Source organism: Ruegeria sp. HKCCSP346, assembly GCF_017872595.1.
Classification (GTDB): Bacteria; Pseudomonadota; Alphaproteobacteria; order Rhodobacterales; family Rhodobacteraceae; genus Ruegeria.
This window is the reverse complement of record NZ_JAEDOT010000001.1, coordinates 1-53721: the sequence shown is the minus strand read 5'-3', so window position 1 is coordinate 53721 and position 53721 is coordinate 1. Positions and strand designations below refer to the sequence as shown.

The window sequence follows — 53721 nt, the reverse complement described above, 5'->3', positions numbered from 1 at the left end:
CGGGATCAGCTTGTGCTTCAACCCCATCAACTGCCCATCCCGCACGTCCAGATCCACGCGGCTGACGAATTTGCCGTTCGAGCCGGACGCGATGATATGCGTTTTGCCCACCAGAACCGGCTCGGGCAGCGCATCATGGGTGTGGCCACTGAGGATCACGTCGACCCCCTCCACCCGGCCTGCCATTTTCTTGTCCACGTCAAAGCCGTTATGGCTGAGGACGACGACGACATCGGCACCGGCATCGCGAACCTCGTCCACCACGGCCTGCATGTTTTCGTCCCGAATGCCGAAAGAGTATTCAGGGAACATCCAACCCGGGTTCGCGATTGGCATGTAAGGGAACGCCTGTCCGATCACGGCAACCTTTGCACCTCCCCGGTCAAAGAACTTGTAGGGCTTGAACAGTTCCGCAGGTTCATCCCATTCGGCATCAAAGATGTTCTGACCCAAGGCGGCAAAGGGCAGCCCTTCGACGATTTCGTTGACTCTGTCGCTGCCCAGCGTGAACTCCCAATGAAAGGTCATTGCATCAGGTTTCAGCGCGTTCATGACATTGACCATGTCCTGACCAGCCGTCTGGTAACAGGTGTAAGACCCGTGCCAGGTATCGCCGCCATCTAAAAGCAGGGCATCGGGCCGGTCCGCACGGATGGCATTAATCACCGTCGAAACCCGGTCCAAACCACCAACCCGACCGTAGGTCTTTGCCAAGGCTGAAAAGTCGTCGTAGGTCAGCGCATAGGCCGACGAGCTGCCATCTTCGATCCCGTAGGCCTTGCGGAACGCGGCCCCCGTGACATGCGGCATCTGCCCCTTTGCCTCACCGATACCCAGGTTTATCTCGGGTTCACGGAAGTATATCGGTTTGAGTTGTGCGTGAATGTCGGTGACATGGATCAGGCTGATATTGCCAAAGGTCTCAAACTCCAGCAGCTGATCCTGCGTCAGACTTTGCTGTGCGGAAAGCCTGGCCCAATTGCCAAACCCGGATGCCCCGTACAGAGCCGATGCCGCCATTGAAACCTGCAAGAAGTCACGTCGAGAAATCATCTTTCGGCTTTCCTGTTTCACATATAAATGTGTGAATGTTAAACTAACGGAAAAACCCGCGCTGGACACTTCCTACGCGGGCCTGTTGTTACTGGCGTACGGCCGGAGTTTCGACTGAAAGCCCGTTGCCACGCGAGGCAACATAAAGCTCCAGCGCACGAAATTCGTCTGAACCTTCGGCAAAGGTTTCCGCCCGCGTATCACGAATACAACCGCGGAAACGATTGTGTCGCGAAATCAGCTTGGCCTGTTTCAAACGATACGTCGGGAACCCATTGATCATTCCCTGGCTCAGGTGATCTGCCCGGATCATATTGCCCCAATTGTCTTCATGACAGTTGGCACAGCTCAGCTCTAACTGGCCATAGCGCGTATAGTACATTTCCTTGCCCTGTTCCCAATACGGGGCGGCGTCACCGTCAATGGCAACGTTCATGGGCATCCCGCGTGACTGTAGGCCGATCAAAGCGACCATGCCCTGCATATCGCCGCCGGACCATTTCCAGGCATCGGCCTCCATGTGCTCGGTCCGGCACGCGTTGATCAGATCTTCCATGACCACCAGCTTGCCGGTTTCGGCATCAACCTTCGGCATGGAAGCCTGCAATCCCTTGAAGCTTTCCACCCCGTCGTGGCACGAGGCACAGCTTTTGCCGGCAGCCCCATCGACTGTCTCAAAAAGGTCGGCAGCCTGGTCGACGAAGATCATCGCCGGATTGTCGAAATCATCAATCTGAAGGGCCTGGGTTTCATCCGTACGGAAATGCCAACCGGAATAGATCGTGTCCAGGTTTTCCAGATGCGCCGGCGCTTCGGTGACCGAGGTCATGTCCAGCTCGTCATTGATCACAAGATTGTCTTCGTCAGGTCCGGCCAATGCTGCCACTGGGAAAACCAGAACTGCCGCGATCGCCGTTAATGCCTTTGTATTCATTACGTTCCTCCCTTGGTGGACCAGCGCCAAACGTCATGTCCGGCGCTGATCTGCCTTATTGGTCGAGCCGTCAGGCGATCTCGATCGATTTCTTCTCGTCGTAGACAGAGCCGTCGTCATCGTACCAGGTGAACACGAACTCACCTGCCTCGGGCACGGTTGCCTCAAACTGGAAATACGGGTTGGTTGAGATTGCCGGCTCCATCGTCACATCGACCACCATTTCGCCGTTAAACTCACAGGTGAAACGGTTGATGATCGATCGAGGTATGACGTTGCCTTCTTTGTCCTTGCGCTGACCGCTTTCCATCTTGTGGCTGATCAATGTCTTGATCGTGACGGTTTCGCCAACTGCGGCTTTCTTCGGAACCTTGACGCGGGGTTTCACACCGGATGCCATTGGTTAGTCTCCTGTTCTTCGAGGCGCGCGTGGCTATCAGCCGCCGCAGCCGCCGATTGTCACTTTCACGGTCGCGGATGCCTTGGCAAAGCTGCCATCTGCCATCTTCGCCACGGCAATGACATCCTGCGTTCCGGCAAGGCGGATACGAGTTGAGGCAGCCTGTTCAGCAGCCAGCGGGCCAAAGTTGAACGTTGCGACGCCCGGTTCGGGGTTGCCTGCTGCAACGATCAGAATCGACGCCGCACCCGGGGCGCTTACTTCGATCGGTACGGTGTTTCCGTTTTCGGCGATTTCAGGTGCCGTCAGTGTAACACCGCCGTCAGCCACATCCGCCCCACCGGTAAACGCGGCAATCGCATCCTTAGCGGCCGCATTTGCACGAAACGGCATCATTGTCAGGAACGCGGCGCCCAGCCCAAGGGCCAGAGTTTCGCGGCGAGAGAGTTCCATTTTCAATCTCCTTTGAATCTTCGACAATCACGCTATCGAAGCGCGACTATTCCTCTTTCAGGGTTGCAAGAAACGCGACCACGTCTTCGATTTCCTGCGCTGTCAGGATCGACGTCAGGGGCTCGGTCGGGGCTTTGCCGGTATAGGCGTCGCCCGGGCGGATATAGCCGTCATCCTTGTAGAATGCCGGCATCACCGTGCCTTCGAACGTCCTTTTCGCGTTTGCAACCAATCCGCGAAGCTCGGCTTCGGACCAACGATCACCGGCACCATCCAGTGCCGGGCCAACCTCGCCATGGAACGGAATATCGGCCAAAGCCGAGACCGCATGGCACGCCACGCAATTGCCTTTTGACTTGTCGCCAACGATCAGCGCGCCATTTGCCGCGTCACCGGCTGCGCCGGTCAACGAGACCTCTACGGCACCATATTCACCATAGGTTACGTTTTTCGGGTCGGTATCCGCGGCAAACGCGGCACCCCCTGTCATTGCGCAGACCAATGTTAAGAGTCTCAGCTTCATGATCCCTCCCATTTGCTAACACGCCGACGGCGCTTTGCGACCCAAAGCATTTGTGTACCGTAGTCGACGAGGGCGGTCTGTCGCAACATTAAATTCATTACAATGAATTTTTTTATTTATATCCTCGGACCTCAGTCTTGTGAAACATTGTTTCGCTCCTGAATGCGCCGTGCGTGGTAGCGCTGAAAATCTTCACCATTTTCAATTTCGTACCGCTTTTCAAAGACCCAGGTGAACAGATCCAAAGTTGTTCCCTTCGAAAACGCCCCCGGCATGACTGCAACCGCTGCATCAATGGCGGTGGCGTCCTCGGGAACCTCTTCCGACAGAAATACAAGGGTCGGCGTAAACAGAATCCCCCATTTGCGCATCAACGCTCTTTGCTCGCTCTCTTCCCCGTCAAAGTCGGTGGCCGTGGTGCTTCCGTGCAGATCCAGTTGGACGACAAAGAAATTCTCTTCGATGTACGCCGCCAGGTCGGGCTGGGGGAAAACCTCTTCGTGCATTTTCTTGCAATAGATGCAGCCCTGTTGCTCGATAAACAAAACCAGGCGCTTGCCTTCATCTGACGCTTCTTCAAGATCCTCGCGAAGGTCTTTGAACGTGTCGCGCATCCACGGTGTTTTATGCAACCCGTCGTCGCCAAGCTCGGCGGCGGAAACCGCCACGCCCACTATGCATGCCATCAAAACTGACAATGTTCGCTTCATGTTTTCCTCCCGTATTATCCGATGGCCGCAAGCCAGGGCATATGGTCCAGCATCCATTGGGCCACGCGATTGATTGAGTTGGTTGCGATCAGAGCGCCGAACAGAATCAACAGACAGCCCATGGCCTTCTCGATCAGGGGTAAATGCTTTCTGAACCGCGCCATCCACTGCATGAAGGGGCGCACCAAAAAGGCCGCCAGAACAAAGGGGGCAGTCATTCCCGCCCCGTAAACGAATAAAAGCATCGCACCGCGCCAAGCCGTCTCGGTTCCGGCCGCCGTAAACAGGATTGCAGCAAGCACGGGCCCGACACAGGGCGTCCAGCCAAAAGCAAATGCCAGTCCCAGAACATACGCACCAATCAGGCTCAGGTTAGATGTTTCACCGACATCCGCCTGAAACTGGCGATACAGGAATCCGATGCGAATCAGCCCCAGGAAATGCAAGCCCATCGCCATGATGATGGCCGCGGCAATCCATCGAAGGATATCGAAGTATTCGCGGATCATTTGACCGAATATCGAAGCCGTGGCTCCAAGCGCCATAAAAATCGTTATGATCCCTGCTGCAAAAGCGATTGCAGAAAGCGTTGCCCTGCGGCGAACGTTCCCGGAAATGACTGAACTGGCAGAAATCTGCTCCATCCCGACACCCGCCAGGTAGCTGAGGTAAAACGGCACAATCGGCAGGATGCACGGGGACAGAAATGACAACAGCCCTGCGACCAAAGCCCCTGCAAAAGTGATGTCGAGCATGGTCAAACCCGTCCTGGCACGCTATCATTCATACATTCAAAGTAATAAAGATATAACGCTGCGGTCAATCGGAGCTTGAGATGCGCCACCTTTTCCTGCTTGTGCTTGCGGTCACGTTGCTTGTTTCGCCTTTGGCTTTACGGGCTGAAATGACGCTTCTGATGGCCGAAGAAGATGGGTGCATGTGGTGTGCCCGATGGGATTCCGAAATCTCGGGGTTCTACCCGAAAACACAGGAAGGAAATGCCGCCCCGCTTCGGCGTGTCGACATCCATGAAACCCTGCCGGATGGGATCACCCTAAAACGACCTCTCCACTACACTCCGACCTTTGTTTTGTTGGACAACGGCCACGAAGTCGGCCGGATCGAAGGCTACCCCGGCGAAGACTTTTTCTGGGGGTTGTTGGGCGTGATGCTACGTGACGCAGGGGTACAGGTTGAGACCTCTGGCTAATCGGTGGCAAATTACATAAACTGTTTTGAATGCGTGAAGCTGAGAAAGCGAGGCGATCCTTTTGGACAAACCATCGAAACTGCCGGTGTTCACAAAGGACATGTGTGCAGAAGATCTGGACCGAATGATGGAGAATGCCCAGACGGCATCAAACTTCCTGAAGGCCATCAGCCACGAGGGGCGTCTGATGATCTTGTGCTATCTGTCATCGGGTGAAAAGTCCGTCACCCAGATGGAAGAGATGCTGTCGGCGAGACAGGCCGCCGTATCCCAACAATTATCCCGACTGCGCTTTGAAGGCTTGGTCAAAACACGGCGCGAGGGTAAGACAATTTATTACAGATTGGCTGATGATCGTTCGACGCAAATACTGGAAGTCGTTTACGATCTTTTCTGCCGGGAGACGTAGAAGCCGGTCAAGACGCCGCCAGCTTTGGGAGGAGACTGGCAATGTTCGAAGCATTGGGAGACGCAAATGCCGTTGCTCTGATCGGTTTGATTGGGGGCATCGCTTTGGGGCTGGCTGCACGCATCGGTCGCTTTTGCACGTTGGGTGCAATCGAAGACTTCCTTTACGCAGGCGATGATCGGCGACTTCGCATGTGGGCGGTTGCGATTGGCGTCGCCATTGTTGGAAGCCATGCCGCCATGGCGTTCGGGTGGCTTGACCCGGTCGGAACACGCTACCTTGCCCAGACCTGGAACCCGATCGGTTCGATCGTGGGCGGCCTCATGTTCGGTTATGGAATGGCCATCAGCGGGAACTGCGGTTATGGGGCGCTGGCAAGGCTGGGAGGTGGCGACCTTCGATCCTTCGTCATCGTACTGATCATGGGCCTTTCGGCGTATGTCGTAATGTCCGGCCCCCTGGCATATCTGCGGGTTTGGCTGTTTCCAGTAGAAATGGATATCAGCGCGCCCCAAAGCGTCAGCTTTCTAGCTGAACGATTGACCTCAGTTCCGGCGTGGCTCGTCGGTTCTGCCGTCGGTGTTATTTTGGTGGTCTTCGCTTTGGCGAACCAGCAGTTCCGCCGTAAGCCAGCGCAGGTGTTCTGGGGATCTGTGGTTGGACTGACGATCGTCTCGGGCTGGCTTGGCACGAACTGGGTAGCGACCCACGGCTTTGACGGTGAGCCGGTGCAAACCCATACCTTCGCTGCACCCTTGGGTGACACGATATTCTACTTGATGACAGCGTCCGGCAACATTTTGTCTTTTGCCGTCGGATCAGTCTCGGGCGTTCTGATCGGCGCGTTTTTGGGGTCTTGGTCAAAGGGTCATTTTCGCTGGGAAGCCTGCGAAGATCCACGCGAATTGAAACGGCAGATGCTGGGCGCGGCGATCATGGGCCCCGGAGCGATCATCGCAGTCGGTTGCAGCGTCGGACAAGGCATATCTGCCTTTTCACTTCTGGCCTACAGCGCGCCCGTGACATTCGCCGCGATCTTTGCGGGCGCGGCGCTTGGACTGAGACAGCTCGTGTCCGGACTGTCCTTCATTACCGAGCGCTGAGTTCTTAACACCACCATGCCTTATGCCAAAAAGGTGTCGGTCGCGCTGATCAGCCCCACTTGAGTGGTCAGGCTTTGTAAGTTGGTGCATGACCGGCCTTTGGTTGACCGACAGGATGGTTTGCAGCGCTCTCACCCGCAATGTCGCAGGGTCGGTCGAGAAACCTCCACAGCCCAATCGCATGTGTCACTCCGCAAAAGGCGGAACAGGAATCTTCAACGATCTTCAATGCTAAAAGAACCCAGCCTTTGAGCCGCAAGCCTTCAGGCAATCACGAGGCAAGTCTTGCCTCGGACAAACTATCAAAAAAGGCAACAAGGTCTTCAGCAACCGCAGCTTCGGCTTTCTGACACATTGAAGATCTTCCAGCGAAAACGAGAATTCGTCGTCAGCAAAGACCCTGCAAACCCACAAGGCCACTGAGGCAGCAGACGTCACCGCACAGCCAGCCAGGTCTGCGATATTTGAAATCTCCGCCCTGTCTGGCTGCACATGTTGCAGTCTCGGCAAGTGACACGCATTTCTTCGTGAAGCTTTTGTCAGCCTGAATGAATTAGCGCTTTTGCCAAGAACCGGCCTTAGTTCATGCCCAAGGCTTCTTTGTACATCTCGATGACAGCCTCTTGCTCGGCAATATCATCCTTGTCTCTTTTTCTGAGAGAAATGATGCTGCGAAGAGCCTTCACATCGTAGCCGCGCGATTTACTCTCTGCGTACACTTCCTTTATTTGATCCGCGATGTCTTTCTTTTCCAACTCCAGGCGCTCGATACGCTCAACAAATTGGCGCAGCTCCCCAGAGGTGACCTTGTAACTTGCTTCTGCTTCTTCCGACATGCTCATCCAATTCTTCCCAATTCTGGATCATCACCGCTAAGAGAATACAGTTCATACCTCGTGTATTCGTCTCAAGCTGAGGTTGCTACACACAAAACAGTTTTCTGGAGGCAAAAGCAACGACGTGCCCGGGCCTCGGCCATGGCTTCTTTCCGCTGTTCCACCAGGTTGTTTTCACCGCATCCAGACCCTCAAACCGTTCGATGAACTGGCACGGCTCATCGGCAGTCACGCGACAGTTGGCGGCAGTCTGATATTTGATGATGCCTTCCATACGCGTCCGTCCCAAGGGCTGAAATCTGATGCAGGAAGCCGGATACAATGCCGCCGCCCGGGTCGCAAGCACCCAATCCCACCCAATCCCCAAGCGCACTTGTACGGCGTGATCCGTTCCGGTAAGCGCTGGGGTAGTTCACGAAGAGATGTAGGGCACCATGTTCGAATTCATCACTTGGGGCGGCGCAGCCCTTTCTCTGACCGGCCTCGCCGGCCTGATCTGGTGCATTCTTCGCGTGATGAAAGCGCGCAAGGCGGGTCTGTCAGACGACGAACTGCGCGCGACCGTTCAGGGCGTTTTGCCCTGGAACCTGGCGTCTTTGTTCCTGTCCGTCCTTGGATTGATGCTGGTCATCCTCGGGATATCCTTTGGATGACCACTTGTTTCAAATCGGCAGGTTATCGAACTGCGCTTCCATGGCGTCTTCGCACAGGGCTGCATCCAGACGCCGCAGGCGGGACGGCACCTGCATCCCCTGCTGTCGCATACGGTCGACAACCTTGCTCACACTCGGTTGAAGCGCCAAACGCGTATCAAGGCTCGCATTTCTGAGCTCTTGTTCAAGCCGTTCTGCTTCGGAATAAAGACTTGTCGATGTCATAGTACCCTCCCAAGTGTCGCCAGTATCCCAGATATAGGTAACGGGAATAAGACCCGCTGATATTAACCTGAAATTGTGCAGGATATTGCCCAAAACATTCGCGTTTTCGGCAATCCGGCGCGGATGGGCTAAAGTTTAAGCTGATTTAATCGTGAATGCCTTGACGCGCATCAAACACAGGTTCGATGTTGCGTCACATTCCATTTTACATATATGATAATGATAACCGATACGGAGGAAATCATGACACCCGCAGTGAAAGCGTTTTTTGACGATCAAACCTTCACGGTGTCCTATGTTGTTCATGAACCGCAAGGGCGTGCCTGCGCCATCATCGACAGTGTTCTGGATTTCGATCATGCTTCGGGGCGCACAGAGACAAAATCGGCTGACGCAATCATCGACTTTGTGCGCGCGCGCGATCTAAAGGTCGAATGGATTCTGGAAAGCCACGTTCACGCCGATCACCTGTCTGCGGCCCCCTACCTGCAACAGGAACTGGGCGGCAAAATTGGAATTGGCGCTCAGATCGTCACCGTGCAGGACACGTTCGGCAAAGTCTTCAATGAAGGAACCGAGTTCCAGCGCGATGGCAGCCAGTTCGACGCCTTGTTCTCGGAGGGGGACAGTTTTCACATTGGGCAGATGCGCGGCGATGTTCTCCATACCCCGGGCCATACCCCGGCCTGCCTGACCTATGTGATAGGCGACGCCGCCTTTGTGGGCGACACGCTGTTCATGCCGGATTTCGGCACGGCCCGCTGCGATTTTCCCGGAGGCTCCTCAGCCACATTGTTTGAATCGATCCAAAAAATCCTGTCGCTGCCGGACGAAACGCGCATCTTTGTCGGGCACGACTACAAAGCGCCGGGCCGCGATGAATACGCCTGGGAAACGACGGTAGGCGAACAGAAAGCGCTGAACGTCCATATCGGACACGGACGCAGCATCGAAGAATTCGTGGAAATGCGTGACGCAAGGGACGCCACCCTTGCCATGCCGCGCCTGATCCTGCCCTCTTTGCAGGTCAACATGCGGGCGGGGCAGATGCCGCCTGCCGATGAGCAAGGCGATGTATTCCTGAAGCTGCCGGTGAACAAAATCTGACGCGAGACAAGTCACTCTAAAAAGGATTATCCCACATGAACATCGAGTGGATCTGGGGGCTGTGCGGTGGCCTGCTGATTGGCCTGGGCGGAGCCGTGTACCTGCTTGGAAATGGCAGGATCATGGGTGCAAGTGGCATTTTGGGTGGCCTTGTCGACGGTGAGGCCCGCGACACCAAAGCCGAACGCGTGGCCTTTATCGCCGGGTTGATCGGTGTGCCGCTTCTGCTGCGGCCACTGATCGCCCCCGAGGCCCAAACGCATCTCACCAGCAATCTGGGCCTTGTTGTTGTGGCCGGGCTTCTGGTCGGTGTGGGAACGCGTATCGCCAATGGCTGCACGTCGGGTCACGGGGTCTGTGGCATCTCGCGATTTTCTCTGCGCGGCATCGTGGCCACCGTATTCTATATCCTTGCCGGCGGAATGACCCTCGTTCTGCTGCGCCATGTTTGGGGGTTGATCTGATGCGCCTTTTGATTGCTTTGCTCGCAGGATCGCTGTTCGGTGCCGGATTGTTGATTTCGGGCATGACGGACACGACCAAGGTTCAGGGATGGTTGGATGTTTTCGGAAACTGGGACCCGACCCTGGCCTTTGTGATGGGCGGCGCCATCCTGCCGATGCTTGTAGCCTGGAGGCTGACCTCTGGGCGCAAGGCCTTGACCGGAGGCGATTTTCCACCCCCTGCAAGGTCCGAGGTTGATCGCAGGCTCATCATTGGTTCCGTCCTGTTCGGAATGGGCTGGGGCTTGGCCGGGCTTTGCCCGGGACCGGCGATGGCCTCGCTGACCTATGGTGGTTTGGGTGGCCTGGTCTTCCTGATCGCGATGGTTGCAGGCATGTTCATCGCGCCAACGCTGGGGGCGCAACTGGACAGAGCCGCAAACGCGGCCTAAGGATTTGGCATGGAGATTCGACCGATCACGCCCCGCTATGCTGTCTCACCGCAGATCACTATAGAAGACGTCCCGGCAATTGCCGAGGCAGGCTTTGTCAAGGTGATCTGCAACCGGCCCGATGTTGAGGTTCCCGCGATCATGCAATCCGACGCGATCGGTGAAGCCGTCCGTGCGGCAGGCATGGACTACGAGGTGTTGGAGCTGACCCACCAGACCATGACGCCCGAGATTGCAAAGCAGCAGCGTGACCTGGCAGAAAGCTGCGATGGCCCGGTTCTGGCTTATTGCGCCTCGGGCACTCGGTGTTCGGTGGTCTGGGCCCTTGGTCAATGCGACCGCATGAGCACGGACGACATTCTGGCCGCCACGACAAATGCCGGATATCAACTGGAAAACCTGCGCCCTGCACTAGAGCATTTTCGCAGCCAGGCAGACTAAACCCTATTCTGCGTCGGAATTTCTGTCGGCTGCGTCAAGGCCAGCCAGTTGCGAAATCTCTGCGACCATCCGTTCGGAATCGTTCAGTGACAGATCGTTGTCCGTCAGATCCAAACCCGCGCCCTCAATTTCCGGAGGCATGACATCCACCGCGCCGGAAACCGGTTCGACCAGGTCATCGTGCGGCTGCATTCTCCCTCGGCTTTCGATGAACTCCTGCGCTTCGTACCCCGACAAGGCGGGCAGGGTCGAATGTTCGTTCAACCGAACGGCGCGCAACCCGCCACATTGACCAAGGCGGCCAATACCCGTTGGCTTTCGGTCGATGGTCAATATCTCAGTTCTGTCCAGGCGCGCCCCGCGCAATGGCAAAACAAATCCAGGTTGAATCTCTGACAGATCGGACAGTGGCAGCGACATCCGGCACAAAACGGCCTTCAGTTCCGCCCGAACAACACCCGATGCCTGCTCAAGCCGGGGACCGGCCAGATCCGTGACCTCCTCTGCCTTTTCCGGCGTGGCAAGATGCTCTGGAAGAAAGATCGAGATCTGTCCCTGCTGCGCCCCGCCGGCCAGATCAACCGTCAGATCGAAGACGCGGTATTCATCTTCTGTCATGGCCAACGACAAGCCGCGCGAATCTTTCGTACGTGCCGCGAACTCGTATCCCATCAGGCAGACCTGCTCGGCCGCAGCGTCTATTGAGCCGGCAGTCAAGGTCAGAGCGGTTTCGATAAATGGCACCACCATGGCGGCGTCCGTATCCGTAAAGGCCCTTGGGGCCGGATCACCGGGCAGTATTTCACCGATGGTTTGGGTTTGCACAATGGCGGACACCACATGCGGGCTCAGGCAAATCCCTGCGCGCCCCTCCGGCCCGTCAAACACCAACATAAGCCAATCCTGAGCGAATGATTCCGCCATGTCATCCTGCCTGCGACTGGCCTGTTTTGCCCCGATGACAGCCAGGGGAAGGTTCAATCGATCACTTGCTGCCCGCGCAAACCCCAAGCGCAGCGCCCGCAAAACCGAACGCGGGCGATCGCCCAGATCTTTTCGTCCAACAGACAGTTTGCGCGCCAAAGCAGCGCTGACGGTTTGTGACATGGCGCCCGATCACCAGTTGCTTCAATAACTGGCTATTGGTTTACCCTGCCGAGCGTTACGAAGTTCTTTATGGCCGTGTCATTGCGCGGCCTGCTGGAAAGCCAAAGGCAAGCTGACCCGGAAGGCCGCACCGCCCTGCCCGGGCAAATATGTGATCTCACCGCCCAACCGTTGCATGATCTCACGGCAAATGGCCAAACCCAGACCTGCGCCCCCTGCCTTGTCGACCCCGACACGGGCAAATTTCTCGAACACCATCGAACGCGCGCCGGGTGGAATGCCGCTGCCGTTGTCGATGAAATCTATGATGACCCTGCCGCCGACGTCGTGGGCTGAAATGACCAATACCGGTTCTTCCGCGTCACAGTATTTCTGCGCGTTCGAGATCAGGTTGATGAACACCTGCCCCAACCGGTCCAGATCCGTATGCAGGGACATTCGCTCGGCCGTAAGAGTCCGGCGAACCGTGATTTTCCGCTCTGCTCCGGCCAGCGCGCTGGACACCGCCCGGTCCAGAACCGAACGCAAACTGTCATCGCTGAGGTTCAGATTGACCTGCCCGTTTTCCAGCACGCTCAGGTCCAGCAGATCGTCGAGAAGCCGGGTCAGGCGCAAGGCCTCATCGTGAATGATTGCGGCATAACGGGTCTGTTCCTCACGGCTCAGGCCCTCTGTATCCCGCATGATCTCGGAAAATGCTCGGATCGAGGTCATCGGCGTGCGCAACTCGTGACTGACCTGGCTCAGGAAGCTGTCTTTTTGTTCGGAAATCTGCGTAAGCTTGGTGTTTGCTTCGCGCAATTGGCGCGCCGTACGGGACAATTCCGACGACTTCTCTTCCAACTTCCCCGAATACTCCAGAAGCTGCGCCGATTCATCCGCCACCGCCAGCAGATCTTCTACGGAAACTGAAGACCCTCCGACGATTTGGGCAATCATCGCATGCGCCGTGGCGGTGCCGACCGACCCGCTCAACTCTCGCTCCAGCCGGTTCAGGAAACCCGGGGTCGGTTCCGGCATATGCGACCGGCCGCCCTGTTTTTCAGCCTCTGCCTGAAAGAACTCCTGCGCTGGCGCGGTGCCCAGAATACGCTGTGTCATGATCATCAGGTCTTCGCTTTGCGCAACCGAGCCGGACCAGCCACCAGGTGAAACCGAGTGGTCAAAAACATTGACGAATTGCGCACCCTGCAAACGCTCCAGAGGGCTGGGAAAGCTCAGAAGGGACGCTATGCAAAAGGCAATGGTGTTCAGGGACAGGGACCACATCACGGTATGGACCATCGGATCGATCCCTTCGATCCCGAACAGGGCATGAGGACGCAACCAGGCAAGGCCGAACAGCCCATTCTGCATGACGGCCTCCGGCATCCACGGCGCGCCCATACCTGGCAACAAAAGCGTATATATCCAAAGTGCGAAACCGACGCTCAACCCGACCAGCGCCCCTGTCCGGGTTGCTCCGCGCCAGAACAATCCCCCGACCAAAGCAGGTAGAATCTGCGAGATTCCGGCAAAGGCAATCAATCCGATCGAGGCCAGCGCCGCACCACCACCGGACAACCGATAGTAAAAGTAACCCAACGCCATGATCACGGCGATGGACACGCGGCGCGCAACCAGAACGATGCTGCGCACATCGCCCGAAACCGAGCCCGTACCCTCATGCGTGTTCAACCAAATGGGCATGACCACATGGTTCGAAACCATCGTCGACAAGGCCATTGCGCTGACGATGACCATCGACGTTGCGGACGAAAACCCGCCGATAAAGGACAGCATGGCCAACCAGTCATTGCCCTGCGACAGCGGTACCGTCAGCACGAACAGATCGGGATTGGCCCCTTCTGGCAACAGGTCCAGACCAACGACGGCAATTGGCACGACAAAAAGACTCATCAAAAGCAGATAGAGCGGAAACGCCCAGGCGGCGGTTCGCAGATGGCTTTCGTCATCATTTTCGACCACCATAACCTGAAACATGCGCGGCAGGCAGATAAAGGCCGCGGCGGACAGGAATATGAAAGTCGTCCAGCGCCCGGCATCGACGTTCCACTCTCCGATTTCCGAGGCATCTATCCTATCCATCATCGGGCCAACGCCACCGGCAATGCCCCACACTACGAAAACGCCCACGGCGATAAGAGCAAACAATTTGACAACGGCCTCCACTGCAATGGCGGTGACCACACCGTGGTGGCGCTCGTTCACGTCCAGATTGCGCGTGCCGAAAAGAATTGCGAACACCGCAAGCCCCGCTGCCATCCAGAATACACTGGACCCTTCGCGGTACAGACCCGATGAATCGGCTTCGGCAAAAATCGAAAAGGACAAGGTGATTGATTGCAACTGGAGCGCGATGTAGGGTGTTCCGCCAAGCACGGCAAGAATGGTCACACACACGGCAAGCGTGTTCGACTTGCCATAGCGCGATGACAACAGGTCCGCGATAGAGGTCACCCGCTGACTGCGCCCGACCCTCACCAGTTTGCGCAGTCCCCACCACCAACTGACCATCACCAGGGTTGGGCCAAGGTAAATCGTTACAAACTCCAACCCGGACCGCGCGGCATTGCCCACCGCACCATAGAACGTCCATGCCGTGCAATAGATCGACAGCGACAAGGTATAGATCAGGGGCGAGCGCAGCCACTTGCCCCGCCCTGCCGCAGCCATCCGATCGGCGGCGAAAGCCACGGCGAACAAGAAAATGACATAGCCAAGGCAGACCAGGATCAGCGTGTTAATGGTTGCCATCACTCAGCGTCCGCGTCTTGATCCTCGCGCACGCCCAAACGGCGGGCGGCAATTCCAAAAACCAACCCAACCACGATCAGAGCGCCCCAGCAGACAAAGATGTAATACATTGCTGAAGACAAGGGGACAGCCTCGCCCTTGCCGGGCTGATCGGGCCACAATAGCGGAAGCGCCAGCAGAGCCGCCCCCAAGAACGGCAGCAGCCGCGCCGCATCCGCCAGCCTACGTCGGCGATAGCTTTGACGTTCGAGAAAAAGCGAGGGGCGTGCGCCCTGTGGTGCGCCCTTTTTGCCCTCGCCAGACATCATATTCGCGTCGCCTGCGCGTGAAGATCGCGCACAGCCGTCAGAACTTCGGCATTGGAAAACGGTTTGGTCATGAAACGGCTGACACCAGCGTTTTCCGCCATTTCCCTGTCGCGCGATTGACCGCGCGCCGTCAGCATCAAAACCGGCAAACCTGCCAGCTCTTCCATCTCTCGGATGTCCCGCAGGATATCCATGCCACTCTTGCCCGGCAGCATGACGTCCAGAATGACCAGATCGGGCTGTGCCCTCTGAATCACCTGAACCGCATCCGTGCCATCGCCATGCGTGTCCACCTGCCATCCCTCGCGGGTCAGCAGAAACCGGATTGCTTCGGCAATGTTCGGCTCGTCCTCGATTAACAGAACCTTACGGCTCATATTTTCAGTTCCTCCCCAAGACCGTTCCTCCATCCTCAGATCGGTCCCCGCCAGATTAAGCCTTCTGTCGGGAAAGTGTCAAAAGCCTTCGCTCAAAATCGACGGTTCGCGGCGGGCCTTGCAAGCATTGCTGGGACAGACGCGGCAGTTTGGCCCGACTTGCGTGACCGGAGCGGCACCTGCCGCCTCGTTGCCCGAACGGACCAGCATAACCGAGCGATAAACGGGATCCTGATCATACCCCAATACCGCATAAGGCCAAGCATAGGCGAAGCATTCGAATTCAGCCGGGGTCCGCCCCATCTGGACAACCTGCTTGCGCACCGGAACAAGTGGGCGGCTCAAAGCCGTGAACAACGGCCACAGCGGGCAAACCTCACCGTGCCGCGCCAAAGCAAAGCCCGGGATCGGCTTGATGAACAATATGCTGCCGGATGCATCGCACAGCACCATGCCAACCGGCTGCGGTAACACGTCATCAGGTATGAACGCCAATCGACGCAGAACGGTGGCGACGTCCACGGAAAAGCGATAAGCCAACGCAATGGGATCCGTGTCGCCTTTTTGCAGGCTCGATCGAAGCGCATCCAGCGGCAAAGCGATTGCATCATCGCGATACATCTTCAGAACTTCACGCGCCACAGTTCGGGCAGCCGACGTGTTGAGACTGCTCAGATCAACGGCATCCACGTCCTCGCCCTGTTCCAATTCCGGAAAACTGTACCTGCGGGATTCGAAGAACGCTTCGACCTCTTCAAGCGGAACACCGCGCGGATCAATTGACGAGTCGCTTTCGTCCAAAAAGGTTACAAGTGCCTTTGAACTCCCGGCCAGCCGCTCTGCATCCTGGTGCAGGTTTTTGTGAAACCGTTCCCGCCACTCTGCTTCGATGTCCTCTGTGTCTGCAAGAATTGCCGCTGTTGAACGAATCGCCGCCGCCGTTGACAGCACTTCGTGCATTGATGCCGCAAGATGCGGGTCATGAGTCAGGCGGTCCGACAAGATCTCGACATTCCGCTCAAGCGAAACAACCCGGCGGTGCATCTGCGCAAGAACCCCGGCCCATCCGGGAAAGCGCCCGGCAAATTCTTCCAGCCCGTCCACTTCGGCCTGCTGCCCGACGGCGTCATCCGCCGCTTCCCGCAAGGCCGACACGAGGGTTGCCTCGATCCCCTGTGTCAGGACAGAGGGTTCGACGGAAAGCGCTGACGCTATATCCACCAGCAATTTGCCACCGATCCGGCGGCGGTTATGTTCGATCAGGTTCAGGTAGGACGCGGATATCCCGGCAAGGCGGGCAAGTTCCGCTTGCCGAAGCCCGGCAATCTGCCGTCTTTCCCGAATACGGCTTCCCGTCAACATATCGCGCATGATCGTATTCTCCTGACAAGGCTTCAGCCACTTTTTTCAGAACATATCATGTGTTTCGCTAGTTTACCGAGATATTTTCAAACCATATTTACAACCTTAACAAAAGCGGCAGCCGCCAATGCGCATCAATGGCCACAATAAGCCGCATCTCCCCTTCAATTCCGAGTGGTTTCCCGGCACGATAAGCGGATGAGTGACCCCGCCTTTGAATATGCACCGATCGGGCTTGTTGAACTGGAAAACCGGATCATCAGACGCTGCAATCTGCAATTCGCCCGCACTTTCGGCGGGGAAGAGGCCGATTACCGCAACATGCCGCTGTTGCATCTCTATCCCTCGGTCGCGGATTGGGAGAGGATCGGGGAACGCAGCCTGCAAGTGATGCGAGACACCGGGTACTACACGGATGAACGCGTCATGCGGCGCCGCAATGGTGATCTGTTCTGGTGCCGCGCCCGTGGCCGCTCTTTGACGCCCGATGACCCTTTCCGCCATGGAATCTGGAGCTTTTCCGACATCTCGGAAGAACGTCCCCTTGTCGAATTGACCGTTCGAGAACGCGAAGTGGCGATCCTGTCCTGCCGTGGCCTGTCCGCCAAGGAAATCGGTGCTGAACTGGGCCTGAGTTACCGCACAATCGAAGCCTATCGCGCCCGTCTGCTTGAGAAATTCGGCGCCCGCAAACTGTCCGAGCTTGTCGCCAAATTGTCAGGGATGCCTCTGTAACCTGTCCGCCCCTTTAAATTATGCGGGATTCCCGCCTGTGATGGTGCGAGTCGGCGCTTTTCATGCACCGCCGCTTAGCCTATAACCCTGCGTAATTTGATCAGAGCCCGCAAGAAACAGACGGGCCAAAGGGGAACCGTCGAGGACACTCATGACAGACACCAAACACGAAGCGGATGTGGCATTCATCAAGGCTCTGGCCGAGTTGCTGCGTGACAATGACCTGACCGAATTGCAGGTCAAGCGCGAATATGGCGAGGAAGACAGCCTGAACGTGCGCGTAAGCCGCATGACACAGGCCGCAGCTGCACCAGTTCAGGTTGCCGTGCCTGCGGCAGCACCAGCTCCTGCCGCTGCGGCTGCGCCTGCCGTGGCCGAAGCCCCTGCCGCTCAGGAAGATCCGGCCAGCCACCCTGGTGCTGTGACCTCTCCCATGGTTGGAACCGTCTATATGCAGCCCGAGCCCGGCGCGCCCGCATTTATCTCGGTCGGCGCTTCCGTTTCCGAAGGCGACACGCTGCTGATCGTCGAAGCGATGAAGACGATGAACCACATCCACGCGCCCAAGTCGGGCACGATCAAGCGTGTTCTGGTCGGCGATGGCGACGCTGTGGAGTTTGGCACACCTCTGGTCATCATCGAGTAAGGCGGGCCCATGTTCGACAAGATCCTGATTGCCAACCGAGGCGAGATCGCCCTGCGCGTCATCCGCGCTGCCCGCGAGATGGGGATTAAGACGGTTGCCGTCCACTCCACCGCGGATAGCGACGCAATGCATGTGCGCATGGCGGACGAATCGGTCTGCATCGGCCCCCCGCCCAGCCCCCAGAGTTACCTGTCCGTGCCCGCGATCATATCGGCCTGTGAAATCACCGGTGCGCAGGCGATCCACCCTGGCTATGGCTTCCTGTCCGAGAATGCCGAGTTCGTGCAGATCGTCGAAGATCACGACATCACGTTCATCGGCCCCACCGCAGAACACATCCGCGTCATGGGCGACAAGATCACTGCCAAGGACACGATGAAGGCGCTGGGAGTGCCTTGCGTGCCGGGATCAGACGGCGGCGTGCCTGATCTTGCGACGGCCAAGAAGATCGGTGAGGAATTCGGCTATCCGGTCATCATCAAGGCTACCGCAGGCGGCGGCGGTCGCGGCATGAAAGTTGCGATGAACGCTGACGAAATGGAAAGCGCCTTCATGACTGCGCGGGCCGAGGGCAAGGCCGCCTTTGGCAATGACGAAGTCTATATCGAGAAATACCTGACCACGCCGCGCCACATCGAAATTCAGGTGTTTGGCGACGGGAAAGGCAAGGCTGTTCATCTGGGCGAACGGGATTGTTCGCTTCAGCGGCGCCACCAGAAGGTGTTCGAAGAGGCCCCAGGCCCCTGCATCACACCCGAAGAACGCGCCAGGATCGGCAAGATCTGCGCGGATGCGGTAGCGAAAATCAATTATATCGGCGCCGGCACCATCGAGTTCCTCTACGAAAATGGCGAGTTCTATTTCATCGAAATGAACACCCGCCTTCAGGTGGAACATCCGGTCACCGAAGGTATCTTTGGCGTCGATCTGGTGCGCGAACAAATCCTTGTCGCAGCGGGTGAACCGATGTCGTTCGGTCAGGACGATCTGGAAATCAACGGCCACGCCATCGAGGTTCGGATCAACGCTGAAAAGCTTCCGAAATTTTCACCCTGCCCCGGCAAGATCACGGCCTATCACGCGCCGGGGGGCCTTGGTGTTCGAATGGACTCGGCTCTCTATGACGGGTATTCGATTCCACCCTATTATGACTCTCTGATCGCCAAGCTGATCGTGCAGGGTCGTGACCGGGCCGAAGCGCTGGCCCGACTGGAACGCGCACTGGGGGAATTGATTGTCGACGGTATCGATACCACGGTCCCTCTGTTCCACGCACTGCTGCAGGAACCCGATCTGCACAGCGGCGACTACAACATCCACTGGCTGGAGCGCTGGCTTGCGGAGAACATGGAACAATAGTCACCAAGGACCGGAGGGCGCCTGCCCTCCGGTTGCCTCATACCTGACATGAGCCTGTCCCCAGAACTTTTGTTGCATGGCTATTCCATCGGTATCTTTCCGATGGCCGAGCATCGCGATGACCCCGACCTGTTTTGGGTCGATCCCAAGTTTCGCGGCGTCTTTCCATTGGACAGTTTCCACATTTCTCGAAGCCTGGCGCGCCGTATCCGAAACTGCGGGTTCGATTTCTCGATCGACCAGGACTTTTCCGGCGTCGTCGACGGGTGCGCCGACAGGGCAGATACCTGGATCAACGCCGAACTTCATGACCTGTACCGCCAGCTGCACCAAACAGGGTATGCGCATTCACTGGAAGTCTGGGAAAACAACACGCTGGTGGGCGGCGTCTATGGCGTGACCCTAGGCGCAGCATTCTTCGGCGAAAGCATGTTTTCAAGACGCAAAGACGCCTCGAAGATCGCCCTCGCCTATCTTGTGGACCGCCTGAGGCAAACCGGGTTCCGTCTGTTTGACACGCAGTTTCTGACCGCGCACCTGGCCTCTTTGGGCGCAATCGAAATTCCGCGCGGCGCCTACAAGAAAGAGCTGGAAAAGGCCTTGAACCACAGCGCCGATTTCTCGGTGCCGCTGAATCAATCGGCGGCGGGTGTGATACACCGTATGACCCAAACGTCATAACGCGCGTGATCCAGCGCATTCAATGCAGGGGAGGTTGCGATCATCCAACCGTCAAACAGCTGATCGGCCTTCCCACTCTCCCAGATGGTCAGATAGGCGAATGCGTCACCCGTTGGATTGTCAACAGGAAAACGGCAATCTCCCAAGGCAACATCCAGCCCAAAAATCGCTGCCGTCGCGCCGGTCTGCAATTCAACATCGACAGTCTGGCCGTTCACCTTGTCCAGGCCCCGCAGCATTGCCCCGGGCCCAGATTGAACTTTCTGCTGCGCGGCCGCACCTGTGGCGGCCAGCAACAAGGCAAGAATCGTGGCGCGCATCATTCGCTGCCGTCTCCGGCTACGAACTTGACCAGCAGCGAAATCAGGCTGACCGCGCCCTGCGTATCCTCGATCTCGTCGCCGGGATCAAAGTAGAATGGTGACCCACCTGGCATCACCTCGACGAAATTGCCCCCCAGCAAACCTTCTGAGGAAATGACAATGGCACTGTCGTCCGGCACCAGAATGCCGTTCGCAATCGTGAAAGTCGTGTCAGCGCGGTAGGTATCCGGGTTCAGGGTGACGCCCGTCACAGTCCCGATCTTGACGCCCGCAAGGCGCACATCCGTACCGACACCCACCCCCTCCAGAGATCTGAAAGACGCGCCCAGTTCATATCCAGCGGCACCTTGCGACAAGCCCGTCGATTGGCTGGCATAGACACCAAATGCAACGGCACCGGCCAATACGACGCCGCCGACAAGAACTTCGGTCCAGTTATGGGTCGACATTATCGCCTCGTTTATTCCGGGCTCCAGGCCTCATAGTCCTTACGTTCAACCGGTTCCGCGCGACGCAGAGATCCGGCAGGAGCATAGGCCAGCGCGGTGCCGGTCAGGTTTTCCTGATGTGGTTTTTCCCAGGATTTATGCGGCAGCGGTTTATCTGTCGGAGGCTCGTCCCAAGTGCGATGCAACCAACCATGCCATTCAGGATCAACCCGGCTGGCTTCGGCCTCGCCATTGAAGATAACCCAACGCTTGCTGTCATCAGCATTGCGGTAAAACACGTTGCCTTCATTGTCTTCGCCCACTTTCACGCCCTTGCGTGCAGTGTAGATCTGAGTGTTCAAAGTTGACCCATTCCACCAGGTCACGGCTCGCAAAAGACTGTTCAGGATTCCCATCGGGTGCCTCCGGCATTTCGTCGAAGAAAGGTATGGACCAAAGGCCCGCCAAGGTCCAGTGCCCCTGATACCACCTGCGTCACTCCGGCAAAAAGGCGGTCACTTCGATCTCAATCCTGTATTTCGGATCAATCAAACCGCATTCGATCATCGTCGCAGCCGGTGGATTGGCGCCAAAAGTCTCGGCCAGGATCGGCCAGCACGGCTCAAACTCGTTGCGGTCCGGCAACATGTAGGTGACCCGAACCACATCGTCGAAGCCTGCGCCTGCCTCAGCCAGCGCCTTGCCGATGATGTCCAGCGCAGACCGGCATTGCGCCACCACGTCCTCGCCCTGCCCGACGGTCCCGGCGACATGAACCCAGCCGCCCGCAACCACTGCGCGGCAGTACCCGACCTTGGCTTCGAACTCACCACCCGAAGAAATGCGCTGCACTGCCATAATCCGTCACCTTTGATGTTCGAAAACTTGCTTAAGCTTCCGCCGCCTGACCACGCATGACTTCGCGTGCGAGCGACGGATCCACAGCTTCATCTGGCTAAAAATATCCCGGGGGGATGCCCGAAGGGCAGCGGGGGCAGAGCCCCCTGAACCGGTTCAAGTGAAGTCCCGCCGTCGCGGTAAAAGCCCGGCCTCAGCCCGCCGAGGCCGATTCCTTGGCCGCATCGGCATAGATGAACAGCGGCTGCGCGTCGGACATCACCGCCTCTTCGTTCACCACAACCTCGCTGACATTTTTCATGCCCGGCAGTTCGAACATGGTGTCCAGCAGAATATCCTCGAGAATAGACCGCAGGCCGCGCGCGCCGGTTTTGCGCTCGATGGCCTTTTTGGCGATTGCTTTCAAGGCATCATCCGTAAAGGCCAGTTCAACATCTTCCAGTTCGAACAAACGCTGGTATTGCTTGACCAATGCGTTCTTGGGTTTGGTCAGGATGGTCACCAGCGCGTCTTCATCCAGATCCTCAAGCGTCGCCAGAACCGGCAGACGACCGACGAATTCCGGGATCAGTCCGAATTTCAGCAGATCCTCGGGTTCCAGATCTTTGAATATCTCACCTACACCGCGGTCGTCATTGTCGCGCACATCGGCGCCAAAGCCCATGGCAGAGCCTTTGCCACGTTGCGCGATGATCTTGTCCAGACCCGCAAATGCACCGCCACAGATGAACAGAATGTTCGTCGTGTCCACTTGCAGGAATTCCTGCTGAGGATGCTTGCGGCCACCCTGTGGGGGGACGCTGGCCACCGTCCCTTCCATCAGTTTCAGCAATGCCTGCTGCACGCCCTCACCCGACACGTCACGCGTGATCGAGGGGTTTTCGGATTTGCGAGTAATCTTGTCGACCTCATCGATATAGACGATGCCGCGCTGCGCGCGTTCGACGTTGTACTCACTCGCCTGCAACAGCTTGAGAATGATGTTTTCGACATCCTCACCAACATAGCCGGCTTCGGTCAGGGTCGTCGCGTCAGCCATGGTAAACGGCACGTCCAGAATACGCGCCAGCGTTTGCGCCAGCAGCGTCTTACCGCAACCAGTCGGACCGATCAGCAGGATATTCGACTTTGCCAGTTCGATATCGCTGCCCGCTTTCTGTGCGTGGTTCAAACGCTTGTAATGGTTGTGAACGGCCACCGACAGAACCCGCTTTGCCGTGGCCTGACCGATTACATAATCGTCCAGAACTTCACAGATATCCTTTGGCGTCGGAACGCCGTCAGATGACTTCAGTCCGCTGGCCTTGGTCTCTTCGCGGATGATGTCCATGCACAGCTCAACACATTCATCACAGATGAAAACCGTGGGGCCTGCGATCAGCTTACGGACCTCATGCTGGCTTTTGCCGCAGAAGCTGCAGTAGAGCGTGTTTTTCCCATCGCCGCCTGAATTCGTCGCCATGATCTACCTTTCGGGCTTCGTCCCTGCGCCCCTTTTCGGGGGCGCTTACACCTGTGTGTGCAGCTTAGGCCAGCACTCTGGCGGCTACAATCTCAAAATGACCCCCGCGCCGGTGACGCGGGGTATCGGCCTCAGGCCTCTTCCGTGTCCATTTTCGCTCGATTTTCAACGATCTCATCGATGTGACCCCATTCCTTGGCCTCTTCCGGGCTCATGAAATTGTCACGATCCAGCGCTTTTTCGACCGCCTTTTTCGTCTGCCCCGTATGACGTACGTAGATGTCATACAGGCGATCCTTCAGCTTTTGGGTTTCGGCCGCGTGAATCATGATGTCACTGGCCTGGCCCTGGTACCCGCCACTGGGCTGGTGCACCATGATGCGGCTGTTGGGCAGTGAAAAGCGCATTCCCTTCTCGCCCCCGGCCAGCAGGACCGAGCCCATCGAGGCCGCCTGACCGATCACCAATGTGGAACATTTCGGCTTGATGTATTGCATAGTGTCGTAAATCGACAAACCGCTGGTTACCACTCCGCCGGGCGAGTTTATGTAGATCGAGATTTCCTTGTTGGGGTTTTCAGCTTCGAGGTGCAGCAATTGCGCCACAACAAGATGGCTCATCCCATCATGAATCGGTCCGTTGATGAATATGATCCGCTCTTTCAGCAGGCGGGAGAAAATATCATAGGCGCGCTCGCCCCGGCTGGTCTGCTCAACGACCATGGGAACAAGTGTATTCATGTAGGTTTCTACGGGATCGAACATTCGTAACCTGCCTGTTTAGCTATGGATCGGGACAATATCCCAACAAGTGTTACCTGAGTCTTAGTGTCGGCTAAGGGGGGCTGCAAGGGGGGCAAGTGAGAACGCTGACCGAATGTGGATCATCATCAATCGTCAAGGCGAACCATCTGTTGTTTCCGGCAACGATCAGCAGATCGCCTTAAAGTGAATCATCTGCCCCCTCGCGTTGCGGGAACGTTCAATCCGAATTCCCCTTTCATACATCACGCTATTTTGATTCATACATATAGAAATGAATGTACGAAACATGTACTGAAGGGTCTCACACTCACGTCTCTTTACGTAACGGAAACAACGCCCGGCCAACGGGTTTGCAAGGAACTCAATCGATGGCACTTCCTCAGCTGTCCCAGGACATGTCAAAAGAAGATTTTGACCGCATGGTCACCAACGCGACACGCGCCTCTAATTTTCTCAAAGCGATAAGCCACGAAGGCAGATTGATGATCCTCTGCCATCTGGTGTCCGGTGAAAAATCCGTCACCGAACTGGAAGAATTGCTGTCCGCCAGGCAAGCCGCTGTATCACAGCAACTTTCCCGTCTGCGACTTGAAGGGTTGGTGATACCTCGCAGGGAAGGTAAAGCCATCTACTATCGTCTGGCGGATGATCGTCCCCGCCGCATGCTCGAAGTCGTTTACGAGCTCTTCTGCAGCGACGGCCCGACCTAGGAACTGGCTCCGGTTGAAAAAAGGTGCTACCGAAAAACAATCGAGCACCAAGGAGACGAACATGATCCGCGTAATTCTGATGGGCCTGAGCCTGTTTGCACTGACTGCCTGCGAAACCGCCAAAGGCGCCGGCAAGGATATCGAAAAAGCCGGAGATGCCATCCAAGGCGCAGCAACCGACGTGCAGGAAAGCCTGTAATACACTTTATTTTGCGCCGCGCGCGGGCCTTCTCTCAATATGTAGTTGAAAGACATGGCATGCCGCGGTAGCTTTCCCTTACAGGTGCATAGACGCGGCATTGCATCATCTGACGCTAAATCGGGGCTCTTTCGCATACGCAGAAGAGCCCCGGTCCCTTTCGGCAGGGGTGAGTGGTAGCCTGTACGAAACCGAAATCCGGCAAAGGAAAAGGCGCCAGGTGCGCAGACGCGGTCTTTGCATGCGTCCTTTCGGACACTCCTGACGCCTTACCGGGTCGATGCGCTCCGAAGAGCACCCGATCCAGTTGCTACAGCCCCCTGAGAGACTGCAGCGGCTGCATTGTCCCCGAAGAGACATCACAGCGTGCATCGGCCCTCTGAGAAGGTAACCATCCGACTTGGGCATGAAGCCCTCACTCGGCTGATCACCCACCGGTAAGCCATTGCAGTTCAACGCAAATCCTAAGATCCAGTCTCTCTGCCAAGACCCCCGGGCCTTTGCGTCCCACCTTCGGTTTCCGAAGAACCTGTGTGGTTTTCAGACTGTTGCAGCACGCCTTGTATCTGACAAGAAAATAGCACTGCAGCATGAAAATTAGACGGGGATAAATTGTTGGTATCTGCCGGGAAATCTTTGTGGATAATCCGAGAAGTTTCGACTCCACGCATGTTTGTCCCGGGACATTTTCAGGCCTGAACCTGAGCCCGGCTTTTGGCCCAATGCTGCGGGCGCAAAGGCCACCGCACGCGCCATTAGTTGAGAATTGCGGGGTTTGTACAACTCTCGGACCACCAATCTTTCGAATCGTACATACGGAGATTCGCCGATGCGTTGCACCATTTCCCATGCGCGCGCCCATTTGGGCGCTTTGGTCACCCGCGCACAGGACCCGCGCGAAGTGATCATACTGACCCGGCACGGCAAACCGCTGGCCGCTCTGGTCTCGGTCGCAGAAGCGAAGCGGATCTGGCATTTGCAGGATGATGACGAGATCGGGTGGAAACACCCGCTGTCGGGCATTCGCGGAATGTGGTCGCGGGGACGCAACATCCCCGGAATGGAACCGGGACCGGACGGCAGCTATGTCACCGCGCGCGAAGCCGCGCTGAAGGTTCGCGAGATCCAGATGACCCGCGCCGAGGAACGCCGCATTCTTGCGCGGGGTGGTCTGGTTCCTATCGCAGGCGGTGAACTGGCCGCCCGGCCCGTCTCCGCGCTGTGGAGACGATTGTTCAGTTTTTGAGAAGCGGTCCGACCCGCACGTGGCAACCTACTAACCTCCGCCGCAGTCAAAATTGCAGCAGCGATACTTACCCCCTACAATCGTCCGGGCCGGACACGCTTCAGTTCACCTGACGTTCCAGAACGGTGCTGTAGGTCGTTCCGTTCCGCAGGCTACGGAAATCGGCAAAGATCTTGCCATCTTCGTACCGCGCATCGATCAACGCATTCGCGCCGATCAGCAGAGGTGAGGTTTCGACGATGCCGATACTGCCCGTCCCATCGAGGCTGATGGTGCCGGTGGCCTCGTATTCATTCCAGTCGGAATCGCCATCGCGACGCCATTTGCTGTGCCCCCAGAAAACGTTGCCGTCCTGAAGCTGCACATCCAGCATCCATTCGGCCTGATTGAACCGGGGCTGATCGCCTTTGTAGTAATGGCTGGGCTGAACGGTCGTGTAAGACCCCAGCCAGGTGCCGCGCAGGTCGGGCGTGGTATCGGCCAGCGCGGCCGTTCCAAGGGCGAGGGTCGTGGCCAAAGCGGCTGCTCCGGCAGTCATGTATCTGGTCATGGGCTCTCTCCTTCTGTCTGGTCAACAGATTGGGAGCGCCCGGGCGGGTTGCAACTTACTTAAGGGAAACTTCATGATTGGTTCAGCGGGGGCTTAGAATGGTGCTTCAGGCCCAGGCCAGAGCTGTCCCAACAATGACCAGCGCGATGCCGATCCCCTCGCGATAGGAAAAGTTCTCGCCAAACAGGAAATACGAGGCGATGGCGATCAGCACGACCTCGGCCCCCAGAATGCCGGTATAGATGATGCCCAATCGTTCGTTGCGCAGCGCGGCAAGTTCCAGCGTCGCGGCGGCCAGCAACGTGGCAACAATCAAAAGGGTCAGGCCAACACCGGGGATCTTCCACCAGAACTTCATCGAGATCATGGCAACGGAATAGAGACCCGCCGACCCGAGGGCGATGATGGGGATCATGGATGTGGACATAGGGGCCTCCTGCCAAGGTTGCCGTCAGGTCAACACTAGCAGGCGGGCGAGGTCGGGGCGGTGAGGTTGGTTACAGACCCGGTCAGAACACAATCGCGATGAGCTCGGCCAGCCCGATCAGGCCGAGCAACACATTTGACGTCAGGATCAAGCCTTTCATGTTGTGCGATTTGACACCCTTGCCAAAATTCGACGCCGACATGTCCTCATCCATGTCGTCCCGCAGGTTCGCGACATCGGCCAAAGCTGTGCTGCCTGCCAGAATGCCATAGGCCGCAGTGGCAATGACCAGAACAATCAGAACCAGCGAAACCCCTTGAGCGCCAAACCCGATAATGGCAGCGAGCGCCACATAGGCAAAAATTGTCGTCCGCATGATGTAATAGTAATGATCCAGACGGCCCATCGATGTTCTTGAACGCAGAGTCTGATCCATGACAATTCCCCCTGTTTATCAATTGATTGGAATGGGGGGAGTGTAGCATCGATTGTGGTATTTCCGAAATTCGAACATTCGTTCCACAACTGTAGGGCGGGGTGAGGCCCGCCTCGGACACTGTCCAGTGGACAGTTTCAGGGCCGAACGGGCGGAGCCCCAGGCGCAATCGCGTGTGCAACAGTTGATCAGGAGCGATGAGGGCCGCGACCAACCCGAGGGGAGGCGCAAACGCGCCGCCCCATGGGGGCGGGTCGGCGCTACCGGGTGGGAGGCACAGCAAATGCGACCAAACGATTGACAAATATCCCAGAAATAGCTGACTTACAGCAAGCCCCACCTGTAGTAGATAAACCAACGCAACAGGCGGCAATCTTAGATCTCTAGTATCAGGCTCGACCAATATGAAAAGATTTCATGCTAGCAACATTATTTTTTGCCTATCGATCATAGTCACGGGCCTCATACTATTGCTACTTAGTACAAATAGTTGGAGCTATAGCCAGTTCGACATTTCATCTGCTCTGTCGATGATCGGTTCGTTCCTTGTAGTAGCGGCGATCGTAAGCTTCTATTTTGAGAATTTTGCTAAGTTCCAAATGTTTGAAGAGGTTTTTGAAAGAGTCATCGGAAGCGCGAGTGCATTTAGAGCTGGCGTATTTGAGCACTATCAGAACTCTAAGGATATAAATTTCTCTGAAAAAATTAGAAAAAGCAAGTCGCTCACCACGTTCTTTACTTATTCGGACGGATTCCTCAAACGCTACAAGGAAGAAATAGAAGAGCACATTAAGAAGGGTGGCAGTATCAAGTTTTATTTTATTGCCGATAACGCGCCAATAATAGAAATGATGAAAAAATCAGGCTGGAATCAAGAAAGCATTTCAGCAAACTATGCATATCTTAAAAATTTTGCGAACGAGCATGATCAAAACGAAAATGTTCAAGTGATATTCTGCGATGCTGTGCCCAGATACTCTGCAGTAGTCTTTGATCATGAGATGTACATAATTGAGCAAACAAACTCCAAAGGGCAACGCGCTGTTCCTGCAATGAAAATAGACGGTGGCGGCTACCTGGCAGAGTTCTATAGAGATGACCTAAAAAGGCTCGAAGGTTGATGGATAAAAAGTTGAACTCAGCGATAGTCGCTTTCACTGAAAAATTCAGTGAAGAGAAGCTTTTGGAGTTGCTCCGGAAGTCTATTGGTGACGATCCAAGCGACACTTTGACTATTATCGCTGACAAAGGACTGCACCACATCCCCAAAGAACTCTGCATTGGAGAAACATATGTTTTTTCCTCAGGTCAGATTAATGTGGAAACGGATAGCACCACTCAGCGCTTTCTAGTTGAACGGATGCGAGAACTAGCGAAAGTACTAAAAGAAAAAAATTGGACGAAAGTCCGCATTATCGTTTCGGGGCACGCCTTACTTTCCATGCAAATAAAACTCTTAGTTTACAGAATCTTACATATCGACAGCGAAGACATTGCATACTTCGGACCAGATGGATATAGAACGATTTCCGTCAACTTTAGAAAAGACGTTCTTCTAGCTAGCGATTCTTAGCCGATTGCTTGCTGGAAACCAAATCACGCGGAAAATTATTTCAATTCAAGGCTGACTGCGCCAACCGCTTTCGCCTACCCGCCGAAAAAATGGCCAGCTTTTAGCTGTCCACCAGCACTATTACTGCAACCGGGTGCCGCACGCGTTTGGCTTTGCCAAACGCTTTCGCGCACTCGCACTTAAAATGGATTACGAATCCATTTTAAGTGCGGAAATAAACGCCTCCTGCGGGATATCCACCTTCCCGAACTGACGCATCTTTTTCTTACCCGCCTTTTGCTTGTCCAGCAGTTTGCGTTTCCGCGTGGCGTCGCCTCCGTAGCATTTTGCGGTCACGTCCTTGCGCAGCGCCGAGAGGGTCTCGCGCGCGATGACCTTGCCTCCGATGGCGGCCTGGATCGGAATTTTGAACATGTGGCGCGGGATCAGGTCCTTGAGCTTTTCGCACATCGCCCGGCCTCGCATCTCGGCCCGGTCGCGGTGAACCATGGTCGACAGCGCGTCGACCGGTTCGTCATTCACCAGCACCGACATCTTGACCAGATTGTCCTCGGTATAGCCGGTCATCTGGTAGTCGAACGAGGCATAGCCCTTGGTCACCGATTTCAGGCGGTCGTAGAAGTCGAAAACAACCTCGTTTAGCGGCAGGTCATAGACGACCATGGCGCGGGAGCCCGCATAGGTCAGGTCCATCTGGATGCCGCGGCGGTCCTGGCAGAGTTTCAGCACGTCGCCCAGGTATTCATCCGGCACAAGGATGGTCGCCTTGATGCGCGGCTCCTCGATATGGTCGACCTTCGAGGGGTCGGGCATGTCGGCGGGGTTGTGCAACTCGATCATCTCGCCGTCTTTCATGTAGACGTGATAGATCACCGACGGCGCGGTGGTGATGAGCTCGATATCGTATTCGCGTTCGATGCGGTCGCGGATGACCTCAAGATGCAGCAGGCCCAAGAAACCGCAGCGGAAGCCAAAGCCAAGCGCGGCCGAAGTTTCCATTTCAAAGCTGAAGCTGGCATCGTTGAGCGCCAGTTTGTCGATTGCATCCCGCAGGTCTTCGAATTCGGCGCTGTCCACTGGGAACAGACCGCAGAACACCACCGGCTGCGCGGGTTTGAAGCCCGGCAGTGCGACTTCGGTCCCGTTGCGGTCATTGGTGATGGTGTCACCTACGCGGGTGTCGCGGACCTGTTTGATGGATGCGGTCAGGAATCCGATCTCGCCGGGGCCAAGCGAGTCGACCATCTGCATCTCGGGGCGGAAGACGCCGACACGGTCGACATGGTGCAGGGTGTTGTTTGACATGAACTTGACCCGCATCCCCTTTTTCAGCGTGCCGTCCATGATGCGGACCAGAACGATGACGCCCAGATAGGCGTCGTACCACGAATCCACCAGCATCGCCTTGAGAGGCGCGTCCAGATTGCCCTTCGGTGCGGGCAGGTGCTGTACGATTGCTTCCAGAGTTTCGTGGATGCCCTGCCCCGTCTTGGCGGAAACCTGAATGGCGTCGGTTGCGTCGATGCCGATCACATCTTCGATCTGTTCGGCGACACGGTCACAGTCGGACGCGGGCAGGTCGATCTTGTTCAGCACCGGCACGATCTCATGATCGGCGTCGATGGCCTGATACACGTTCGCCAGCGTCTGCGCCTCGACCCCTTGGGTCGAGTCGACCACCAGCAGCGAGCCCTCGACCGCGCGCATCGACCGGCTGACCTCATAGGCAAAGTCCACGTGGCCGGGGGTGTCGATCAGGTTCAGCACGTATGCCTCGCCATTGTCGGCGGTATAGTCGATGCGAACCGTGTTGGCCTTGATGGTGATGCCACGCTCGCGCTCGATATCCATGCTGTCGAGCAACTGTTCCTTCATGTCGCGATCCTTCACCGTTCCGGTCTCTTGGATGAGCCGGTCAGCAAGGGTGGATTTGCCATGGTCGATATGCGCGACGATGGAGAAATTGCGGATATGAGCGAGGTCTGTCATGGGTTGGGGATATGTAGAGGAATCGTGGATTGGTCAATGGGGATGTGAATGATCCAGCTAGGGGAATTATATCTAGAAGACCACGACGCCGAGAAGTGGTTCAACAGCTTAGATGAAAGCATCGCTGAACAAGTCGCCTCTTTGGCCGCGCTACGAGCCTTCTTGGTCACTTTGGCAGTCGCCACAAGACAACCAAAATTTGACCTAACACACTGGCGGGAAACACACGCAGATATTCGACTTGCGCTCTGTATTGTGAACAAAGCCTACTTGCCTTGGCGGCCTACCTTTTCATCTCCCCCCTCGACCTTCCAACAAATGGCTCATGCGGAGCTTGATGTTACGTTAACAATTCAGTCAAAGTTCGCAACTTACTGTTTAGAAAACGCAAACGGCACCGAAAGAGAACACTGGTTTGAAGCACTGAAATTTTGCGCTTTGGCTCTCGCGAAGCTATCTTCTGGACATTCATCTGGATTCAAACAAGCTCAAAAAGCGGTATCACTCACTTGGTCACGAGTCATCGAACACGCTAAAGAAGACGCAACAGATCTCAATTCAACGCGCTTCACTGAAATTGCCGCGCCGCTTTTTTCCGAGGACTGGCTATCGGGTGAGCTTTCAAGTCTTTGGAAATTTGCTATAGCTCGATACGATAACGACCCGCCGGAAGGCCCTCGCTTCCAATACTGGCGTGATTGGTATCGTGGATTGCTAATCGGCAAGCCCTTGGACCTAGAGCTGCAATATCGACTATTTGTGATAGATGATACGATTTGGGATGAAGGTCCAGAAGCAGTTTCGGAAGAAATCGAGAAAATCCATGCGAGATTGCAAACCGAAAGAGCCCTAACTGAACTTAAAGATAGTTTGAGCACTCAAACCATCGCGCGCCACGGTATCGGAGGGAACAACCCTCCTGAGAGCATCGAAGACGAACGGTTGTCCGGCGCGATAACCTTGATCTGGGAAGCGACCGAAGAACTCTCGACGGCTTTGGAAGAGGACCGCCCTGCTCGCGAGAGGATTGAGGCTATTCTTGCTAAGTTTAAAGCAGGACTGGTTGGCTTACTCAAGTGGTGCGTTGGCAAGGCAAATTTAGCAGTTGGCACTGTGATCGTTGTAGGCTCAACCAAAGGCACTACAGCGATCGTTGACGCTTACATAGCTAAACACCCGGAGAAAATTGAAGCGTTGATCGAGGCCATTGAAAGGTGGCTCCCGCTCCTGTCCTGACCGGTGCCGGGCTGAAACCCGGCCTACGGGGGTGGCGGGATTGTATCGTTTCCGGCTCGTGCAATCACTTTTTCGCAACGTATGATTGATCCGCGCGCCCATTTGATTCATACTCCGCCGCAGACCGAGAGGGGCGCAAGACACCTCCGGGCAGGCAAAAACGAGGCTCGAGTATGAAACAGTTCCTCTTAATCGCATTTTGTGCGGCATCGCTGACGGCGGTGGCTCCGGTTGCGGATGCGGCGCAGATCAAGCGGGCGTGTCTGGCGTCGGACCGGTCGGCGGCGACGCGGGATCGGTGCAGTTGCATCCAGCGCGTGGCGGATCAGGCGCTTACCCGCAGCGATCAGAAAACCGTGGCCAAATGGTTCACCGACCCCCATCAGGCGCAGGAGTTGAAGATGTCGCAGACCGCGCGCGACGATGCGCTGTGGGACCGGTATCAGAACTTTGGCCAGATGGCGCAGGCGATCTGCAGCTAAGCCCCTCTGAAACCTTGACCTGATCCACGCTGCGCCCCAGAAAGGCGCAGCGAAAGGTGTATCTTATGGTGATGAAAGGGCTGACCCTAAGGGGCCTTGAGGTGTTCGAGGCTTTGGCGCGGACGGGATCGGTGGCACAGGCCGCCGAGATCACGGGGCTCAGCCAGCCATCCGTTTCCCAACAGTTGCGCAATCTGGAAAAGGCTCTGGGCACCGAACTGGTCGATCACGGGCGCCGACCGATGCGCCTGACGCAGGCCGGGCGCAGTTTTCTGGTGCGGGCCGAGGCGGTTCTGGCCGAGCTGCAAATGGCACAAAGCGAATTGTCGGTCATGGATCTGGGGCATCTGACCACGCTCTCCATCGGATTGATCGACGACTTCGACAATGACCTGACCCCACGGCTGGCCACTCTGCTGGCGGACAGTCTGACCCGATCGAATTTCAAACTGATCACCTTGTCGAGCCTCGATCTGTTCGAGGCCTTGGCCGAACAACGCCTGCATATGGCCGTCACCGCCCATAGCGGAGAAGTGCTGGAAGGGGTGGTCGAGTACCCTCTGGTCCGGGATCCGTTCATTCTGGTTGCGCCTCAGGGGGCGGGCGGAGTGGAGGCTGTGCAGAACAGCCTGCCATATCTGCGCTATGCCCGCGAGCAGCTGATCAGCCGGCAGATCGAGGCGCATATGGCGCGCGGCGCGCAGGAGTTCGAGGAACGGTTCGAGATCGGCTCGCACATGGCGCTTATGGCCATGGTTGCACGGGGTCTGGGTTGGGCGATCACGACGCCGCTGGGCTTCATGCGCGCAGCGCGTTTTCATGACGGGCTGGAGGCCCACCCTGCCCCGTTCGGGGATTTCTCGCGCAGCATATCATTGCTGGCGCGAACGGGCTGGTCCGATCAGGTGCCGCAGGAGGTCGCGGGCATGACACGGCGTCTGATGCAGAACCAGATCGTTGACCCGGCTTTGGCCAAACTGCCCTGGCTGAGCGGATCGCTGCGGGTGATCGGCGGTTAACTGTCCAGATGGGCAGCAAGGCCGTCAACCGCTGCCTCGATCAGGTCCAGCGCGCCATCGAAATCCCGTGTGTAATAGGGGTCAGGCACATGATCCGCGCCGGTCTCAGGGGCGAAATCGGTCAGCAGGTGCACCGGGGTGTCACTGCCGGCGGGGCGCAGATTCTCGATATCCGCGATGTTGTTGGCGTCCATGCCCAGGATCAGGTCGAAGCGGTCGAAATCGGCAGCGGTGAACTGACGCGCGCGCAGGTCGCCCAGATCGATTCCCCTGACCTTCGCAGCTGCCTGCATTGGGCCGTAGGGCGGTTTCCCCGCATGCCAGCCCATGGTTCCGGCACTATCGGTTACGTGATGCGGCGCGCGGGCGCGAAAAACGCCCTCTGCCGCAGGCGAGCGGCAGATATTGCCCAGGCAGACAAAAAGGATACGGTGTGACATGCATTATGCTGTACCGCGCGGAGGAGAAATGGAAAAGATCGTGATTCTGACCGGGGCCGGAATATCAGCCGAGAGCGGGTTGAGCACCTTTCGCGATGAGGGTGGATTGTGGGCCCAGCACCGCATCGAGGATATCGCCACGCCGGAAGGATTCGCCCGCGATCCCGCACTGGTTCAAGGGTTTTACAATGCGCGGCGGGTTCAGGCCTCCGAAGTTCAACCCAATGCCGCTCATGAAGCACTGGCCCGGCTCCAACGGGACTGGCCCGGAGACGTCGTGATCGTGACCCAGAACGTGGACAGCCTGCACGAGGCGGGCGGCGCAAAGGATGTCATCCACATGCACGGAACTTTGGCGGGCGCGCTGTGTTCAGCCTGTGGCCATCGCTGGACCGCCCCGCCCGAAATGGCGGTTGGGGAATCCTGCCCCGCCTGTGCGCGGCCCACGGCCCGGCCCGATGTGGTCTGGTTTGGCGAGATGCCCTATTTCATGGACGAGATTTATGACCACCTGAGCAGCGCGTGGCTTTTTGCCGCCATTGGCACCTCGGGTCAGGTTTATCCGGCGGCAGCGTTCGTGCACGAGGCACAAGCGGCGGGCGCTCGGACGATCGAGATCAATCTGGAACCGTCGCCGGGCGCATCCGGGTTTGATGAAAGAGTTGTCGGCAAAGCGACCCAGACAGTTCCGCGATGGGTCGGGCACCTGCTTGCGCCGCATAGTTAAAGTACAGACAACACTCGCTTAATTCGGTTAGAATGCCCCCGAAGCGACTGGAGGACAAGACATGACGGATCAGGACCCCCGGACCGGTGAAATTCTGGATGAAGGCAGCATGGCGGGGCGCGACATGCTGGGAGAGCAGCTTTCCAGCCTGTGGTGGACCTTTCTGCTGCGCGGAGTATTGGCCGGGCTTGTCGGTATTGCAGCACTGTTCTGGCCGTCTGGCAGCATCGCGTTGCTGCTACGGCTGGTTGGCGTGCTGCTGATCCTCGATGGTGGCCTGACGCTTTTGGGCGTTGGGCGTCGCGGGGTAATGGGCGGTGCTGCAATCGGTGCGCTTCTGATCGGGCTTGTCCTGCTGATCTGGCCGGAAGGGACGGTCAAACTGGCCTTTTTCCTCATGGGCGCATGGGCGCTGATTGTCGGGATCGGTTCGCTGGCGGCATCCGGGCAAATGCACGAGAGAGACCCTCAACGCGGCTCCATGCGCGTCTCGGGTTTTGTCGCGCTTGTGGTCGGGCTTGTTTTGATGATCTGGCCAGCGGTCGCGCTTGTTGCACTTGGATGGGGCATCGCCTTTTCGGCACTGGCCATCGCCGCGGTCATGTTCTGGCTGGCATCCCGATTCCGCCAGGCCGGTGACCGCGTCGGTATGAAAAACGTCAACAAATAGCACCAGCGGCGGCCGCAGGAACAACAGGCCGGGCAATGCCCGGCCTGACGCATGGATGACGGCCGCAGCGCGGCCCGAAGACAGGCGTTGCCCTAGTTCGAATGAGATCCGTGCCCACCCATGTCCTGACGCTCCAGATCGACCGGGATTTCGATCTCAACCTCGCCAGCCTTTTCAAAGATCAGCGTCACCGGAACCATGGCGTCCTGCTCGAACGGTTCGGTCAGCCCCATGAACATCACATGGTCGCCGCCGCGTTTCAGCATGTGGGTTTCGCCTGCCGGAATGGCAAAGCCTTCCTCGACATGCACCATCTTGGCCACGCCATTGTCGTCGACTTTGTGCGTGTGCAGTTCAACCCGAGCAGCGGCATCCGACGTCACGCCGACCAAACGGTCGTCCGCATCGCCCAGATTCTGGATCATCATGAACGCGGCACCTGCCTTGGCGGTCTTTCCCGACGACCGGGCAAAGGCGTCATCAACTTTGATAGTGCCTTCGGCAACAGCGGGCATGGCCAGGGTCACGGCGGCCAGGGTTGCAAACAGAGTAGTTTTGAGGGACATCGTGCCTCTCCTGTATTGTAGGTTTGAAAAAGTAGTGTCTTCAAACACGTACAGGCGGCGCGCGCGCCGGGGTGCCGGGGACCGGCAAGGCGATTTGATTGACCAGATGTCGCAGCGGCGCTATCCGCGCCTGCTCTGGTGCCATAGGCATGGGCGGCTGGGCAATGGCGACCGCGCCCATCAGGGACAGCGCGTAATCCGGGCAGTAATGCGGTGGCGCGGTGGGCTGTCCGTCTTCGTCCATATAGACAACGACCGGACCGGTGCCTGTGCACAACACCATCTGACCCACGGCCCTGTCCATGCCGCGGGACACAGCAAGGCCCTGCCCCGTCAGAACCAAAAGCAGGGACAGAGCATAAGGCAGGAATCGTGTTATGGCAGGTCTCATCCTGACCCGGGTATAGGTCAGTCAGCAAAGTAGCTTCAAGCGCCAAAGGGTCGCGCTTGAAGCTGGTTTCAGTAATCAATTCCCGGTCGTTTCACCTTGCTTGTATTGAAGCTGGTGTGGGAACGATTCACCCTGCGCTGCATCCGCGTACAAGCCGAAATTGCTTTGCGAAAAACCGCGGCCAGAAACAGGAAAAGGTAGAAACTTTTTAACGTCATAGTGAGGCCCCCGCCTGATGAATGACAGTGACGATAGGTCAGATTCGGCTTTCCGTATGTGAAGCAATTCACCAATGGCGAGAAATAATTTCGAATTTGAAAACAAAGCAGGGCAGCAGCGGGCGTCTCAAAACAAAAAAGCCCCGCACCTCAGAGGTGCAGGGCCTGAAATACCGTAAGCGAAAAGGCTTAGGCCGTGGCTTGCGCCTTGGCGATTTCCTTCTTCACTTTCAGCGCGTTAGCCGACAGTTCTTCATCTTTGGCTTTGGCCAGGAATGCGTCCAGACCACCGCGGTGGTCAACCGAACGCAGGGCGGCTGCCGAGATGCGCAGCTTGACGCCGCGGCCCAGGGTCTCGGACTGCAGGGTAACGTCATTCAGGTTCGGCAGGAAACGACGACGAGTTCTGTTTTTGGCATGGCTGACATTGTTGCCAGTCATCGGGCCTTTTCCGGTCAGTTCGCAACGGCGCGACATGGTTTCTTCCTTTGTTTCTGGAGGCCGGGCACAAAGCCCTCGGCCAAATCACAAGGGGCACAACCCGAAGTCGCGCCCGAAAACTGGTTGGATGCGTGTAGTGGGAATCGCAGGAAGCGTCAAGACGGACCGAACGAATTCTTTCATTTTGCGCCCGCCTTTGAAACCTTGCCCCCTTTCACCCCGTCAGCTCAGTGTGCCAAGCAGTTCTTCGGCCGCGCGGGCCGGGTTCAGACGCCCGGCCGAGACTTCAGCGTTCAGGCGTTCCATCTCAGCCTTGGCCTGCGGCGTGTCGAGCCGTGCCAGAAGCGCATGGCGGACTTCCTGATCGAACCAGTATCGCGCCTGGGCGGCCCGGTTGGCTTCCCAGATACCGTTGTCGCGGCGCCACCGGGTCAGGGATTGCATCTCGTCCCAGGCTTGCTCCAGCCCCTGTTCTTCGACCGCTGAAACGGTCATTGCCTTGGGGAAACCTTCGGGATCCTGCGGGCGCTTGCGCAGCAATCGCAACGCGCCGGCATAGTCTGCGCATGTCCGGGTCGCCGTGGCCTTAAGGTCGCCATCCGCCTTGTTGATCAGGATGATATCGGCCATCTCCATGATGCCACGTTTGACACCCTGCAATTCGTCCCCACCCGCCGGGGCCAACAGCAACAGGAACAGGTCCGACAATTCGGACACCACCGTTTCAGACTGCCCGACGCCCACGGTTTCAATCAGCACCACGTCATAGCCTGCGGCCTCGCACAGGGCGATGGCCTCGCGGGTCCGTCGGGCAACGCCGCCGAGATGGCTCTGGCTGGGGGAGGGGCGAATAAAGGCGTTCTTCTCGCGGCTCAGGCGTTCCATCCGGGTTTTGTCCCCCAGAATCGAGCCCCCCGAACGGGCAGAGCTGGGATCGACTGCCAGAACCGCGACACGCAGCCCCTGCCCCGTCAGCATCATGCCAAAGCTTTCGATGAAGGTGGACTTGCCCACCCCGGGCGTACCCGACAAACCGATCCGGAGCGCCTGACGCCCCGATCCTGCGAGCTGGGCCAACAGCTCGCTGGCCTGTGCACGATGATCGGCGCGATTGCTTTCCACCAGAGTGATCGCGCGGGCCAGCGCCCGGCGCTCGCCCTTCAAAATCCTGTCGCTGAGGCTGTCTGTCTGCATTCTTGTCCCGATCCTAGAGGCAGGAATAGTTGCCGCGCTCGGGGGGCGTTTGTCCAGACCGCAGGTCTCCGGAAATGCGATCAAAGCGAAAGCTGCGTCAATTCGTGCGTTGCTTGGCCGTTCAGGGTTGATTCTGCCGCCCCGGTGTCACCAGAACGTGCGCGGCGCGAGAACTGGACGACACCAGCATGATCGCGGATAAGAACCGGATGACGATACGCCTGCCCATCGACGACGCCATTCCCGAACTGCTGCACAGATTGTGCGCGCAGGGCCGCGCGGTATTGCAGGCCCCACCGGGGGCGGGCAAGACCACGCGGGTTCCCCTGGCAATGCTCGAGGCGGGTTTGTGCGAAGGCAGGATCGTGATGCTGGAGCCCCGGCGGCTGGCGGCCCGGGCCGCTGCCGAGCGGATGGCCGAGACCCTGGGAGAGCGCGCAGGGCAGACCGTGGGATACCGTGTGCGCGGCGAGGCGAAAGTGTCGAAAGACACCCGGATCGAGGTGGTGACCGAAGGCATCCTGACCCGGATGCTGCAATCCAACCCGGATCTGCCGGGAATTGGCGCAGTGATTTTCGATGAATTCCACGAACGGTCTCTGAACGCCGATCTGGGGCTGGCCTTGTGCCTCGAAGTGACCGACGCATTGCGGGACGATCTGATCCTGCTGGCCATGTCAGCCACGCTGGATGCGGATCCCGTCGGTGCGTTGATGGCGGCCCCTCTGGTCACATCGGACGGGCGCAGCTTTCCGGTTGAGACGCGCTGGCTGGATCGGCCATTGGGGCCGCAAGCGCGACGGTTGGATGCGTTGATCGATCTGGTGGTGCAGGCCGAGCGTGAGACCCGGAAGTCCGGCGGCGGAATTCTGGTTTTCCTGCCGGGAGAGGGTGAGATCCGACGCGCTGAAAGCCTTTTGAACGGTCGGTTGCCCGACAGTTGCGTGGTGCGCCCGTTATTCGGAGCCATGCCCTTTGCGGCCCAGCGTGCCGCGATTGCCCCGGTGGAACAAGGGCGCAAAGTCGTGCTGGCGACGTCGATTGCCGAAACTTCGCTGACGATCCCCGACATCAAGGTCGTGGTGGATATGGGACAGGCCCGGCGGGCTCGGTTCGATCCGGGATCGGGCATGTCCCGGCTGGTGACCGAACGGGTGACCCGGGCCGAGGCCACACAGCGCACGGGCCGGGCCGGACGGGTGGCCGAAGGGGTGTGTTACCGGCTCTGGTCGAAGGGGGAAGACGGTGCGCTGGCCGCCTACCCGCCTGCCGAGATCGAAGCGGCGGATCTGACCGGGCTGGCGCTGGAACTGTCCCTGTGGGGCGCTGACGCGGCCGATCTGGCCTTTCTGACTCCACCTCCCGAGGGGACGATGGCCGAGGCGCGGGCTTTGCTGTCAATGCTGGGCGCACTCGATACCAATGGGCGGATCACCGATCATGGGCGCGCCCTGGCGGCACTGCCCTTGCATCCCCGGCTGGGGCACATGCTTGTGCGGGCCGGTCCGAACGCCGCCCTGTTGGCAGCGTTGATGGCCGAGCGTGACCCCCTTCGCGGCGCGCCGGTGGATATCACCCTGCGGCAAGAGGCGCTGCGCGATCCCCGGGCCTTTCAGCGCAACAGGGTCTGGCAGGTCAACATGGGCGCAGTGGATCGGATCAATGCCGAAACCAGACGGCTGCGGAAACAGGCCAAGGGCGACTCGGTCGATCTGAGCCCCGCCGCCATGGCCGGGCTGGCCTATCCTGACCGCATCGGACAGCGGCGCAAGGGCGACGCGCCGCGCTATGTGCTGTCAGGGGGGAAAGGCGTTGTTCTGGACAGTGCGGATTCACTGGCCAACGCTCCGTTTCTGGTCGTCATCGACACGGATGGCAACCCGCGCGAGGCGAAGGTCCGGATGGCCACCCAGATTTCGGAACGCGACATCCGCGATCTGTTCGCGGATCAGATCGGCTGGGTCGAGACCTGCGCCTGGTCCAAACGCGAGCGGCGCGTCGTGTCGCGGCGGCAAGAGCGGTTCGGTGCGATCACATTGGACGACCGCATCTGGAAGGACGTCCCGGACGACGCCGTGGCCCGCGCGATGCTGGATGGGATACGCGATCTGGGCCTGCGGCTGGAGGGTGCCGCCGCGCGCCTGGCCGCCCGTGTCGAACTGGTGCGCGCCGATGGCGTCGATCTGCCCGATTTTTCGGTCGCAGGCCTGATGGCCGATATGGAAGACTGGTTGCTGCCCATGCTGTCAGGGGTCAAAAGCGCCGAAGACTGGAAGAAATTCGATCTTTTGCCCGCCCTGCGCGCCCGGCTGGACTGGGCGCAGACGCAGGAACTGGACCGGCGCGCTCCGGGGTCATTTGAAACGCCGCTGGGGCGCAAGGTGCCAATTGATTACAGCGCGGCCGTACCGGAAATCTCGGTCCGTTTGCAGGAAGTGTTTGGCGTGACCCGACACCCGGCGATCGGCGGCCAGCCTTTGAAGATCACTCTGCTGTCACCGGCGCAGCGCCCGATCCAGATAACGCGTGACCTGCCCGGTTTCTGGGCGGGCTCTTACGCGGATGTACGCAAGGACATGAGGGCGCAATACCCCAAACACCCCTGGCCCGAAGACCCGACCCAGGCTGATCCCACGCTGAGGGCAAAACGCAGACGTGACTAGAACCGTCAGCAAAGCCCGAGCCTTGCCCAAAATCCACAAAACAACCCAGAAAACCCTCAAGAATCGGCCAAACCCGGCCAATACTGGAAGGTTTAATTGAAACTCACCATTTCCGTTGTTAAGTCGTATCAACTTTGAAGGCATAGAGTAGACTGACAAAAAAACTGATGAATGCATGGCTGCAAAATATCTGGGAAGAGGTCGGGCGACCGCTGTTCCTGCGCCCCCGACGGGTGCAGTTTGCGGCGTTATGCACCCGCGTTTACGACGGGCACGATCAGGTTCTGCTGATCACCAGCCGTGACACCAAACGCTGGATCATCCCGAAAGGCTGGCCCATCGATGGTTTGAGTGGCGCGGAAACAGCCCTTCAGGAGGCCTGGGAAGAGGCCGGAGTGCGCGCGGATGCAGTTCACGATGAACCCGTCGGCCAATTCACCTATGACAAGATCCTCAAAAACGGATCAGCGCAACCGGTATTGACCAATGTCTACAGGATTTCGGTGCGCGCGCTGGCGGATGACTTTCCCGAGGCCGATCAGCGCGAGCGCAGCTGGTTTTCGCCGGTTGAAGCGGCCACTCTGGTGCAAGAGCCCGAGCTTCAGGCCTTGTTGCGCAGACTGTAAGGAATTCGCAACATTTCGATGGCACCCAGCTTGCCTGAGCATCCGGATACCGTTAGTGGCGCACGATCCTACAATATCTGACCAAGTTCATGTCTGACACGAATCCGAAACCACGCTGGCAAACGTTGGACAGCGACCTGCACCGAATTTCGCGGGTCGAAACCGCCAACATCCATGTCGCGCGCCACCTGCTGGCACCGGGGATCGCACTGGCCTTCATGGCGCTTGCCGGGCTGACGGCGGCGGTCCTGTTCGGTCGGGCGGATGGCAGCCATGTCGTGGTCGCGGCGGCCGCGTTCGGGGCCTATATGGCGATCAATGTCGGTGCCAATGACGTGGCCAACAACATGGGGCCAGCGGTCGGCGCGAATGTGCTGACCATGGGCGGCGCCATCGTGATTGCCGCCATCGCCGAAAGCGCAGGTGCGTTGCTTGCGGGGGGTGACGTGGTCTCGACCATCTCAAAGGGGATTGTCGATCCCGCCTCGGTGCAAAACAGCGAGGTGTTCATCTGGGCCATGATGGCAGCGCTGATATCTTCGGCCATGTGGGTCAACCTGGCGACCTGGATTGGCGCCCCTGTGTCCACAACGCATTCAGTCGTGGGCGGGGTGATGGGTGCGGGCATTGCAGCAGCGGGCCTGAGCGCGGTGAACTGGGGCACGATGAGTGCAATTGCAGCCAGCTGGGTGATTTCGCCGATGCTCGGGGGTGCGGTTGCCGCGGCTTTTCTGGCGCTGATCAAGTCGAAAATCCAGAATCAGGACGACAAGATCGCCGCCGCGCGCAAATGGGTACCTGTCCTTTTGGCGGTGATGGCGGGGGCCTTTGCCACCTATCTGTCCGTCAAAGGCCTGCAACGGATCGTGCATATCGATCCGGAAATGGCCCTGTTGATCGGGTTGGGCGTGGGGCTGCTGACCTGGTCCGTGACCGTCCCGTGGGTCAAGCGCAGATCCGAAGGGATGGAGAACCGAACCCGGTCGCTGAAGACGCTGTTCGGCCTGCCGCTTGTGATCTCGGCCACGTTCCTGAGCTTTGCCCATGGTGCTAATGACGTGGCCAATGCGGTCGGTCCGCTGGCTGCGATTGTCCACGCGGTCGAGTTCGGAGAGTTCGCCGCGAAAGTTCCAATCCCGCTTTGGGTGATGATCATCGGAGCGTTCGGGATTTCCTTCGGTCTGTTTCTGTTCGGCCCCAGGCTGATCCGGATGGTGGGCCGCCAGATCACCAAGCTGAACCCGATACGCGCCTTTTGCGTCGCCCTGTCGGCGGCGATCACCGTAATTCTGGCCAGCTGGCTTGGCCTGCCGGTCAGTTCGACCCATATCGCCGTTGGTGCAGTCTTTGGCGTCGGCTTCTACCGAGAGTGGGATTCCGAGCGCCGGCGCAAACAGGGAAAGCGTCAACGCACAGAACATCACCTTGCCCCGGAAGAATACCGCCGTCGCAAGCTGGTACGGCGGTCGCATTTCATGACCATCGTGGCCGCGTGGGTAGTCACCGTGCCCGCCGCCGCAACCATGTCGGCCGTCATTTACTGGGTGTTGACCGCGTTCGCCTGAGGGAGACCGTCAGAGCCTGATCTGTTCCGGCGACAACGGGTGATCGGGTGCATGCTTGATAAGGTCGGACACCTGCGTGCAGATGGGTGTTGGCACTCCGGTTTCGTGACCCATCCGGATGATGTGACCTTGCAGGCTGTCAATTTCCGTTTGCCGCTCGGCCATGAGGTCATAGGCCATGGACGTTCGCGCGCTGGGGTCGATTGTCAGCATCCGGGCCGCGATGCGGGTGAACAGCGGTGTCGGCAGCCGCAGAATATGCGGGGTCATCCATGCCGGAAGCGGTGTGGTCGAGGCCACGGGATGACCCGCCGCCTTGAGGACGGTCAGCGCCTCGGACATCTGATCCGCCATGAGATTGCGCCAGTCGCGGTTCATCAGCTGATCCACCAACGTGAGGCCCGACAAGGCATTGAGCGCATTGTTCAGGTTGATCACCAGCTTGCCCCATTGCACGGCTTCGATCTGGTCGCTGGACTTTACGGGAAGGTCTGCGCTGCTCAGCTGCGCGGCCAGATCACCGGTGCCGCTTTGGATGACGATCTCTCCGGACGTGGCCCGATGATAGGTGGCAGGGCCGTTTGGCACCACGTTGAACGGAACCATACCCGCACGCACATCACGCCCCGGCAAGGCCTCACGCAATGTTGCGGCAGCTTCGATACCGTTTTGCCAGGACAGGATCGGGGCATCCTGCCGCGTAAAGCGCTCAATTTGCTCGGCCATGTCTGCGGTTGCACCCGATTTGACGGTGACGATGACCAGTTCGGCCTGATCCAGACAGGCCGGATCTTCGCTGAGCGTCAGGCCCCCGGTCGGAATCGTGACGTCAAGGCCATCAAAGTCAGTGACCTTCAGCCCGTGCTCTCGGATCGGGTCCAGCACATGGGCGCGACCCAGCAGGGTTACAGCGTGGCCCGCACGGGCCAGCAAAGCACCACAGTAACAGCCAATGCTGCCCGCGCCTGCAAGGACAAGATTCATGATACCCCCTCCGGTACACCCGAAAAGGATCACCGCAAACGTCCTGTGACACAAGCCCGCTTGCCCCCGACGTCACGCGCTAGCGGGCCAGCCGGGGTTTGGTGCGCTCAAGCTCTTTGGAAATAGGGATAAATTCCTGATCGTCGCCCGGAGGCAGTTGAAATGCTCCATTGGCCCAATCGGCGCTTTTCCACTCACGGGTTGCGGTTTCGATTTTTTCCTTCGAAGACGAAACGAAATTCCACCAGATGTAGCGGTCTTCATTCAGGGTCGCTCCGCCCAGCAGCATCAGCCGTGCGCCCAATGCACCGGCCTTGACAGACAGCTTGTCCCCGGGCCGGAACACCATCATGCGGCCCTCGTCAAACCTGTCGCCCGCGATTTCGACCGAACCTTGCGTAACATAGACACCGCGATCTTCGTGGTCGTCAGGCAGAGGGAAAGACGCGCCGGGTTCCAATTGCACGTCGAGATAGAAGGTTTCGGACAGCATCGTGACCGGGCTGGTTTCACCATAAGCCGAACCCAGGATCAACCGGGCGCTGACGCCTGCATCCTGAATATGCGGCAACGCGGCCTGTTTGTGATGTTCGAAATCTGGGGCCATATCCTCATGCGCTTCGGGCAAAGCAATCCAGGTCTGAATGCCGAACAGGCTGTGTTTCCTGCCGCGTGTTTCGTCACTGGTGCGCTCGGAATGGGTGACACCACGCCCTGCAACCATCCAGTTGACCTCGCCGGGATAGATCATCTGATGTGTGCCAAGGCTGTCACGGTGCTCGAATTCGCCCTGGTACAGATAGGTAACCGTGCCCAGTCCGATATGGGGGTGGGGGCGCACGTCGATGCCGCCTTCGGTGATGAATTCAGCCGGCCCCATTTGATCGAAAAATATGAAAGGGCCTACCAACTGTCGTTTTACCGAAGGCAGCGCGCGGCGCACCTCGAACCCTCCCAGGTCACGGGCACGCGGGATGATTAATGTGTCCAGCGCCGGATTCTCCGAAATGCACTCCGGATTGTGTGTCGGGTTCCAACTCATTTCAGCTCTCCCTTCGTTGCGGATGGTCAGGCCACCCGCGTTCACTCAGGTAAGAAATAGCCACGCGAAGCAGCCCATAAAGTGCACAATCGCACAGATTAAGTGCGGCGCCGTTCCGATCAACGCGGCCAGAGTTGCGGGAAAAACGGCCCGTCAATCCGATCCCCCTCGCCATAACCTGCCGCCTCGAACTGCGCACGCTCGTCCTTGGCCCAGTCGCCGCGATACCGGATGACACCATCAGGTGCCGTCATGCGAAGGGTGAAGCGCCGCACCGTTTCCGACGGCGTGGTCGAGGACAACCCGCCATGCAGCGTTCGCATGTCGAAAAAGATACAATCCCCAAGCTCCAGATCCCATTGCAGCAACTCATACGCGCCTGGGTCGGCATTGACATCGGGTGGCGGATGATAGGTCAGCCCGGCGACTTCGGTGGGCTCATAGCTGGGATGTCCATCGACAAACCGCACCCGCATGAACAGCTTGTCCCATAGGTGTGAACCCTTCACGAATGCGATGCCGTTTTCCTTGGTCACGGGTTCCAGCGGCAGCCAAAGGACACACATCGCGCCTTCGAAGTCGAAGTAAGACAGGTCCTGATGGAAGGGCGGGCGCGAGGTCGAGCCGGCCTCGCGCAGGAACCAGTTGTCCATGACAAGGTTGATGGATGGCACCCCCAGCAACCCGGCGGCAAGCGGAGCGCAGGACGACTTGTGAACGAATTCGTTGAATTGCGGGATTTTGTTCCAGGCCCAGTAGTCTTCGTAATAGCCCGGGGCGTTCGGATCCTTGGTATGACGGGTGAAATTATCCGTCGGCGTGTCAAGGTCGGCGTCGATACCTGCGCGCAGCAATGACAACCAGTCGGATGAGAATTTCGACCGCAGAACAACAGCACCATCGCGTTGGAAGGCGGCAATGTCTTCCTGTGTGACCGTATCTGCTGTCGTCATGGAATAATCATCCCGATGTGGTTCGGTGGCCCCGAGCATCGCACCAGGCACCGCCAGAGGTCAAAGAGATTCGTTTCGACGACCCGGAATCACTCACAGAACCGTGAGGACGCGGGGATCCAACCGCGCACGGCCTCGGATTTTGAACGAAACATGCTATGTTTCAGATGGAAGCCGCAGACTGACAAGATTGGATCGCGTATTGGAGGTTTCTCGATGACAGATGCGTTGCTGTCCCGCCGTTCCCTGATCACCCAAGGTGTTGCCGTTTTGGCGACCGGCGCCACAGGGCTTTTGGTGCCTGCCCGCGCAGCCGGGATTGCGCCTACGCCTTCGATGCGGGGCGGATCGAACAACTATCGCCCCGGCGCGCCAATCGTGGACCGGATCGGTGGCGGCGGGTTCTGGATGACCGGCACCGTACGACGGGCGGGCGATGGCGCCCCCCTGCCCGGCCAGCGCATACAGATCTGGGCCCATACCACAGAAGGGCACGAGCGTGACCCGCAAAGCCATGGAGCGACCTTGACGGATGAAAAGGGTGAATTCCGCCTGGAAATGCCGCAGATCGTTCCTGCATTCGGTCAACCGCACGGGCATCTGGCCTATGACAGCGGCGCGTTCGAAACCGTGTTCCTGCGGCCTGTGATGTCCAGTTCCAAAGACAAGACACTGGCTGCGCATTTCGTGTTGCAACCGCTCTGATCCCGGTGATCCGAACCGGTGCCATTTGGGCGACCCTGATCGCCGCCCTTGCCGTTCCCCTGATCGCTGCGGCAGGCAGCCCGTATCTTGCCTGGCGCGATCCAGCCTATATCCTCGCCGGGTTTGCCGGAATTCTGAGCTTGGGCCTGCTGCTGCTGCAACCGCTTCTGGCCGGAAGATACCTTCCGGACCTGTCCGCAGTGATGAGCCGCCACATTCACCGCTGGATCGGCCTGACCCTGGTGCTGGCGATTGTTGTCCATGTCGCGGGGTTGTGGCTTACCAGCCCGCCGGATGTCGTGGATGCGTTGTTGTTCGTATCGCCAACGCCGTTCTCGGCCTGGGGTGTCATTGCCATGTGGACCGCTTTCGGGGCGGCCCTGTTAGGGGTCTTCCGCAAACGTCTGCGCCTGCGCTTTCGTCTATGGCGCCTGAGCCACACCGCACTGGCCGGGGTGACGATTGTCGGCAGCCTTGTTCACGCCATGCTGATCGAAGGCACGATGGAGATCGTAACCAAAACAGCGCTTTGCGCACTGGTCCTCTTGGCGAGCGCAAGCACGCTCGCCAAATTGAAAGTGTGGGATATCCGTCGACGCCCTTAGACGCCCAGGCACCAGCGCATCACCGCCTTTTGTGCATGCAGACGGTTTTCGGCCTCATCAAAAATGACCGAGTTCGGGCCGTCCATGACCTCGGAGGTCGCTTCTTCCTCGCGGTGGGCCGGCAGGCAATGCATGAACAGCGCATCCGGTTTGGCATGCGACATGAGTTCAGCATTGACCTGATATGGACGCAGCATGTTGTGGCGGCGCTCTTTGGCCGACTGGGAATCATGCATCGAAACCCAGGTGTCCGCGACGACGAGGTCCGCGCCTTCCACCGCTTTGTGCGGATCCCTTTCGACCACGATTTTCGAACCTTTCTGGCGGGCAAACCCCATGAACTCCTCTTCCGGGTCAAGCTGAGCGGGGCCGGTGAAGGTCAGATCGAATCCGAATTGACCGGCGGCGTGCAGGAACGAGGCGCAGACGTTGTTGCCGTCGCCGGTCCAGACCACTTTCTTGCCCGCGATAGGGCCGCGGTGTTCCTCGAACGTCAAAACATCGGCCATGATCTGGCAGGGATGGGTGCGGTCGGTCAGACCGTTGATGACGGGCACGTCGGAATATTCGGCCATTTCGGTCAGGATGGTTTCATCAAAGGTGCGGATCATGATCATGTCGACATAGCGCGACAGCACGCGGGCAGTATCGGCAATGGTTTCGCCGTGACCCAGCTGCATGTCCTTGCCCGACAGCACCATGGTCTGGCCGCCCATCTGGCGCACGCCCACATCAAAGGACACGCGCGTCCGGGTCGAGGGCTTTTCGAAGATCAGCGCGACCATGCGGTCTTTCAGCGGTTGTTCGTCATCAGGGGCAGCCTTGGGACGGCCCAGACGCGCCTGTTTCATCGCGCCCGCCTGATCGATCATGGACCGAAGCGCGGTAGCATCGGTTTTGTGGATGTCGAGAAAATGGTTCATGTCGGTTCGTTTCCTGGCTGTCGGTTGCCGGGGGCGCTGCCCCCGGACCCCCGGAGTATTTGGGAAAAGATGAAAATCAGGCGGTTTGGAGTTGGGTTTCGATCTGCCGGGCGGCCTTGTCGAGGCGGATCATGGCCTGAGCGATATCGTCCTCGGTCAGAGTGAGAGGCGGCAACAGGCGGATCACGTTGTCGGCGGCGGGAACGGTGATGACGAGGTTGTCATAACCTGCATTGACCACGTCGATATTGGCAGGCTTGCACTTGAGGCCGAGCATCAGGCCTGATCCGCGCACCTCTTCGAACACGTCGGGGTGATCTGCGATCAGGGCTTCGAGCTTTTGGCGCAGCAGGCCCGCCTTGCGGTTGACGCTTTCCAAAAAGGCGGGTGTTGCCACATGATCGATCACCGCGCAGCCCACCGCGCAGCCCAGCGGGTTGCCGCCATAGGTCGAACCATGGGTGCCTGCTGTCATGCCGCTGGCCGCGTCTTCGGTGGCCAGGACTGCGCCCAGCGGGAAGCCGCCGCCGATGCCCTTGGCGACCATCATGATATCAGGGGTGATCCCAGCCCATTCATGGGCAAAGAGCTTGCCTGTCCGGCCAACGCCGCACTGGACTTCATCAAGGATCAGCAGCAGCCCGTTGTCGTCGCAGATCTGGCGCAGCGCCTTGAGTTCGGCGTCCGGCACCGGGCGAATACCGCCCTCGCCTTGGATGGGCTCGATCAGGATCGCGGCGGTCCTGTCGGTGATGGCGTCGGTCACGCCGTCCAGATCGCCGAAGGCCACATGCACGAAACCCGGCAGCAGCGGGCCGAAGCCCTTGGTCATTTTCTCGGACCCGGCAGCGGCGATGCCGGCTGACGACCGGCCGTGGAACGAACCGTCGAAAGTGATGATTTCGACCCGCTCGGGCTGATCCTTGTCATAGAAGTACTTGCGGGCCATTTTTACGGCCAGTTCGCAGGATTCCGTGCCGGAGTTCGTGAAGAAAACCGTATCGGCAAAACTGTTTTCCACCAGCTTGTCAGCCAACGCCTGTTGCTGAGGAATGTTGTACAGGTTCGAGACATGCCACAGCGCATGGGCCTGGTCAGTCAGCGCGGCCACCAATGCCGGATGGGCATGGCCCAGCGCGTTCACGGCGATCCCTGCGCCGAGGTCCAGGAAACGTCGGCCATCCGCCTCGGTCAGCCAGGCGCCTTCGCCCTTCACGAAGGTCAGGGGCGCACGGTTATAGGTCGGCAGAACGGACGGGATCATGGGATCATCCTTTTCAGGTAGTATGAGCCTCGTGAGTGATACACGAAGGCCCTGTTCGTCAACAATTTTGGTGAGGTCTGTGCCGATTTGTCGGGCACACGAGATCAAACAGGCCGGTTACGCAAAGATGCGTCGGCGTCGGAGCAGTTGGATATGCACATGTTTGATCATGGCCGACCGTATAGCGATGCTTGCACAGGTTGGGAAGCCAGTATTTTGCAGGGATCGAATTTTGCCCTTGCCAAAGCCTGTGCAACGGCGCACCGCTTGGCCATGTTCCAACCCAAGCACCACAATCCACCGCTTGCCGCTGCGCTGATTTTTGTCGCCACCGCCTTTATCGCCGCGACGACGCTGCTGGCAAAGGCGCTCGGGACGGATGCGTTGGGCCCGTCCTTGCACGCTATGCAGATCAGTCACGGGCGGTTTCTGTTTGCCCTGCTGGCGATCGTGCTGGCGGTTGCAGCTTTGCGGCCCCGGTTGGTGCGGCCCCATTGGGGGCTTCACGTCGGGCGGACCAGTTTTGGCTGGGCGGGGGTGACATTGATGTTCGCGTCGGTTGCCTTCATTCCGATGGCGGATGCGACGGCCATATCCTTTCTGAACCCTGTCTTTGGTATGGTGCTGGCCATTCCTCTGCTGCACGAGCGGGTTGGTCCTTGGCGCTGGCTGGCGGCGGCTGTCGCCTTGACGGGCGCGTTGATCCTGCTGCGCCCGACCCCCGCCAGCTTTCAGCCTGCCGCGCTTCTGGCGCTGGCGGCGGCTGCGCTGATCGGGATGGAGCTGATTTTCATCAAAAAATTGTCCGGGCGCGAGCCACCGATGCAGATCCTGCTGATCAATAACGCGATGGGTTTGCTGATCGCCACTTTGGCCGTCAGCTTCGTCTTTCAGATGCCGACCCCGCAGCAGTGGGCGGCATTGGTGGGGATCGGCGTTCTGATGGCCTGTGCGCAGGCCTGTTTCGTCAACGGCATGGCGCGGGCGGATGCATCCTTTGTGGCCCCGATCAGCTATGCCACGCTGATCTTTGCCGCCCTTTACGACTTGGCGGTCTTTGATGTAATCCCCGACTGGATCAGTCTGATCGGGTCTGCGACCATTCTGGCCGGTGGGCTGATCCTGGTCTGGCGAGAAGCGGTGCGGCGCCGCGTCTGAGAGCCTGCCCTGCACGGCGGAAACGGGTGCGCCTGCATCCCGGCCCCGGCCCTTGCAACCGGTCGCGATGGCTGGGCCAGCCTAAGCCTTGAGGCGATATCCGGTGCGCAGCATCAGCCAGGTGATGGTTCCGATCACGAGTGTTGCAAACGTACAAACCGCCATTCCCAGCCACGGAGAGCTGTCGGATACTCCGATCATTCCGTAGCGCAAACCATCTATCAGATAGAACACCGGGTTCAGGTGGGTCAGGCGGTTCAGCACGGGCGGCAGCGCCTCGACCGAGTAGAACGTGCCCGACAGGAAGGCCAGCGGCGTGACGATAAAGTTGGTGATTGCTGCCATCTGGTCGAACTTGTTGGCGAAGATACCGGCAAACAGGCCCAACGCGCCCATGAATGCCCCACCCAGAACAACAAAGGTCAGCGCGATCAGGGGGTGCTGAGGCGCAATGGAGAGCAAGACCAAAAACGCAATCGAGATCACCAGTGCGATCATCACGCCTCGGGCAATACCACCCGCGAGGTAACCCAGCAGAATCTCGAGCGGTGACAGCGGCGGCATCAAAGTATCGACGATATTGCCCTGCACCTTGGCGATCACCATCGAGGACGAGGTATTGGCAAAGGCATTCTGGATCACCGTCATCATCATGATCCCCGGTGCCAGAAACATCACAAACGGCACACCCATGATATCGGGCCGGCTGGGTCCGATGGCGATGGTGAAGATCAACAGGAACAGCCCCGCCGTAACCAGAGGTGCCAGAACCGTCTGCGTCCAGACGGCCAGAAAACGCAGGGTTTCGCGCTGCGCCAGCGTGTACAGGCCCATCCAGTTGACTGCTCCGAAGCGACGCGCGGTCTGATCTGCGGGATTTTGCATGATTTGCCCTCAAGCTGATTCGAAGACAGCTTGTAACTCGGGCAGCAGTGTTTAGAATAGGGGGCTGAGACGAATTCCCAAGGCGGCCCGAATCCGGGGCCGCTTTCCGCTTTTGAAAGGCTAACGATGTCCTGGACAGACGAGCGTGTTGAACTGCTGAAGAAGATGTGGGGCGAAGGCCAGTCGGCCAGCCAGATTGCCAAGGAACTGGGTGGCGTGACCCGCAATGCGGTGATCGGCAAGGTGCACCGCCTGGGCCTGTCGAACCGGACGGCAGGCGCATCCCCGGCCAAGGCGGAACCGAAAGAAAAACCGGCGCCCGCCCCCAAGGCCGAGGCCAAGCCCAAACCTGCACCCAAGACCGAACCGGCGCGTCCGGCCCCGGCCCCGACCGCCGAGGCGAAACCGGTCGTTCCGGCCCGCCGTCAGATCATCCCCGCCGGTCAGCCGCTGCCACCGCAGCCATCGGCCAATGAGATCAGCCCCGAGGCGCTGGCCAAGGTCAACGAGGTTGAAAAGAAAGCCAAGAAGCTGACTTTGATGGAATTGACCGAGAAGACATGCAAATGGCCCGTGGGCGACCCCGCGACCGAGGATTTCTGGTTCTGCGGCCTTCCGGTTGAGGCGGGCAAACCCTATTGCGAGGCGCATGTGGGAGTGGCCTTCCAGCCGATGAGCTCGCGCAGGGATCGTCGGCGGTAATTGCGAACACAAGAACCTAAATCATGTCTATGGAACGTGAAAAGGGCGCAGGCATTTCGCCACGCCTCTACCGGAGACGTTGCATAGTCAAGAACGACGCAAGGCGTAACGGGTTCTTACAAAGAAAACACCCTCGCTGAATGCTGCGAGGGTGTTTTAGTTCGGAGCGTCAGCTTTGCGGACAAAGTTGCCGTAGGCTCATCGCTTTCTGATCCTCCCCCTCTGAAGTGGTCCGCCGTTATGGTTATGAAAACGGAGGAACCACATGGCGAACAAGCGACCCAAGCCGGAAGAGATTGTCTCGAAGTTACGGCAGGTTGAGATATTGATGGGGCAAGGCATGTCCCGTCTGGATGCAATCCGGCAGATTGGTGTTGTTGAACAGACCTATTGTCGCTGGAAGAAAAAGTACGGCAGAATGGGCGCGGATCAATTGAAGGAACTTAAGCGCCTTCAAAAAGAGAATGAGCGTCTTCGAAGGGCCGTCTCGGATCTTACCCTGGACAAACTGATCCTGACGGAGGCGTCCACGGGAAACTACTGAGCCCCGCCCGTCGCCGTGCCTGCATCAACCATGTGCGCCACAAACTGCGTGTCTCAGAACGCCGGGCGTGTCGCGTCCTGAAACAGCACCGATCCACACAGCGAAAGCTGCCGAAAGGTCGAGCTGACGAGAAGCGCCTGGTGGCGGACATGATAGAATTGACCCGCCAGTATGGCCGCTACGGTTATCGCCGGATCGCGGCTTTGCTGAGAGATGCGGGCTGGCAGGTGAATGACAAGCGTGTCGAAAGGCTTTGGCGTCGGGAGGGGCTGAAAGTGCCAATGAAACAACCAAAGAAGGGGCGGCTCTGGTTAAATGATGGATCGTGTGTTCGGCTGCGGCCGGAGCATCGAAACCATGTCTGGAGCTATGACTTCGTGCATTGTCGAACGGATGACGGAAAGGCATTCCGCACGCTCAACGTCATCGATGAGTACAGCCGGGAGTGCTTGGCGATCCGTGTGGACCG

Annotated in this window: 65 protein-coding genes and 1 pseudogene (1 of these 66 only partly in view); 30 read left to right on the top strand and 36 right to left on the bottom strand. The window is 58.2% G+C overall.

Going from position 1 to position 53721, the window contains the following annotated elements; translation table 11 throughout:
• The 7 genes from soxB to I9185_RS00300 form a co-directional block, all read right to left on the bottom strand.
• Positions 1-1053, bottom strand: partial view of a thiosulfohydrolase SoxB gene (gene soxB / locus I9185_RS00330; protein ID WP_209547052.1) — the 5' portion only. Its footprint begins 645 nt before the window's first position; 1053 of the gene's 1698 nt are visible here — the first part of the coding sequence; it begins with the start codon at positions 1051-1053; the stop codon falls past the left edge of the window.
• A gap of 88 nt (positions 1054-1141) precedes the next feature.
• Positions 1142-1987 carry a sulfur oxidation c-type cytochrome SoxA gene (gene soxA, locus I9185_RS00325; RefSeq protein ID WP_171638145.1) on the bottom strand — a complete coding sequence of 282 codons (846 nt, stop codon included), beginning with the start codon at positions 1985-1987 and terminating at the stop codon, positions 1142-1144.
• A 70-nt stretch (positions 1988-2057) separates the two neighbouring features.
• Positions 2058-2387 (bottom strand): thiosulfate oxidation carrier complex protein SoxZ, encoded by a 330-nt coding sequence (soxZ, locus tag I9185_RS00320; protein ID WP_171724376.1) that lies wholly within the window; start codon positions 2385-2387, stop codon positions 2058-2060.
• A 36-nt stretch (positions 2388-2423) separates the two neighbouring features.
• A complete protein-coding gene (gene soxY / locus I9185_RS00315) occupies positions 2424-2840 on the bottom strand; it encodes a thiosulfate oxidation carrier protein SoxY (protein WP_209547049.1) in 417 nt (138 codons plus the stop codon).
• Between the two features lie 46 nt (positions 2841-2886).
• Positions 2887-3363 carry a sulfur oxidation c-type cytochrome SoxX gene (gene soxX, locus I9185_RS00310; RefSeq protein WP_209547046.1) on the bottom strand — a complete coding sequence of 159 codons (477 nt, stop codon included), beginning with the start codon at positions 3361-3363 and terminating at the stop codon, positions 2887-2889.
• A gap of 131 nt (positions 3364-3494) precedes the next feature.
• Positions 3495-4073, bottom strand: coding sequence for a thioredoxin family protein (locus I9185_RS00305; protein ID WP_209547043.1), 579 nt, complete (start codon positions 4071-4073; stop codon positions 3495-3497).
• A gap of 14 nt (positions 4074-4087) precedes the next feature.
• Positions 4088-4828, bottom strand: a complete 741-nt coding sequence (locus tag I9185_RS00300) for a cytochrome c biogenesis protein CcdA (RefSeq protein WP_209547040.1) — start codon at positions 4826-4828, stop codon at positions 4088-4090.
• 80 nt (positions 4829-4908) lie between these two features.
• Between I9185_RS00300 and I9185_RS00295 the strand changes: the two genes are divergently transcribed.
• From I9185_RS00295 to I9185_RS00285, 3 genes are all read left to right on the top strand, one after another.
• Entirely contained in the window at positions 4909-5283 is a 375-nt protein-coding gene (locus I9185_RS00295; RefSeq protein ID WP_209547037.1) for a hypothetical protein, read from the top strand.
• A gap of 100 nt (positions 5284-5383) precedes the next feature.
• Positions 5384-5692, top strand: a complete 309-nt coding sequence (locus I9185_RS00290) for a metalloregulator ArsR/SmtB family transcription factor (RefSeq protein ID WP_152459831.1) — start codon at positions 5384-5386, stop codon at positions 5690-5692.
• A gap of 41 nt (positions 5693-5733) precedes the next feature.
• Positions 5734-6795 carry a YeeE/YedE family protein gene (locus I9185_RS00285; protein ID WP_209547034.1) on the top strand — a complete coding sequence of 354 codons (1062 nt, stop codon included), beginning with the start codon at positions 5734-5736 and terminating at the stop codon, positions 6793-6795.
• 578 nt (positions 6796-7373) lie between these two features.
• On the opposite strand, the gene I9185_RS00280 is transcribed toward I9185_RS00285, so the two are convergent.
• Complete coding sequence (locus I9185_RS00280; protein ID WP_152457363.1) at positions 7374-7637, bottom strand: DUF2312 domain-containing protein; 264 nt, start codon at positions 7635-7637, stop codon at positions 7374-7376.
• Positions 7638-7716: 79 nt separating this feature from the next.
• A complete protein-coding gene (locus tag I9185_RS00275) occupies positions 7717-7905 on the bottom strand; it encodes a hypothetical protein (RefSeq protein ID WP_209547031.1) in 189 nt (62 codons plus the stop codon).
• A gap of 160 nt (positions 7906-8065) precedes the next feature.
• Here I9185_RS00275 and I9185_RS00270 point away from each other — a divergent pair, with 160 nt between their 5' ends.
• Positions 8066-8284 carry a hypothetical protein gene (locus I9185_RS00270; protein ID WP_171117671.1) on the top strand — a complete coding sequence of 73 codons (219 nt, stop codon included), beginning with the start codon at positions 8066-8068 and terminating at the stop codon, positions 8282-8284.
• Between the two features lie 9 nt (positions 8285-8293).
• Here the strand turns inward: I9185_RS00270 and I9185_RS00265 are convergent, their stop codons facing one another.
• Positions 8294-8509, bottom strand: a complete 216-nt coding sequence (locus tag I9185_RS00265) for a hypothetical protein (protein WP_171638160.1) — start codon at positions 8507-8509, stop codon at positions 8294-8296.
• A 243-nt stretch (positions 8510-8752) separates the two neighbouring features.
• Here I9185_RS00265 and I9185_RS00260 point away from each other — a divergent pair, with 243 nt between their 5' ends.
• From I9185_RS00260 to I9185_RS00245, 4 genes are read left to right on the top strand one after another with little or no spacing between them, the layout of a single operon-like run.
• Positions 8753-9616 carry an MBL fold metallo-hydrolase gene (locus I9185_RS00260; RefSeq protein ID WP_209547028.1) on the top strand — a complete coding sequence of 288 codons (864 nt, stop codon included), beginning with the start codon at positions 8753-8755 and terminating at the stop codon, positions 9614-9616.
• A gap of 35 nt (positions 9617-9651) precedes the next feature.
• Positions 9652-10080 (top strand): YeeE/YedE thiosulfate transporter family protein, encoded by a 429-nt coding sequence (locus I9185_RS00255; protein ID WP_209547025.1) that lies wholly within the window; start codon positions 9652-9654, stop codon positions 10078-10080.
• Positions 10080-10511 (top strand): DUF6691 family protein, encoded by a 432-nt coding sequence (locus I9185_RS00250; protein ID WP_171724382.1) that lies wholly within the window; start codon positions 10080-10082, stop codon positions 10509-10511. The genes I9185_RS00255 and I9185_RS00250 overlap by 1 nt, the downstream gene beginning before the upstream one ends.
• Before the next feature lie 9 nt (positions 10512-10520).
• Entirely contained in the window at positions 10521-10952 is a 432-nt protein-coding gene (locus I9185_RS00245) for a TIGR01244 family sulfur transferase (protein ID WP_209547022.1), read from the top strand.
• 3 nt (positions 10953-10955) lie between these two features.
• On the opposite strand, the gene I9185_RS00240 is transcribed toward I9185_RS00245, so the two are convergent.
• The 5 genes from I9185_RS00240 to I9185_RS00220 form a co-directional block, all read right to left on the bottom strand.
• The gene (locus tag I9185_RS00240) at positions 10956-12059 is read right to left on the bottom strand and encodes a flagellar motor switch protein FliM (RefSeq protein WP_209547019.1); all 1104 of its coding nucleotides are present in this window, start codon (positions 12057-12059) and stop codon (positions 10956-10958) included.
• A 78-nt stretch (positions 12060-12137) separates the two neighbouring features.
• Entirely contained in the window at positions 12138-14816 is a 2679-nt protein-coding gene (locus I9185_RS00235; protein WP_171638170.1) for a sensor histidine kinase, read from the bottom strand.
• The gene (locus I9185_RS00230) at positions 14816-15124 is read right to left on the bottom strand and encodes a hypothetical protein (RefSeq protein WP_245218138.1); all 309 of its coding nucleotides are present in this window, start codon (positions 15122-15124) and stop codon (positions 14816-14818) included. The genes I9185_RS00235 and I9185_RS00230 overlap by 1 nt, the downstream gene beginning before the upstream one ends.
• Positions 15121-15501 (bottom strand): response regulator, encoded by a 381-nt coding sequence (locus I9185_RS00225; protein WP_152457354.1) that lies wholly within the window; start codon positions 15499-15501, stop codon positions 15121-15123. Before I9185_RS00225 ends, I9185_RS00230 begins: the two co-directional genes overlap by 4 nt.
• Before the next feature lie 78 nt (positions 15502-15579).
• Complete coding sequence (locus tag I9185_RS00220; RefSeq protein ID WP_171638172.1) at positions 15580-16872, bottom strand: helix-turn-helix transcriptional regulator; 1293 nt, start codon at positions 16870-16872, stop codon at positions 15580-15582.
• 189 nt (positions 16873-17061) lie between these two features.
• On the opposite strand from I9185_RS00220, the gene I9185_RS00215 reads away from it, so the two are divergent.
• The 4 genes from I9185_RS00215 to aat all read left to right on the top strand — a co-directional run bounded on the left by I9185_RS00215 (position 17062) and on the right by aat (position 20284).
• Entirely contained in the window at positions 17062-17598 is a 537-nt protein-coding gene (locus tag I9185_RS00215; RefSeq protein WP_152457352.1) for a helix-turn-helix transcriptional regulator, read from the top strand.
• A 151-nt stretch (positions 17599-17749) separates the two neighbouring features.
• The gene (gene accB / locus I9185_RS00210; RefSeq protein ID WP_171638174.1) at positions 17750-18244 is read left to right on the top strand and encodes an acetyl-CoA carboxylase biotin carboxyl carrier protein; all 495 of its coding nucleotides are present in this window, start codon (positions 17750-17752) and stop codon (positions 18242-18244) included.
• 9 nt (positions 18245-18253) lie between these two features.
• Positions 18254-19603, top strand: a complete 1350-nt coding sequence (gene accC, locus I9185_RS00205) for an acetyl-CoA carboxylase biotin carboxylase subunit (protein ID WP_171638176.1) — start codon at positions 18254-18256, stop codon at positions 19601-19603.
• Positions 19604-19651: 48 nt separating this feature from the next.
• Positions 19652-20284 (top strand): leucyl/phenylalanyl-tRNA--protein transferase, encoded by a 633-nt coding sequence (gene aat / locus I9185_RS00200; protein ID WP_245218137.1) that lies wholly within the window; start codon positions 19652-19654, stop codon positions 20282-20284.
• On the opposite strand, the gene I9185_RS00195 is transcribed toward aat, so the two are convergent.
• The 6 genes from I9185_RS00195 to I9185_RS00170 form a co-directional block, all read right to left on the bottom strand.
• On the bottom strand, positions 20239-20607 hold the full coding sequence (locus I9185_RS00195) for a DUF2155 domain-containing protein (RefSeq protein ID WP_209547016.1): 369 nt from the start codon (positions 20605-20607) through the stop codon (positions 20239-20241). The genes aat and I9185_RS00195 overlap by 46 nt on opposite strands.
• Entirely contained in the window at positions 20604-21056 is a 453-nt protein-coding gene (mlaD, locus tag I9185_RS00190; RefSeq protein WP_209547013.1) for an outer membrane lipid asymmetry maintenance protein MlaD, read from the bottom strand. Before mlaD ends, I9185_RS00195 begins: the two co-directional genes overlap by 4 nt.
• Before the next feature lie 11 nt (positions 21057-21067).
• The gene (locus I9185_RS00185) at positions 21068-21451 is read right to left on the bottom strand and encodes an NADH:ubiquinone oxidoreductase subunit NDUFA12 (RefSeq protein ID WP_152457346.1); all 384 of its coding nucleotides are present in this window, start codon (positions 21449-21451) and stop codon (positions 21068-21070) included.
• Positions 21452-21530: 79 nt separating this feature from the next.
• A complete protein-coding gene (locus I9185_RS00180) occupies positions 21531-21893 on the bottom strand; it encodes a RidA family protein (protein WP_209547011.1) in 363 nt (120 codons plus the stop codon).
• A 193-nt stretch (positions 21894-22086) separates the two neighbouring features.
• Positions 22087-23355 (bottom strand): ATP-dependent Clp protease ATP-binding subunit ClpX, encoded by a 1269-nt coding sequence (clpX, locus tag I9185_RS00175; protein ID WP_152457344.1) that lies wholly within the window; start codon positions 23353-23355, stop codon positions 22087-22089.
• Positions 23356-23486: 131 nt separating this feature from the next.
• Positions 23487-24119 (bottom strand): ATP-dependent Clp protease proteolytic subunit, encoded by a 633-nt coding sequence (locus I9185_RS00170; RefSeq protein WP_117869644.1) that lies wholly within the window; start codon positions 24117-24119, stop codon positions 23487-23489.
• A gap of 368 nt (positions 24120-24487) precedes the next feature.
• Here I9185_RS00170 and I9185_RS00165 point away from each other — a divergent pair, with 368 nt between their 5' ends.
• The 3 genes from I9185_RS00165 (at position 24488) to I9185_RS00155 (ending at position 26274) form a co-directional block, all read left to right on the top strand.
• The gene (locus I9185_RS00165) at positions 24488-24829 is read left to right on the top strand and encodes a metalloregulator ArsR/SmtB family transcription factor (protein ID WP_171724387.1); all 342 of its coding nucleotides are present in this window, start codon (positions 24488-24490) and stop codon (positions 24827-24829) included.
• Positions 24830-24890: 61 nt separating this feature from the next.
• Positions 24891-25028, top strand: coding sequence for an entericidin A/B family lipoprotein (locus tag I9185_RS00160; protein ID WP_152457342.1), 138 nt, complete (start codon positions 24891-24893; stop codon positions 25026-25028).
• 829 nt (positions 25029-25857) lie between these two features.
• Positions 25858-26274, top strand: a complete 417-nt coding sequence (locus tag I9185_RS00155) for a type II toxin-antitoxin system Phd/YefM family antitoxin (protein WP_209547008.1) — start codon at positions 25858-25860, stop codon at positions 26272-26274.
• Positions 26275-26374: 100 nt separating this feature from the next.
• Here the strand turns inward: I9185_RS00155 and I9185_RS00150 are convergent, their stop codons facing one another.
• The 3 genes from I9185_RS00150 to I9185_RS00140 form a co-directional block, all read right to left on the bottom strand.
• Positions 26375-26824 (bottom strand): hypothetical protein, encoded by a 450-nt coding sequence (locus I9185_RS00150; RefSeq protein ID WP_171724389.1) that lies wholly within the window; start codon positions 26822-26824, stop codon positions 26375-26377.
• 106 nt (positions 26825-26930) lie between these two features.
• Entirely contained in the window at positions 26931-27251 is a 321-nt protein-coding gene (locus I9185_RS00145) for a hypothetical protein (protein WP_209547005.1), read from the bottom strand.
• An 82-nt stretch (positions 27252-27333) separates the two neighbouring features.
• Positions 27334-27687, bottom strand: a complete 354-nt coding sequence (locus I9185_RS00140; protein ID WP_209547002.1) for a hypothetical protein — start codon at positions 27685-27687, stop codon at positions 27334-27336.
• Between the two features lie 530 nt (positions 27688-28217).
• Here I9185_RS00140 and I9185_RS00135 point away from each other — a divergent pair.
• On the top strand, positions 28218-28808 hold the full coding sequence (locus I9185_RS00135; protein WP_209546999.1) for a hypothetical protein: 591 nt from the start codon (positions 28218-28220) through the stop codon (positions 28806-28808).
• Positions 28808-29260 (top strand): hypothetical protein, encoded by a 453-nt coding sequence (locus tag I9185_RS00130; RefSeq protein WP_209546996.1) that lies wholly within the window; start codon positions 28808-28810, stop codon positions 29258-29260. Before I9185_RS00135 ends, I9185_RS00130 begins: the two co-directional genes overlap by 1 nt.
• A gap of 189 nt (positions 29261-29449) precedes the next feature.
• Here I9185_RS00130 and lepA read toward each other — a convergent pair whose 3' ends face one another.
• Positions 29450-31249 (bottom strand): translation elongation factor 4, encoded by a 1800-nt coding sequence (gene lepA, locus I9185_RS00125; protein WP_209546993.1) that lies wholly within the window; start codon positions 31247-31249, stop codon positions 29450-29452.
• 48 nt (positions 31250-31297) lie between these two features.
• Between lepA and I9185_RS00120 the strand changes: the two genes are divergently transcribed.
• The 3 genes from I9185_RS00120 to I9185_RS00110 all read left to right on the top strand — a co-directional run bounded on the left by I9185_RS00120 (position 31298) and on the right by I9185_RS00110 (position 33986).
• Entirely contained in the window at positions 31298-32485 is a 1188-nt protein-coding gene (locus I9185_RS00120; RefSeq protein ID WP_209546990.1) for a hypothetical protein, read from the top strand.
• A 173-nt stretch (positions 32486-32658) separates the two neighbouring features.
• On the top strand, positions 32659-32967 hold the full coding sequence (locus I9185_RS00115) for a hypothetical protein (RefSeq protein WP_171229650.1): 309 nt from the start codon (positions 32659-32661) through the stop codon (positions 32965-32967).
• A gap of 65 nt (positions 32968-33032) precedes the next feature.
• The gene (locus I9185_RS00110; protein ID WP_171205681.1) at positions 33033-33986 is read left to right on the top strand and encodes a LysR family transcriptional regulator; all 954 of its coding nucleotides are present in this window, start codon (positions 33033-33035) and stop codon (positions 33984-33986) included.
• Here the strand turns inward: I9185_RS00110 and I9185_RS00105 are convergent.
• Positions 33983-34426 carry a low molecular weight protein-tyrosine-phosphatase gene (locus tag I9185_RS00105; RefSeq protein ID WP_209546987.1) on the bottom strand — a complete coding sequence of 148 codons (444 nt, stop codon included), beginning with the start codon at positions 34424-34426 and terminating at the stop codon, positions 33983-33985. The two genes, I9185_RS00110 and I9185_RS00105, sit on opposite strands and share 4 nt — an antisense overlap.
• 28 nt (positions 34427-34454) lie before the next feature.
• Between I9185_RS00105 and I9185_RS00100 the strand changes: the two genes are divergently transcribed.
• Together I9185_RS00100 and I9185_RS00095 are read left to right on the top strand one after the other, a co-directional pair.
• Positions 34455-35153: an NAD-dependent deacylase gene (locus I9185_RS00100; RefSeq protein ID WP_210092784.1), complete on the top strand. Its 699-nt coding sequence runs from the start codon at positions 34455-34457 to the stop codon at positions 35151-35153.
• 61 nt (positions 35154-35214) lie between these two features.
• The gene (locus tag I9185_RS00095) at positions 35215-35823 is read left to right on the top strand and encodes a DUF308 domain-containing protein (RefSeq protein WP_209546984.1); all 609 of its coding nucleotides are present in this window, start codon (positions 35215-35217) and stop codon (positions 35821-35823) included.
• A gap of 92 nt (positions 35824-35915) precedes the next feature.
• Here the strand turns inward: I9185_RS00095 and I9185_RS00090 are convergent, their stop codons facing one another.
• From I9185_RS00090 to meaB, 4 genes are all read right to left on the bottom strand, one after another.
• Positions 35916-36389 carry a copper chaperone PCu(A)C gene (locus tag I9185_RS00090; protein ID WP_209546981.1) on the bottom strand — a complete coding sequence of 158 codons (474 nt, stop codon included), beginning with the start codon at positions 36387-36389 and terminating at the stop codon, positions 35916-35918.
• A 40-nt stretch (positions 36390-36429) separates the two neighbouring features.
• On the bottom strand, positions 36430-36780 hold the full coding sequence (locus I9185_RS00085; RefSeq protein WP_209546977.1) for a hypothetical protein: 351 nt from the start codon (positions 36778-36780) through the stop codon (positions 36430-36432).
• Positions 36781-37187: 407 nt separating this feature from the next.
• Positions 37188-37475 (bottom strand): 50S ribosomal protein L28, encoded by a 288-nt coding sequence (rpmB, locus tag I9185_RS00080; protein ID WP_050603240.1) that lies wholly within the window; start codon positions 37473-37475, stop codon positions 37188-37190.
• Positions 37476-37661: 186 nt separating this feature from the next.
• On the bottom strand, positions 37662-38633 hold the full coding sequence (gene meaB / locus I9185_RS00075) for a methylmalonyl Co-A mutase-associated GTPase MeaB (protein ID WP_171232539.1): 972 nt from the start codon (positions 38631-38633) through the stop codon (positions 37662-37664).
• A gap of 209 nt (positions 38634-38842) precedes the next feature.
• On the opposite strand from meaB, the gene hrpB reads away from it, so the two are divergent.
• The 3 genes from hrpB to I9185_RS00060 all read left to right on the top strand — a co-directional run bounded on the left by hrpB (position 38843) and on the right by I9185_RS00060 (position 43487).
• On the top strand, positions 38843-41296 hold the full coding sequence (hrpB, locus tag I9185_RS00070) for an ATP-dependent helicase HrpB (RefSeq protein ID WP_210092783.1): 2454 nt from the start codon (positions 38843-38845) through the stop codon (positions 41294-41296).
• A 167-nt stretch (positions 41297-41463) separates the two neighbouring features.
• Positions 41464-41922 carry an NUDIX hydrolase gene (locus tag I9185_RS00065; protein WP_171724395.1) on the top strand — a complete coding sequence of 153 codons (459 nt, stop codon included), beginning with the start codon at positions 41464-41466 and terminating at the stop codon, positions 41920-41922.
• An 89-nt stretch (positions 41923-42011) separates the two neighbouring features.
• Positions 42012-43487: an inorganic phosphate transporter gene (locus I9185_RS00060; RefSeq protein ID WP_209546972.1), complete on the top strand. Its 1476-nt coding sequence runs from the start codon at positions 42012-42014 to the stop codon at positions 43485-43487.
• 9 nt (positions 43488-43496) lie between these two features.
• Here I9185_RS00060 and I9185_RS00055 read toward each other — a convergent pair whose 3' ends face one another.
• The 3 genes from I9185_RS00055 to I9185_RS00045 all read right to left on the bottom strand — a co-directional run bounded on the left by I9185_RS00055 (position 43497) and on the right by I9185_RS00045 (position 46466).
• Positions 43497-44471 carry a 2-dehydropantoate 2-reductase gene (locus I9185_RS00055; RefSeq protein ID WP_209546968.1) on the bottom strand — a complete coding sequence of 325 codons (975 nt, stop codon included), beginning with the start codon at positions 44469-44471 and terminating at the stop codon, positions 43497-43499.
• A gap of 79 nt (positions 44472-44550) precedes the next feature.
• On the bottom strand, positions 44551-45513 hold the full coding sequence (locus tag I9185_RS00050) for a pirin family protein (RefSeq protein WP_171638206.1): 963 nt from the start codon (positions 45511-45513) through the stop codon (positions 44551-44553).
• Positions 45514-45632: 119 nt separating this feature from the next.
• Positions 45633-46466, bottom strand: coding sequence for a phytanoyl-CoA dioxygenase family protein (locus I9185_RS00045; protein WP_245223372.1), 834 nt, complete (start codon positions 46464-46466; stop codon positions 45633-45635).
• Positions 46467-46682: 216 nt separating this feature from the next.
• On the opposite strand from I9185_RS00045, the gene I9185_RS00040 reads away from it, so the two are divergent.
• Both I9185_RS00040 and I9185_RS00035 read left to right on the top strand, forming a co-directional pair.
• Complete coding sequence (locus I9185_RS00040) at positions 46683-47171, top strand: twin-arginine translocation pathway signal (protein ID WP_171117607.1); 489 nt, start codon at positions 46683-46685, stop codon at positions 47169-47171.
• Positions 47172-47176: 5 nt separating this feature from the next.
• On the top strand, positions 47177-47776 hold the full coding sequence (locus I9185_RS00035; protein WP_209546963.1) for a ferric reductase-like transmembrane domain-containing protein: 600 nt from the start codon (positions 47177-47179) through the stop codon (positions 47774-47776).
• Here the strand turns inward: I9185_RS00035 and argF are convergent.
• Positions 47773-48699 (bottom strand): ornithine carbamoyltransferase, encoded by a 927-nt coding sequence (gene argF, locus I9185_RS00030; protein ID WP_209546960.1) that lies wholly within the window; start codon positions 48697-48699, stop codon positions 47773-47775. The two genes, I9185_RS00035 and argF, sit on opposite strands and share 4 nt — an antisense overlap.
• Positions 48700-48775: 76 nt before the next feature.
• Positions 48776-49963 carry an aspartate aminotransferase family protein gene (locus I9185_RS00025; protein WP_209546957.1) on the bottom strand — a complete coding sequence of 396 codons (1188 nt, stop codon included), beginning with the start codon at positions 49961-49963 and terminating at the stop codon, positions 48776-48778.
• A gap of 273 nt (positions 49964-50236) precedes the next feature.
• Here I9185_RS00025 and I9185_RS00020 point away from each other — a divergent pair, with 273 nt between their 5' ends.
• Complete coding sequence (locus I9185_RS00020; RefSeq protein ID WP_210092782.1) at positions 50237-51121, top strand: DMT family transporter; 885 nt, start codon at positions 50237-50239, stop codon at positions 51119-51121.
• An 81-nt stretch (positions 51122-51202) separates the two neighbouring features.
• Here I9185_RS00020 and I9185_RS00015 read toward each other — a convergent pair whose 3' ends face one another.
• Entirely contained in the window at positions 51203-52006 is an 804-nt protein-coding gene (locus I9185_RS00015) for an ABC transporter permease (protein ID WP_171638216.1), read from the bottom strand.
• Between the two features lie 126 nt (positions 52007-52132).
• Here I9185_RS00015 and I9185_RS00010 point away from each other — a divergent pair, with 126 nt between their 5' ends.
• Complete coding sequence (locus tag I9185_RS00010; RefSeq protein ID WP_152457300.1) at positions 52133-52708, top strand: GcrA family cell cycle regulator; 576 nt, start codon at positions 52133-52135, stop codon at positions 52706-52708.
• A gap of 265 nt (positions 52709-52973) precedes the next feature.
• Positions 52974-53721: pseudogene (locus tag I9185_RS00005) on the top strand (IS3 family transposase); the annotation flags it as partial.

Coding starts and splice junctions, on each gene's coding strand:
- I9185_RS00025 (WP_209546957.1), bottom strand. CDS start 49,963: ATGATCCCGTCCGTTCTGCCGACCTATAACCGTGCGCCCCTGACCTTC.
- I9185_RS00230 (WP_245218138.1), bottom strand. CDS start 15,124: ATGATGTCTGGCGAGGGCAAAAAGGGCGCACCACAGGGCGCACGCCCC.
- I9185_RS00235 (WP_171638170.1), bottom strand. CDS start 14,816: ATGGCAACCATTAACACGCTGATCCTGGTCTGCCTTGGCTATGTCATT.
- soxX (WP_209547046.1), bottom strand. CDS start 3,363: ATGAAGCTGAGACTCTTAACATTGGTCTGCGCAATGACAGGGGGTGCC.
- I9185_RS00295 (WP_209547037.1), top strand. CDS start 4,909: ATGCGCCACCTTTTCCTGCTTGTGCTTGCGGTCACGTTGCTTGTTTCG.
- I9185_RS00220 (WP_171638172.1), bottom strand. CDS start 16,872: ATGCGCGATATGTTGACGGGAAGCCGTATTCGGGAAAGACGGCAGATT.
- I9185_RS00255 (WP_209547025.1), top strand. CDS start 9,652: ATGAACATCGAGTGGATCTGGGGGCTGTGCGGTGGCCTGCTGATTGGC.
- I9185_RS00110 (WP_171205681.1), top strand. CDS start 33,033: ATGGTGATGAAAGGGCTGACCCTAAGGGGCCTTGAGGTGTTCGAGGCT.
- I9185_RS00250 (WP_171724382.1), top strand. CDS start 10,080: ATGCGCCTTTTGATTGCTTTGCTCGCAGGATCGCTGTTCGGTGCCGGA.
- aat (WP_245218137.1), top strand. CDS start 19,652: ATGAGCCTGTCCCCAGAACTTTTGTTGCATGGCTATTCCATCGGTATC.
- rpmB (WP_050603240.1), bottom strand. CDS start 37,475: ATGTCGCGCCGTTGCGAACTGACCGGAAAAGGCCCGATGACTGGCAAC.
- I9185_RS00050 (WP_171638206.1), bottom strand. CDS start 45,513: ATGAGTTGGAACCCGACACACAATCCGGAGTGCATTTCGGAGAATCCG.
- hrpB (WP_210092783.1), top strand. CDS start 38,843: ATGACGATACGCCTGCCCATCGACGACGCCATTCCCGAACTGCTGCAC.
- I9185_RS00140 (WP_209547002.1), bottom strand. CDS start 27,687: ATGGATCAGACTCTGCGTTCAAGAACATCGATGGGCCGTCTGGATCAT.
- I9185_RS00215 (WP_152457352.1), top strand. CDS start 17,062: ATGAGTGACCCCGCCTTTGAATATGCACCGATCGGGCTTGTTGAACTG.
- I9185_RS00180 (WP_209547011.1), bottom strand. CDS start 21,893: ATGGCAGTGCAGCGCATTTCTTCGGGTGGTGAGTTCGAAGCCAAGGTC.
- I9185_RS00160 (WP_152457342.1), top strand. CDS start 24,891: ATGATCCGCGTAATTCTGATGGGCCTGAGCCTGTTTGCACTGACTGCC.
- I9185_RS00305 (WP_209547043.1), bottom strand. CDS start 4,073: ATGAAGCGAACATTGTCAGTTTTGATGGCATGCATAGTGGGCGTGGCG.
- I9185_RS00040 (WP_171117607.1), top strand. CDS start 46,683: ATGACAGATGCGTTGCTGTCCCGCCGTTCCCTGATCACCCAAGGTGTT.
- lepA (WP_209546993.1), bottom strand. CDS start 31,249: ATGACAGACCTCGCTCATATCCGCAATTTCTCCATCGTCGCGCATATC.
- argF (WP_209546960.1), bottom strand. CDS start 48,699: ATGAACCATTTTCTCGACATCCACAAAACCGATGCTACCGCGCTTCGG.
- I9185_RS00265 (WP_171638160.1), bottom strand. CDS start 8,509: ATGACATCGACAAGTCTTTATTCCGAAGCAGAACGGCTTGAACAAGAG.
- I9185_RS00100 (WP_210092784.1), top strand. CDS start 34,455: ATGGAAAAGATCGTGATTCTGACCGGGGCCGGAATATCAGCCGAGAGC.
- meaB (WP_171232539.1), bottom strand. CDS start 38,633: ATGCAGACAGACAGCCTCAGCGACAGGATTTTGAAGGGCGAGCGCCGG.
- soxZ (WP_171724376.1), bottom strand. CDS start 2,387: ATGGCATCCGGTGTGAAACCCCGCGTCAAGGTTCCGAAGAAAGCCGCA.
- I9185_RS00095 (WP_209546984.1), top strand. CDS start 35,215: ATGACGGATCAGGACCCCCGGACCGGTGAAATTCTGGATGAAGGCAGC.
- accC (WP_171638176.1), top strand. CDS start 18,254: ATGTTCGACAAGATCCTGATTGCCAACCGAGGCGAGATCGCCCTGCGC.
- I9185_RS00165 (WP_171724387.1), top strand. CDS start 24,488: ATGGCACTTCCTCAGCTGTCCCAGGACATGTCAAAAGAAGATTTTGAC.
- accB (WP_171638174.1), top strand. CDS start 17,750: ATGACAGACACCAAACACGAAGCGGATGTGGCATTCATCAAGGCTCTG.
- I9185_RS00285 (WP_209547034.1), top strand. CDS start 5,734: ATGTTCGAAGCATTGGGAGACGCAAATGCCGTTGCTCTGATCGGTTTG.
- I9185_RS00275 (WP_209547031.1), bottom strand. CDS start 7,905: ATGGAAGGCATCATCAAATATCAGACTGCCGCCAACTGTCGCGTGACT.
- soxY (WP_209547049.1), bottom strand. CDS start 2,840: ATGGAACTCTCTCGCCGCGAAACTCTGGCCCTTGGGCTGGGCGCCGCG.
- I9185_RS00240 (WP_209547019.1), bottom strand. CDS start 12,059: ATGTCACAAACCGTCAGCGCTGCTTTGGCGCGCAAACTGTCTGTTGGA.
- I9185_RS00010 (WP_152457300.1), top strand. CDS start 52,133: ATGTCCTGGACAGACGAGCGTGTTGAACTGCTGAAGAAGATGTGGGGC.
- I9185_RS00195 (WP_209547016.1), bottom strand. CDS start 20,607: ATGATGCGCGCCACGATTCTTGCCTTGTTGCTGGCCGCCACAGGTGCG.
- I9185_RS00060 (WP_209546972.1), top strand. CDS start 42,012: ATGTCTGACACGAATCCGAAACCACGCTGGCAAACGTTGGACAGCGAC.
- I9185_RS00170 (WP_117869644.1), bottom strand. CDS start 24,119: ATGTTCGATCCCGTAGAAACCTACATGAATACACTTGTTCCCATGGTC.
- I9185_RS00055 (WP_209546968.1), bottom strand. CDS start 44,471: ATGAATCTTGTCCTTGCAGGCGCGGGCAGCATTGGCTGTTACTGTGGT.
- I9185_RS00150 (WP_171724389.1), bottom strand. CDS start 26,824: ATGACCAGATACATGACTGCCGGAGCAGCCGCTTTGGCCACGACCCTC.
- I9185_RS00270 (WP_171117671.1), top strand. CDS start 8,066: ATGTTCGAATTCATCACTTGGGGCGGCGCAGCCCTTTCTCTGACCGGC.
- I9185_RS00300 (WP_209547040.1), bottom strand. CDS start 4,828: ATGCTCGACATCACTTTTGCAGGGGCTTTGGTCGCAGGGCTGTTGTCA.
- I9185_RS00105 (WP_209546987.1), bottom strand. CDS start 34,426: ATGTCACACCGTATCCTTTTTGTCTGCCTGGGCAATATCTGCCGCTCG.
- I9185_RS00290 (WP_152459831.1), top strand. CDS start 5,384: ATGTGTGCAGAAGATCTGGACCGAATGATGGAGAATGCCCAGACGGCA.
- I9185_RS00020 (WP_210092782.1), top strand. CDS start 50,237: ATGTTCCAACCCAAGCACCACAATCCACCGCTTGCCGCTGCGCTGATT.
- I9185_RS00135 (WP_209546999.1), top strand. CDS start 28,218: ATGATCGGTTCGTTCCTTGTAGTAGCGGCGATCGTAAGCTTCTATTTT.
- soxA (WP_171638145.1), bottom strand. CDS start 1,987: ATGAATACAAAGGCATTAACGGCGATCGCGGCAGTTCTGGTTTTCCCA.
- I9185_RS00260 (WP_209547028.1), top strand. CDS start 8,753: ATGACACCCGCAGTGAAAGCGTTTTTTGACGATCAAACCTTCACGGTG.
- I9185_RS00225 (WP_152457354.1), bottom strand. CDS start 15,501: ATGAGCCGTAAGGTTCTGTTAATCGAGGACGAGCCGAACATTGCCGAA.
- I9185_RS00015 (WP_171638216.1), bottom strand. CDS start 52,006: ATGCAAAATCCCGCAGATCAGACCGCGCGTCGCTTCGGAGCAGTCAAC.
- I9185_RS00065 (WP_171724395.1), top strand. CDS start 41,464: ATGAATGCATGGCTGCAAAATATCTGGGAAGAGGTCGGGCGACCGCTG.
- I9185_RS00280 (WP_152457363.1), bottom strand. CDS start 7,637: ATGAGCATGTCGGAAGAAGCAGAAGCAAGTTACAAGGTCACCTCTGGG.
- mlaD (WP_209547013.1), bottom strand. CDS start 21,056: ATGTCGACCCATAACTGGACCGAAGTTCTTGTCGGCGGCGTCGTATTG.
- I9185_RS00155 (WP_209547008.1), top strand. CDS start 25,858: ATGCGTTGCACCATTTCCCATGCGCGCGCCCATTTGGGCGCTTTGGTC.
- I9185_RS00130 (WP_209546996.1), top strand. CDS start 28,808: ATGGATAAAAAGTTGAACTCAGCGATAGTCGCTTTCACTGAAAAATTC.
- I9185_RS00120 (WP_209546990.1), top strand. CDS start 31,298: ATGATCCAGCTAGGGGAATTATATCTAGAAGACCACGACGCCGAGAAG.
- I9185_RS00245 (WP_209547022.1), top strand. CDS start 10,521: ATGGAGATTCGACCGATCACGCCCCGCTATGCTGTCTCACCGCAGATC.
- I9185_RS00115 (WP_171229650.1), top strand. CDS start 32,659: ATGAAACAGTTCCTCTTAATCGCATTTTGTGCGGCATCGCTGACGGCG.
- I9185_RS00085 (WP_209546977.1), bottom strand. CDS start 36,780: ATGAGACCTGCCATAACACGATTCCTGCCTTATGCTCTGTCCCTGCTT.
- I9185_RS00185 (WP_152457346.1), bottom strand. CDS start 21,451: ATGGGAATCCTGAACAGTCTTTTGCGAGCCGTGACCTGGTGGAATGGG.
- clpX (WP_152457344.1), bottom strand. CDS start 23,355: ATGGCGACGAATTCAGGCGGCGATGGGAAAAACACGCTCTACTGCAGC.
- I9185_RS00045 (WP_245223372.1), bottom strand. CDS start 46,466: ATGACGACAGCAGATACGGTCACACAGGAAGACATTGCCGCCTTCCAA.
- I9185_RS00090 (WP_209546981.1), bottom strand. CDS start 36,389: ATGTCCCTCAAAACTACTCTGTTTGCAACCCTGGCCGCCGTGACCCTG.
- I9185_RS00145 (WP_209547005.1), bottom strand. CDS start 27,251: ATGTCCACATCCATGATCCCCATCATCGCCCTCGGGTCGGCGGGTCTC.